Source organism: Lentzea sp. NPDC004789, assembly GCF_053601075.1.
The window spans coordinates 1-52,941 of the sequence record NZ_JBSGBE010000005.1; the positions used below are offsets into that span (position 1 = coordinate 1).

30 protein-coding genes and 1 pseudogene are annotated in these 52,941 nt (G+C 69.9%); 12 read left to right on the forward strand and 19 right to left on the reverse strand.

Annotated features, from left to right (window positions below):
• Positions 1 to 538: 538 nt before the first annotated feature.
• Positions 539 to 2,257 carry an HEXXH motif domain-containing protein gene (locus ACWEIJ_RS12995; protein ID WP_449837352.1) on the forward strand — a complete coding sequence of 573 codons (1,719 nt, stop codon included), beginning with the start codon at positions 539 to 541 and terminating at the stop codon, positions 2,255 to 2,257.
• Positions 2,258 to 2,264: 7 nt separating this feature from the next.
• Here ACWEIJ_RS12995 and fxsT read toward each other — a convergent pair whose 3' ends face one another.
• The 4 genes from fxsT to ACWEIJ_RS13015 all read right to left on the reverse strand — a co-directional run bounded on the left by fxsT (position 2,265) and on the right by ACWEIJ_RS13015 (position 12,886).
• Positions 2,265 to 6,623: an FxSxx-COOH system tetratricopeptide repeat protein gene (gene fxsT / locus ACWEIJ_RS13000; RefSeq protein WP_449837353.1), complete on the reverse strand. Its 4,359-nt coding sequence runs from the start codon at positions 6,621 to 6,623 to the stop codon at positions 2,265 to 2,267.
• Complete coding sequence (locus tag ACWEIJ_RS13005) at positions 6,620 to 7,621, reverse strand: AAA family ATPase (RefSeq protein WP_449837354.1); 1,002 nt, start codon at positions 7,619 to 7,621, stop codon at positions 6,620 to 6,622. The genes fxsT and ACWEIJ_RS13005 overlap by 4 nt, the downstream gene beginning before the upstream one ends.
• The gene (locus ACWEIJ_RS13010; protein WP_449837355.1) at positions 7,618 to 10,122 is read right to left on the reverse strand and encodes a VMAP-C domain-containing protein; all 2,505 of its coding nucleotides are present in this window, start codon (positions 10,120 to 10,122) and stop codon (positions 7,618 to 7,620) included. The genes ACWEIJ_RS13005 and ACWEIJ_RS13010 overlap by 4 nt, the downstream gene beginning before the upstream one ends.
• Before the next feature lie 238 nt (positions 10,123 to 10,360).
• Positions 10,361 to 12,886, reverse strand: coding sequence for an AAA family ATPase (locus ACWEIJ_RS13015; protein ID WP_449837356.1), 2,526 nt, complete (start codon positions 12,884 to 12,886; stop codon positions 10,361 to 10,363).
• Between the two features lie 78 nt (positions 12,887 to 12,964).
• On the opposite strand from ACWEIJ_RS13015, the gene ACWEIJ_RS13020 reads away from it, so the two are divergent.
• On the forward strand, positions 12,965 to 13,636 hold the full coding sequence (locus ACWEIJ_RS13020) for a CHAP domain-containing protein (RefSeq protein ID WP_449837357.1): 672 nt from the start codon (positions 12,965 to 12,967) through the stop codon (positions 13,634 to 13,636).
• A 77-nt stretch (positions 13,637 to 13,713) separates the two neighbouring features.
• Entirely contained in the window at positions 13,714 to 16,530 is a 2,817-nt protein-coding gene (locus tag ACWEIJ_RS13025) for a BTAD domain-containing putative transcriptional regulator (RefSeq protein WP_449837358.1), read from the forward strand.
• A gap of 190 nt (positions 16,531 to 16,720) precedes the next feature.
• On the opposite strand, the gene ACWEIJ_RS13030 is transcribed toward ACWEIJ_RS13025, so the two are convergent.
• Positions 16,721 to 18,181 (reverse strand): multicopper oxidase family protein, encoded by a 1,461-nt coding sequence (locus ACWEIJ_RS13030; RefSeq protein WP_449837359.1) that lies wholly within the window; start codon positions 18,179 to 18,181, stop codon positions 16,721 to 16,723.
• Positions 18,182 to 18,609: 428 nt separating this feature from the next.
• On the opposite strand from ACWEIJ_RS13030, the gene ACWEIJ_RS13035 reads away from it, so the two are divergent.
• Positions 18,610 to 18,771: a hypothetical protein gene (locus tag ACWEIJ_RS13035; RefSeq protein WP_449837360.1), complete on the forward strand. Its 162-nt coding sequence runs from the start codon at positions 18,610 to 18,612 to the stop codon at positions 18,769 to 18,771.
• Between the two features lie 76 nt (positions 18,772 to 18,847).
• Here ACWEIJ_RS13035 and ACWEIJ_RS13040 read toward each other — a convergent pair whose 3' ends face one another.
• The 3 genes from ACWEIJ_RS13040 to ACWEIJ_RS13050 form a co-directional block, all read right to left on the reverse strand.
• The gene (locus ACWEIJ_RS13040; protein ID WP_449837361.1) at positions 18,848 to 19,720 is read right to left on the reverse strand and encodes a sugar-transfer associated ATP-grasp domain-containing protein; all 873 of its coding nucleotides are present in this window, start codon (positions 19,718 to 19,720) and stop codon (positions 18,848 to 18,850) included.
• Entirely contained in the window at positions 19,717 to 20,844 is a 1,128-nt protein-coding gene (locus ACWEIJ_RS13045; protein WP_449837362.1) for a 7TM domain-containing protein, read from the reverse strand. Before ACWEIJ_RS13045 ends, ACWEIJ_RS13040 begins: the two co-directional genes overlap by 4 nt.
• A 204-nt stretch (positions 20,845 to 21,048) precedes the next feature.
• Positions 21,049 to 21,405 (reverse strand): ArsR/SmtB family transcription factor, encoded by a 357-nt coding sequence (locus ACWEIJ_RS13050; RefSeq protein WP_449837363.1) that lies wholly within the window; start codon positions 21,403 to 21,405, stop codon positions 21,049 to 21,051.
• 20 nt (positions 21,406 to 21,425) lie between these two features.
• On the opposite strand from ACWEIJ_RS13050, the gene ACWEIJ_RS13055 reads away from it, so the two are divergent.
• Entirely contained in the window at positions 21,426 to 22,763 is a 1,338-nt protein-coding gene (locus ACWEIJ_RS13055) for an MFS transporter (RefSeq protein WP_449837364.1), read from the forward strand.
• Here ACWEIJ_RS13055 and ACWEIJ_RS13060 read toward each other — a convergent pair.
• A complete protein-coding gene (locus tag ACWEIJ_RS13060; RefSeq protein WP_449837365.1) occupies positions 22,760 to 22,930 on the reverse strand; it encodes a hypothetical protein in 171 nt (56 codons plus the stop codon). The genes ACWEIJ_RS13055 and ACWEIJ_RS13060 overlap by 4 nt on opposite strands.
• Positions 22,927 to 23,571 carry a class I SAM-dependent methyltransferase gene (locus tag ACWEIJ_RS13065; protein WP_449837366.1) on the reverse strand — a complete coding sequence of 215 codons (645 nt, stop codon included), beginning with the start codon at positions 23,569 to 23,571 and terminating at the stop codon, positions 22,927 to 22,929. Before ACWEIJ_RS13065 ends, ACWEIJ_RS13060 begins: the two co-directional genes overlap by 4 nt.
• Before the next feature lie 83 nt (positions 23,572 to 23,654).
• On the opposite strand from ACWEIJ_RS13065, the gene ACWEIJ_RS13070 reads away from it, so the two are divergent.
• The gene (locus ACWEIJ_RS13070; RefSeq protein WP_449837367.1) at positions 23,655 to 24,263 is read left to right on the forward strand and encodes a TetR/AcrR family transcriptional regulator; all 609 of its coding nucleotides are present in this window, start codon (positions 23,655 to 23,657) and stop codon (positions 24,261 to 24,263) included.
• Positions 24,264 to 24,268: 5 nt separating this feature from the next.
• Here the strand turns inward: ACWEIJ_RS13070 and ccsB are convergent, their stop codons facing one another.
• The 8 genes from ccsB to ACWEIJ_RS13110 form a co-directional block, all read right to left on the reverse strand.
• Positions 24,269 to 25,081, reverse strand: a complete 813-nt coding sequence (gene ccsB / locus ACWEIJ_RS13075) for a c-type cytochrome biogenesis protein CcsB (protein WP_449837759.1) — start codon at positions 25,079 to 25,081, stop codon at positions 24,269 to 24,271.
• Between the two features lie 20 nt (positions 25,082 to 25,101).
• Positions 25,102 to 25,482, reverse strand: coding sequence for a hypothetical protein (locus ACWEIJ_RS13080; RefSeq protein ID WP_449837368.1), 381 nt, complete (start codon positions 25,480 to 25,482; stop codon positions 25,102 to 25,104).
• Positions 25,475 to 25,855, reverse strand: coding sequence for a hypothetical protein (locus ACWEIJ_RS13085; protein WP_449837369.1), 381 nt, complete (start codon positions 25,853 to 25,855; stop codon positions 25,475 to 25,477). The genes ACWEIJ_RS13080 and ACWEIJ_RS13085 overlap by 8 nt, the downstream gene beginning before the upstream one ends.
• A 98-nt stretch (positions 25,856 to 25,953) precedes the next feature.
• Positions 25,954 to 26,808, reverse strand: coding sequence for a M56 family metallopeptidase (locus tag ACWEIJ_RS13090; RefSeq protein ID WP_449837370.1), 855 nt, complete (start codon positions 26,806 to 26,808; stop codon positions 25,954 to 25,956).
• A complete protein-coding gene (locus ACWEIJ_RS13095) occupies positions 26,805 to 27,164 on the reverse strand; it encodes a BlaI/MecI/CopY family transcriptional regulator (protein WP_449837760.1) in 360 nt (119 codons plus the stop codon). Before ACWEIJ_RS13095 ends, ACWEIJ_RS13090 begins: the two co-directional genes overlap by 4 nt.
• Before the next feature lie 290 nt (positions 27,165 to 27,454).
• Complete coding sequence (locus tag ACWEIJ_RS13100; RefSeq protein WP_449837371.1) at positions 27,455 to 27,871, reverse strand: hypothetical protein; 417 nt, start codon at positions 27,869 to 27,871, stop codon at positions 27,455 to 27,457.
• Between the two features lie 75 nt (positions 27,872 to 27,946).
• Positions 27,947 to 28,297: a hypothetical protein gene (locus ACWEIJ_RS13105; RefSeq protein ID WP_449837372.1), complete on the reverse strand. Its 351-nt coding sequence runs from the start codon at positions 28,295 to 28,297 to the stop codon at positions 27,947 to 27,949.
• 307 nt (positions 28,298 to 28,604) lie between these two features.
• Positions 28,605 to 28,976 (reverse strand): hypothetical protein, encoded by a 372-nt coding sequence (locus ACWEIJ_RS13110; protein ID WP_449837373.1) that lies wholly within the window; start codon positions 28,974 to 28,976, stop codon positions 28,605 to 28,607.
• Between the two features lie 360 nt (positions 28,977 to 29,336).
• Between ACWEIJ_RS13110 and ACWEIJ_RS13115 the strand changes: the two genes are divergently transcribed.
• The 5 genes from ACWEIJ_RS13115 to ACWEIJ_RS13135 all read left to right on the forward strand — a co-directional run bounded on the left by ACWEIJ_RS13115 (position 29,337) and on the right by ACWEIJ_RS13135 (position 34,987).
• Positions 29,337 to 32,153 (forward strand): BTAD domain-containing putative transcriptional regulator, encoded by a 2,817-nt coding sequence (locus ACWEIJ_RS13115; RefSeq protein ID WP_449837374.1) that lies wholly within the window; start codon positions 29,337 to 29,339, stop codon positions 32,151 to 32,153.
• 14 nt (positions 32,154 to 32,167) lie between these two features.
• Positions 32,168 to 32,299 carry a hypothetical protein gene (locus ACWEIJ_RS13120; protein ID WP_449837375.1) on the forward strand — a complete coding sequence of 44 codons (132 nt, stop codon included), beginning with the start codon at positions 32,168 to 32,170 and terminating at the stop codon, positions 32,297 to 32,299.
• Between the two features lie 255 nt (positions 32,300 to 32,554).
• On the forward strand, positions 32,555 to 32,647 hold the full coding sequence (locus tag ACWEIJ_RS13125) for a hypothetical protein (protein WP_449837376.1): 93 nt from the start codon (positions 32,555 to 32,557) through the stop codon (positions 32,645 to 32,647).
• Positions 32,635 to 33,108 (forward strand): YbaB/EbfC family nucleoid-associated protein, encoded by a 474-nt coding sequence (locus ACWEIJ_RS13130; protein ID WP_449837377.1) that lies wholly within the window; start codon positions 32,635 to 32,637, stop codon positions 33,106 to 33,108. Before ACWEIJ_RS13125 ends, ACWEIJ_RS13130 begins: the two co-directional genes overlap by 13 nt.
• A 13-nt stretch (positions 33,109 to 33,121) precedes the next feature.
• A complete protein-coding gene (locus tag ACWEIJ_RS13135; protein WP_449837378.1) occupies positions 33,122 to 34,987 on the forward strand; it encodes a hypothetical protein in 1,866 nt (621 codons plus the stop codon).
• Positions 34,988 to 36,795: 1,808 nt separating this feature from the next.
• Here ACWEIJ_RS13135 and ACWEIJ_RS13140 read toward each other — a convergent pair.
• On the reverse strand, positions 36,796 to 37,323 hold the full coding sequence (locus tag ACWEIJ_RS13140) for a hypothetical protein (RefSeq protein ID WP_449837379.1): 528 nt from the start codon (positions 37,321 to 37,323) through the stop codon (positions 36,796 to 36,798).
• A gap of 55 nt (positions 37,324 to 37,378) precedes the next feature.
• On the opposite strand from ACWEIJ_RS13140, the pseudogene ACWEIJ_RS13145 reads away from it, so the two are divergent.
• Positions 37,379 to 52,941, forward strand: a pseudogene (locus ACWEIJ_RS13145) (hypothetical protein); the annotation flags it as partial.

Consider the following 52,941-nt stretch of genomic DNA (forward strand, 5'->3'; position numbering starts at 1 on the left):
CGCCGGGGCTTGTCCGAGCCCGTGGTCTTCATAAGGACATCCTTCCAGGGGCAAACCCCTGATCTCAGATGTCCGTCAAAACGGGTCAGGCCCACACAGACCGTGCCAGCAGCCAGCGTGATGATCACGTCACCACGCGGAACCACCCACACAACACCAAGATCAACTTAAGCTACGTGGCATTGGGTCCGGAGTTGGCCGTGCAAATGCGGTGGACCTCGATACCGGCGGTGACCTGGAGTAGACCTCTTGGCCCTTGTGGGATATCCGCCTGGACGCTCCCGGAGCACGGCTCGGTCAGGCATCATGGAATCAGCGGGCGAGTGTGGGGAGGCAGTCGTGACGGCAGTGGACTCACCATCTGATCTCCCCTCGGTGGTGCTCGACCTCACCGGGGTGTGCTTGTCCGATCTCCGAACCCTGCGGACTCCTGTGCTGGACAAGGCGATTCAGCGAACCCTCGCGGAGGCCAGAATCGGCAAGTTCGGGGATTCCGTTCAGGGGCAGCGTGACTAGTCGCGGTGCGCATTCGGCGGAGGTGACCACACACCGCCTGCCACGTTTCGTGTTCGACGAGATCTGTGACGGATCGGTGTCGCGCGCGGGAATCGCGGTTCTGCGCGGCGGACAGTACAGCATTCGCAAGCTGCGGCTGAGGGCGTTCGCCGAGGCGGCTGCGGCGATGGCGGACCAGTTGGGCCCGTTCGCAGAGGTGGACCGCGCGTGGGATCTGCTCGTCGAGGCCGAGAGCAGGATGCCTTCGGGTGTCGAGGAAGTGCTCATGTACCCGTCGGTGGGGGTGTGGCTCAGCCGCGCGTTGCGTCAAGTGCTGGGCATGGCGCTGGACGCCACCCCACTCTGGTCGGAGGTGGGTGGGTTCAACCTGGTTGCAGCCGCAGCCGCGGTTCGGAGCGGACTGTTGTTCGAGATCATCGTGCCGGTCGTGCACGGTGCCGTGACGTTGCCTTCTGTCGGGGTTCTGCGTCCGACGACGAGTGTCCCGATCGGGCACGTGGTTCTGCACAACACACCGACCGGTTTGTCGCTGACCCTGTTGGGAAAACACGACCGCGGAGCTTTCGAGCCCGTGAAAAGGCATCGCAGCGCGGCCCGTGGACAGGCTGTCGAACTGGTCCTCGACGATCTCGATCCGTACCGCGAGTTCACCGCCCCGCTGCCCGCGTGTCCACTTTCTGACCACGAAATCGCCGAGTGGCGCAAACTCGTGGACGAGGCATGGGATCTGCTGACCGCATGTCTTCCGGAATGCGCGGTGGAGTTGTCCGTCTGCCTCTCGACCGTTGTACCGCTCGGCACCGGGCAGCAGGTGTTCGCCGCGTCGTCCGCCGCGGCTTTCGGCAGCATCGCGATGTCTTCCAAGCGTTCCGCCGTCGAGTTCGCCGAGGCGCTCGTGCACGAGATCCAGCATTCGAAGGTGAACGCGCTGCTCGACCTGGTGGTGCTGTGCGAGGACGACGACGAATGCCGGTTCTACGCGCCATGGCTGGACTACCCGAGGCCGGTGACGGGACTGCTGCACGGCATCTACGCGTTCACCAGCGTGGTGGAGTTCTGGCACCTGCAGCGCGACCTCGTGCCCGCGCAGCAGAGCCGCCGCGCCCACTTCAACTTCGCCTACCGCCACCACCAGGTCAGCGAGACCGTGCGGACACTGCGCCGGACACCGCGGCTGACCGAACTCGGGCGCAGGTTCGTCGCCGCGGTGTCCGCGCGGCTGGCCGTGTGCCCACCGGTCGACGTGCCCGATGACGTGACCGCCGCCGTCGAGACGATCACCTCCGATCACCGTGCGGTGTGGCGGCTCCGCCACGTGCGGCCCGACCGGGACGTCGTCGTGGCACTGGCGGAGGCCTGGCTCGCCCGCCGGACGCCGACCCCCGCGTTCGGTCCGGATGTCGTGGTGGTGTCACCGGAGTCCGGGCGCTCGCCGCTGGGAGCCATGGTGAAGGCACGCGTGACCGACCACGGCCCCACCCGGCTTGGACCCGTCGACGACGCGGAGAACGCGTTCCTCAACGGCGATGTGGCGCTTGCCGCGCAACGGTTCACGGCGCGGCTCGCCGCCACCCCCGAGGACGTCACGGCGTGGTCCGGGTTGGCGGTGACCCTGAACTCCGCCGCGCTGCGGCGCAGGCCTGAGGTCGTGCGCGCGGTGCACCGTGCGGTGGCGGGACGTACCGGGCGCGCACCGGACCCCGGTGAGCTGGCGGCCTGGCTCGACCAGGCCGCCAGATGACCGCCTCTCACAACTGCATGGTGTCCGTGTCGCAGTTCGCCCTGGTGTATTGCGCGGCCGCGATCGTCGCCGGGTGATCGTCACCCAGCACCTTGCGGAACCCTGCAACGGTCTGGCGGTGCAACGTTCCCGCGCCGGTGTGGTCGCCCAGGGTCTCCAGGTCGATCGAGAGGTTGAGCGCCACGGCCAGGGTCGACGGGTGCTCTGCGCCGAGCACGCGTCGAGATCGTTCCAGCGTGTCCTCGTCCATGGCCCTGGCCTGCTCGACCTGGCCGAGCGCCGCCAGGTCGCTCGCCAGGTTCGTGGCGGCGACCAGCGTCGAGGGATGGTCGGCGTCGAAGACCTCGAGCAGGTCGGAGTACGCCTGCTTGTCGATTCCCAGGGCGTCCTCGAGTTCGCCGCGCAGGCGGCGGATGACAGCGACGTTGAGCGCTGCGATGAGCGTGTACGGGTGACGCCGTCCACGGAGCTCGTTGAACTGTTCGTAACTGCGCTGCGCGAACTCGTCCGCCTTGTCGAGGTCACCGGAGTGCCGCAGGTCGGTGGAGAAGTTCATCAGCGCGGTGACGGTGTCGATGTGGGTGTCACCGTGCCTGCGCCGGTACCGCTCCAGGCAGTCCTCTGACAGCTGCTGGGCCCGAATGTGGTCTCCCGCCTTGCGCAGCGCCACCGACAGGTTGCGCTTCGCGCCGATCACGCGCGGGTGGTTGTCGCCGAGCACCTCTAGCTGGTAGTCCAGCGCTTGCTCCTGTTCCCGCGCGGCCTCCACGTACTGGCCGCACTCGCGCAGGTCCATGCAGAGCGCGTTGCGTGAGCCGAGTGTCTGCGAGTGGTCCCCTCCCAGCACCGACGTGCGGAGGCGCAGGTTGTTCTCGTCGACCTCGCGCGCCTTGGCGAAGTCGCCCATGAGACGCAGGCAGCCCGCGAGGTTGTGCGCGTACCGCAGCGTCGTGGGATCGTCCTCGCCGAGAAGTTGCCGCGACCGGTCGTACACCGTTTGCTGCAACTCCATCTCCTCGCGGAACCGGCCTTCGGACCTCCGGTCCGCCGCGACCACGTCGAGCATCTCGAGCATGCTCTCGTGGTGCTCACCCACCGTCTCGACGAGCAGCCTGCGGGTGTTCTCGTTGAGCTGGATGGCTTCGTCGATCTCACCGAGCCGGCGCATCGCCACCGCGAGCCGGCGGGACATCTCGAGGGTGTCCGGCGCGGTCTCTCCGAGCTTGTCCTTCCACGACTCGACGGCCTGCTGGGCCAGGTCGCGCGCACCGCCGAAGTCACCGGCGTTGAGCAGGTACACGACGAGGTTGTCGATCAGGTCGCGAACCCATTCGTCGTGGCAGTCCACGGCACGCGACACCAGCGCGTGCGGCAACAACTCGGCGTAGCGCGGCCAGTTTCCCGTCGAGTCGGGGTCACCCGGATCACCGTTGACGAGGAGGACGTGCACCGCGTGCCGCATGGAATCCTGCTCTTCCGGTGAAAGCCCGTTCTTCAACACCGTCTGAACCAACCGGTGCAGTTGCAGTGAGTTGTTGCGGTGGTCGAGCTTGGCGAGGCTGTATCGGCTGATCTGACGCACGGCGCGACCGAGCTTGATCGGGTCTCGCAGCGCTGCCCGCAGGTCATCCGGTACGGGGGCGTTGCGCACACCGCGGAACAGCTGTTGCGAAATGGGCTCCGGACCGAAGAAGGCACACACCTGCAGCAACTGCAGGGCATCGCGATGGTGTTTGCTCAGCCGGTCGAGCGGAACGTTCCACACCGCCGCGACGACGGGAACCTGACTGTCCTCCGAGCCACCGGCGTCCAGCAGCTCGGCGCGGTTCTGCTTCAGCAGTTCCAGGTACTCGGGGACCTGCATGCCGGTGGTCGCGCGCCACGCGGCCGCCTGTTCCACCGCGAGTGGCAGGTCACCGAGGGCTTCGGCCAATGCGTTGGCCTCGGCGTCGTCGATGTCGCCGCCGCGCCGGTGCAGCAGCTCGATGCTTTCCTCGCGGGTGAACAGGTCCACGCGCACGGGGCGGGCGAAGCCGTGCCACTCGGAGTTGCGCGACGTGACGACGATGTGGCCGGATCCGGCCGGGAAGAACTGCCTCACGTCGTGCGGGCTGTCGGCGTTGTCGAAAACGAGCAACCAGCGTTTCGCCGGGTCGTACGTGCGCAAGGTTTCCAGCACGGCGGGCACTGCCGTGTCGGCCGATCCGGCGGTCGCCACACCGAGCCGCTTGGCGAGTTCGACGAAACTGGCGGTGATCTGGGCGGGTTGTTCGGCGGGTACCCACCACACGAGGTCGTACTCGGAGGAGTGCCGGTGGATGTACTCCACCACGGTCTGGGACTTGCCCACGCCGCCCATGCCGTGCAGTGCCTCGGGCAGCACGGCCGTCGCCCCCGGCTCGCTGAGTCGTGTCCGCAGCTGGTCGAGCAGCTCGGTCCGTCCGACGAAGTCGGGATTTCGCAACGGCACAGACCCCCAGATCTGTGGTTGCGCGCCGGACGTGCGCCGCTCACGGGCCGGGATGTGCGTGCCGGGTGCGCTCACTTGGTCAACTCCTTGCGGCGTCTTGGCTCCCTGCGGCTCCGCTGCCGGATCAACGGTCGGCTGGGAGTCGGTTGTGATCACGTATTCGTCTCCGTCGGGTTGGCGAGTGGGTACATCCAGTTCCGTCGAAGTGCCCTTGTTGTGCAGCGGAACCAGAAACTCGTCGAGCGCCGTACGGAGCTGCTTGGCGCGCAGGGAATAGGGCCCGGCGAGTGCGCGCAGCACAGCGGCCTGGACCCTCAGATAAGGACGGTTCTCGGCGGAGAAGTCCGGTTCCAGCTCGTGGTCCGGATCGTCCAGTGTGGTGCGGAGGTCGCGCAGCGCGGCGATGTCCGACCCGGCGTAGTCGTCGAGGACACGCGCCACTCGCGCTGTATCCATCCGGCGGCCGGTGGCGAGAAGTTCCTCGCGCACGCCCTTCGCGAACTCGTAGGTGACCGCGTGTGCGGACGTGTCGGAGGAAGGTACGCGGTGGATCAGGCCGCCCAGCATGACCTCCGCGAGCACGGAGATGTCGGAACCGGGAAGAAGAACGCGCTGCACCAGACTCATCAGCGGCGGGCTCAGCGGGGTCGCCGCGAGCAGACCGGCGAGGTGGAATCCGTCACCGGATGCGTACGTGCGGAACCGCAGTACGCGTTCTTCCGCGGTCAACGTCTCGTCGTCGTTGCCGTCGAGCGGCAGCTTTTCCGGGCGTGCGCTCACCAGGGTGGCTGTGGTCTCGACGGTCTGTGCGCCCGGTGCGGCGATCAGCCGTGACCAGCCGGACATCCACTCTGCGGACAGACCCAGCACGGGCACCGGGATGACGCCCGGAGTGGTGAGACCCGGAACGCTGAGTCGCTTGTTCGGCACACCGGGCGCGGGGGAGTGCAGCCGCATGCGGCGGGTCACGATGCCGCCCCACGACCACAAACGCTGAGCCAGAGTTTGCACGATCACCACGGGCATGCGCTCCGCCCAGAGGTGGAGCACGCGGCTCATCGCGCCGCTGTGCCAAGCCTTGCCGATGGTGTCGGTGAGCACCAGCACGATCCGCATGCCGGCGGGCTCCACGAGGAAACCGCAGTCGTGGGTGGCGTCGCCCTCGCTGCGCAGTGGCCGGTCGGGCAGTTCCGCGCTGCTGGTGTCGAAGTAGAAGGTGCGCACGTCGCGGAAGGCGCCCTGCTGCTCCAGCATCGCGTGAAACTCGCGCGTGGTGTGCTCCCAGATGTCGCTCGCCACTGCGGTGTCGACAACGAAGGCGACGTCGAACCGGCGAGACGGGGCAGCCTTGAGCTCGGGTATCCAGAGGCCGTCCTGGGCCGCGCGAACGGCTGTGGCCTCCTCGTCGACGACCTGTTGCCACGGCGACGGATGCGTCCGGGACAGCTGACGCAACGCACGGCTGATCGCCCGGCGTTCCGGCATCGCGGGCATGGTCGGCCACGCCAGCCCCGCACGGCCCTTCTTGTCGGCGGTTTCCGTCGCACCGGTGAACACCACGGTCTCCGGACCTGGGGTCCACTGCTGGAACTGCTCTGGCTCGGGCTCGGTCATGTCGAACGGCTCGGGTTCAGGAGTCGTCCGCGGACGCCCTTCTGGCGGAGGTGGCTCATCCGGACCAGTCGGGGGCGGCGGCGCGGAGATCGGCTCGGCGGTATCCGGCGTCGTCGTCGCTGCTTCGGTGCCGGGCGGGCTGATTCGTGTTGCCAGCCACAATGAGTCGCGGATCTCGCGGTACGAAAGAGCGCTGGTGGAAAGCCGTTCGGCGCCGCCGTCGGCGACGTCGAAGTGCTGGAGCACCAGGTCCCGCACCGGGGGATCGGACGGGCCCGTCATCTGGGCTCCGCCAATGGATGCCAGATGGCGGTGAGCAGGTCCCTCCACTCGTCGTCGGGTGTGTAGGCACCTGATGTCGCCAGCCCGGTGGCCAGGTGGACGGCGTTGAGGAGTTGGTCGGCGGCCAGGCCGCCCACCTCGCTGCTGCGTTCCAGGAATTCGGTGATGAGGCGGCCGGTGTCGGCGCGTTCCTTCCCGTCGAAATGGGCGGCGACCATGGCGCCTAGTTGTTGTGGGGTGGGACTGCTGATGTGCAGTCGCAGACATCGGCGCAGGAACGCGGGAGGGAACTCGCGCTCGCCGTTGCTTGTGATGATGACGATCGGGAACTCGCGGCACCGGACTAGTCCGTTGTGGACGGTCGCGGTGTGGCCGCGGTCGTGGGACAGCACCGTGACCTCGGCCTGCCGCTTGGCATAGCGGACCAGCTCCGGGATCTCGTACTCGCCCTCCTCGAAGACGTTGAGGAGATCGTTGGGCAGGTCGATGTCGCCCTTGTCCAGCTCGTCGATCAGCAGCACGCGCGGAAGATCGGCCGGGAGCAACGCCGTTCCGAGCGGGCCCAGGTGGATGAACTCCCCGATGTCGGGTTCGCTCTCGTGCGCCGCGGCCTGCACCCTGGCAATCGCGTCGTAGAGGAAAAGTCCTTGTGTGAGCGTGGTTCTGCTGGTGATCGGCCATCGCAGCACGGGGCCGAGGCCAAGCTCTCTGGCGATCAGGTACGCGAGCGAGGACTTGCCCGTGCCAGGTGCGCCGGTCACGAGCAGAGGGCGCCTCAGGTGGATGCTGGCGTTCACCATGGCCACCTCGACGGAGTGCGGTTCGCGCGGCCGTCGCTGCGCGGCACCGACCCGGCGGTCACCCTCTCCACCGTCGTCGTCGGGCCGCGATGTGTTGCCCTGCCCCGAGAACCTGCGCCACGGCGGTGGCGCGGGCAGGTTGCCGATCGGGGACTCGGCCACTGAACCATCGCCCCGGTACACGTGCCACGTGGTCATCTGACCGTCCCCTCCGCACTCGGATGTTCCGGCCGGTGCGGTGTCACCAGGCGGTCCGGGTCGTCGTACAGCACCGTCAGCGCGCTTCCGACGTGCTGCTCGTCCTGTGCCTTCGCATACGCGGCCAACCGCGCGTGCCGGACCCGTTCGAGCAAGTGGTCCGGATCGTTGTCGTGCATCAGCTGTTCGACCGTCGACGTGAACTCGCGTGAGCCGCAGTCCTCCCGGTGCAGCCAGATGAGAGGAACCCCCGCCTTCACACCGATCGACATCTCGTCGTGGCCCTGGTACTCGGCGAGTGGTGGTGCGGTCAGCACGAGAGCGACGATGTCGGACCGCCGGCTCAGTGCGGCCTGCAGCCGGCGCAGACTGCGGTCGTCCGTGCCGTAGCCGCGCAACGCACTGTGCGGCTCGACATGGCCGACATGACTGAGCTGGCCCGAGAGCTCCTTCCACCGCCGGTGCCAGTCGCGGTGGTAGTGGCGCGCCCGCATCCTTTCCGCGCTGCGGACCACCACCGGGTAACGGCATCCCACAGGCTCGGAGTGGGGGGCGTTCTCCCACGGCCACTGATCCACGTCGAGCACGCCCAGGTCAGGCATGTCGAGCACGAACTCGATGCGGATGTCCGGCTGACGGTCGCCCCAGTCGGCCTCGATGCGTTCGATCAACGAGGCGACGTGGTTCTTCGTCCTGCCGAGCGAGCCGGTCCTGTCCTGGCCGCGCTCGGGTGCCCACCGCGACGGGTTTCCCAGCTGCCGCCAGTTGGCCAGCCTGAAGTGCTCGCCCGTCGGCCCTTCCCGCTCCAGCTTGACCACGAGATAGGCGATCAGCTTCGACGCGAGAGTGGAGTCCGCCGCGTTCAGCTCCTTGCGGACCTCCTCGCGCAGCGCGGCGAGCTCCTCGTCGAGGCCCATCTCGGTGGCGATCGTCTTCGTCCACTGGCGGAGTTTGGTCTTGAGCTCTGAGTCGACACGCGCGGCGACGTGTTCCACGAACGCCAGCAACCGCGGTAGCCCGTCCGAACGCGCATTGAGCGATTCCAGTGCACGAAGAATGCGAGGATAAGTCGTGTGCTTGCCCAGATCGGGCGCGGCAGGACCCCCTGCGGTGTGATAGATGTCCGCGATGTTCGGGATTACCTCGCCCGTCAACAACGTCAGAAGTCCGGTCCTGTGCTCGATGGTGAAGACGTCCGCCGGACGCTCCGCACGGGTCAGTTCGTCGACGATGCCGCGCAATTCTGTCAGTGGGGAGTTTTCGGGTTCGAAGAGGCTCACAACTTCCAGCAGCAAGAGGAGCCGATCGGTGTTTCCGCTGCATACAGAGGTAAGGCGCACGGCGAGGGCATGTGGATCCGGCCGTTCTCCGACGACGAGGTCCTCGTTCAGGGCTTCGCGAAGTCTTCTGACGACGAGTTCGCTCGTCATCGGATCACCCAGACAGGGCAATGCGGCCAGAGCCGAGCAGAGCCGGTCCGCGGGTTCCTCGACGGCTCGGCGGTGACGCAGCGCCTCCAGCTGCCGGGCCGGGCGGGCGTCGTCGGTGAGCGTCGTCAACGCATCAGCCAGGGCGTCGAGTCCGCCGGCGTGCTCGGCACAGAGCCGGGCGAGGTTGCGCGCGTAGGGCCAGAGGTCCAGCTCATGGGGCATGGCAAGTGAGATCCCGTTCGGCAGCAGGCCGAGCAACCGAGCCCTCGCGCCCTCGCGCCGCAGCGCCGGCACGGCAACGAGGATGTCGACCAGTTCGTCCGCTTCGGTCGGACGACGGTGGTTGCTCGGGATTCCTTCGACCGCTGAACGCAGTGTCGGGGAGTGTCGTCGAGCCTGCGACCGGATCCACGCGATCGTGTGGCGCTCCTTCACGCGAAGTGCCACTCGCTGGTAAGCCTCTGGCTCGGCGGCCGGCTCGTTGCGGACCGTGTTCTCGTAGAAGCTGTCCGAAACGATGATCGTGATCGGGCCGTCGGAGGTGCGCTGCGCCTCGCGGGCCACGTCCGAGTCGACGAGGCGGCAGGCGAAGATCACGGTTGCGTCGGCACTGCCGTTCGCGACGACCTCCACCGGGCCCGAGTGGAAGGCGACGCGCAGCCGCATCTTGCCCTCGGCCGCGAATTTCGCATTGTGCCTGCGCACTCCGGCCGCCAGCCGCGTTGGCACCTGGTCGACGAGCTGCCGTTCCGGAAACCGCGCGGGGACCAGAATCAGGGCCCCATCGCCCCTGGTTTGGACCTCGCAGTCCGGCCAGTCGATCCCAGCCTCGTTGAACGCCTGCTCCAAGGCTTCGAAGAGCCCGTCCCGCACTGCCGATCGGTGCAGGTCACCACGCCTGGTATCGCCGAACTTCTCGATGTCGACGACCACGATGGCATGATGGAGCGGCTGGGATAACAACGACCACCATCCCCCTCGTTCGGTCGAATTGCACAGCGTACAGATACGGTAGACACCCTGAGGGCGGATCGGTATCGCAGGTACGTTGAATGGAATTTCGTGATACACGGTCGATCATGGCGTGTCCAGCAGCCATTAGCGCGATGGCGATAGGATTAGTCAATCGGTGTTCGCCCGTACGGTGCAATGGACTGCGAAGGTCGCGCGGCGGTCAGACCCGGTCGAGTGGACATTTGTCCCGAAAGCCGCCTCAGCGCGGCCTGTCAGGTCTGGTCGGTCCGGAACCCCGCCTCGCGAGTCCCACCTTCCCGGACGTCGTGTCCCATTTTCGCGTCGACCTGACGGGTCATCGGGCGGCCAGCAGGCGGGCCAGCCCGGCGCGGGACGGCACGTCGAGCTTGGTGAAGATCCGGGAGAGGTGACCCTCCACGGTCTTCTCCGCCATGCTCAGCCGCCGCGCGACCTGCCTGTTGGTCAGTCCCTCGCCGACCAGTTCGGCCACCTCGCGCTCGCGCTGGGTCAGGACGGCCGTGTCGGCCGCCGGTTGTGGTTGGGCCGACGGCGCCCCACACGTGCGGAAAGCCGCTTGGGCCAGGCTCAGCGACGCTCCGGCCGCCTCCTTCTTCCCCTGTGCCGCCAGTGCTCTTCCGTGCAGCAGCCGGGCTCGTCCGGCTTCGAGCCGCTGGCCGGCCTCCTCGAACAGCGCCGTCGCGTTCGCCGCCCGGCGTTCGGCTTCGGAGAAGTCGTCGCGGGCCAGGAGAACCTGGGTCCACGCCAGCTCGGCGAAGCCCCGGCACCCCGGCAGGTGCGCGATCTCCTCGGCGCGGCGCGCCCACGTCTCGTCGGCGGTGGCCTGCACGAGCAGCTCGTAGAACTCCGGCCGGTACGTGCGGGGCACCTTCGGCAGGTCGGCGCCTCCGCCCGCCGTCACGATCTCCACCACCGCGGCCTCGTGCTCGCCCGCGGCCAGGAGGGCGTGACCGATGCGCAGGCGCGCGATCGTCGGGTGCCAGCCCTCGATCGTCCGAGACACCTCGACGGCTCGGCGTGCCACGGCGAGGCCCTCGGCGTGGTGGCCGCGCAGGGTCAGCAGCCAGGAGTGGACCGCGAGGGTCAGCGTGTGCAGGTCCCGGCTGCCGCTGAACGACGCCACCTCGGCCGACTCGGCGGCGCCCTCGCACGCGTCGTCCAGGCAGCCGAGCCAGCGCAACGCGTTGGCACGGCCCAGCAACAGGTTGCCGAGCATGTGGTGCTGGCCGGTCGAGTAGGCGACCGAGAGCGCGCGTTCGTAGTGCCGCAACGACTCCCGGTTGCGGCCCTGCCGCAGCTCGCTCCACGCCACCCACACCACGGACTCCAGCCGGGACGCCACCGCGGCGTCGGTCGCGCCGTCCACGGCCCGTGCCGCCCGCACGAGGCCGCCGACGTCCCCTCCGCTGAGCGCGACGACGGCGAGCGCACCCGCCTCCAGCACGGTGTCGCCGGACGCGCGCGCCACCGCCAGCACGTCGTCGAGCAGGGCGTGGATCACCTCGGGCTCTTCCATGACCTGCAACAACGACACGGACAACGCCAGCTTCAGCACGGCCGCCGCCGTTGTGTCCGAAGTGGACTCCAGCTCGCGCGCGGCGAGTGCGCGCACCTCGGCGTGCAGGCCCAGCGCACGTTCGACGTGGGCGCAGAACGCGACCACCTCCAGCCGGATCGCGTGGTCGGCGGGCAGCGCGGACAACAGGTCGTGCAACGCGCCCCGGCTCTCCTGGAGCCTGCCGGACAACCCGAGCGCGCGGGCGTGCCCCCACCGCGCCTCCCACTGGTCGGCGTCCGGCAGCAGCGCCAGTGCCGTCGCGTACCAGTGCGCGGCGGTCGCGGGCGCGCGGTGCACGACTCCGGACGCGGCGGACGTCAGCACGGCCACGGCGTGGGTGTCACCGTGGGCGGCGGCGTGTTCGACGTGGTGGGCGCGTGCCTCCGCGGGGGCGCCGAGGCGTTCGAGGAGTGCGGCGGCGCTCTGGTGGGCGTTGTGCCGCAACGCCGCCGTCGCCGAGTGGTACGCGACGTTGCGCACGATCGGGTGGCGGAAGTGGTACGCGCGCTGGTCGCACCGCACGAGATCGGCGTTCACCAGCTCGTCCAGCAGGGTCAGCGTCTCCCCGACGGCCAGCTCGGCGACCTCGGCGACGACGCGGAGGTCGAACGGGTCGCCGGTGACGGCCGCGACGCGCAGCAGGTGCCTGCATTCCGGCGTGAGCGCCTCCATCTCCGCGTGCAGCGCCGCTTCCAGCGACGCCGATCCGCTCGCCAACGCCTCCAGGTAGAACGGGTTGCCGCCGCTCGCGGCGTGCAGCTCCGGCGACACGGGCCGGCCGAGCAGCCGCGCGGCGTCCTGCCGTGACAACGGGCTGAGCTCGACGACCTGGACGCGCTCGAACCTGAGCTGGCTGAGCCGGAACTGCTTGGGGCGGAACGCGCACACGACCATCACGCCGGCCGGGCGGTGGCGCGCGAGGTGCTGCGCGAGGTCGAGCGAGGCCGCGTCCGCCCAGTGCAGGTCGTCGAGGATCAGCAGCACGGGTGCGAGGTGTGCCAGCACGGCCCGGATCTCGCGGTACAGCGCGAACCGGCCGACCGCGGAGAGGTCGGTGTCGAGGCCGAGGTGCCAGCGCTCGCCCAGCGCGTCGGCGAACACGCCGAACGGGATGCTGCGCTCGAACTCCCCGACGCGGCCCGCGAGCACCGGCACCGCCGCGTGCGCCGCCAGGTCGGCGAGCAGCGTCGACTTGCCCATGCCCGGATCGCCGGACAGCGCCACGAACCCGTCACCCGCGGCGAGCAGGCCGGTCAGCGCCCGCCACTCCCGCGCCCTGCCCACCCGAGGGATTTCCCTCGTAGTCACCGGGGGTGCGGCGCTGCCAGCCTTCAACCAGGACGCCTCGGAAAGGACTTCGAAATGCATTCCACCAAATCCACTTCTGCGATTCGCCGACTGGTCACGGGATTCACGGCAGCGCTGGCCGTGGTGTCGCTGAGCACGACCGCCGCGCACGCGACGGAGGCGGTCTCGGCGCCGTCACGGCAGCGCATCATGAACTGGACGGTCTCGAGCCTGGAAAACGGTCAGCGCTACCAGGTCGACGGCGTCCGCTACACCAGCACGCCGAACCTGACGCACAGTCCGCGGTACAACTACCTCGGCCGCAACGGGTCGAACGAGAACCGCAACGTCTACACCGGCTTCTCGTCGATCGAATGGTGCGGCCTGTTCGCGAAGTCGATGTGGACGATCGGTGGCCAGGTGTCGAACACCCAGCTGCCGAGCAACCCGGCGAGCTCGCAGGCGTGGCGCACCGACGTCGGCAACCGCTTCCACACCTTCCGCACCTCGGACCTCCCGGAGATCGGCGACGTGCTGGTGTGGACCAACGACGGTGACTCCGCGCACGGCCACGTCGCGGTCGTGACCTCGGTGAACCCGACCACCGGCATGATCAACTGGATCGGCGGCAACGACTCGGTCAGCTCCACCACCAGGGACAGCATCGTCGAGCACCGGGCGGCGTGGAAGAACATGGAGGGCTCGATGAGCGGGAAGGACTTCCGCGGGTTCGCCAGCATCTACTGAGCACACGTGCGCCAGAGTGCCGACCGGTTGCACCGAATCCGCATCACGGACGCATCGTCATCGCTAAAGTGCGTCATGTGCGGTTTCGGGTGCTCGGTCCACTGGAAGTGCGGACCGATGACGAGGTCGTCGTCACCCCGCAAGGACCGCGAAAGCAGAAAATCCTGGCCGCGCTGTTGCTGAACGCGCCGCACGCGGTGAGCGTGGACCACCTGCTGGAAGCGGTCTGGGGTGTCGACCCTCCGGCCACCGCGGCACGCCAGATTCGCAACACCACGACAGAACTGCGCCGCGAACTCGTCGCACACGGCGCTCCGGCCGGAGTCATCACGGCCGTCGGACCGGGATTCCAGGTGAACCTCGACGCCTGCTGGTTCGATTTGGGGGAATTCGAGGAACGCCTCGCGATCGCCGGTCACACCGCCGGCGGCCGCGAGGCGTTGGCCGAGCTGGAACGCGCGCTCGCGCTGTGGCGCGGCCCGGCGTTGGACGGCCTGAACAGCGACGCCCTCCGGCCGGCCGCCCGTGCGCTGGACGAACGGCGACTGGCCGCGCTCGAACGCCGCTACGGCGTGGAGATCGACCTGAACGGTGGCGCGGACGTGCTGGAGGAGGTCGACGCGTTGGCCCAGCAGCACCCCTACCGGGAGACGCTCGTCGCCCACCTCATGCGCGCCCACTACCGCGCGGGCCGCCAGGCGGAGGCTCTGGCGGCGTACCAGCGGTTGCGCGAGCTCCTGGACGCTGAGCTGGGCGTCGCGCCTGGTCAGGCGGTTCGCGACCTGTACGAACGCATCCTGCGGCAGGACTCGTCGCTGCTCGACGGACCGACCGTGCCGCGCCAGCTCCCGCCCGACACCACGTTGTACGGGCGGTCGGAGCTCATCGCCGCGATCCGCACCGACCGGGTCGTGGTGCTGACCGGGCCTGGTGGTGTCGGCAAGTCGGCGCTCGCCGTGCGCGTGGCCCACCGCCTCGCCGACTCCTTCCCCGGCGGTCAGCTCTACGCCGACCTCTCCCGGGCCTCGGCGCACGACGTGCTCGGACGGTTCCTGCGCGCGCTGGGGATGCCGCCCGACCAGCTGCCGAGGGACGTGGAGGAACGCAGCGCGGAGTACCGGTCGCTGCTCGCCTCCCGGCGCGTGCTGATCGTGCTGGACGACGCGCGGGACGAACGCCAGGTCCGGCCGCTGCTGCCGGGCTATCCGGGCTCGGCGGTGCTGATCACCTCACGGCGGTCGCTGACCGCGTTGCGCGAGGCCGCTCACCACGTCGTGTCCGCTCTGCACCCGGACGACGCCGTGACGTTGCTGCTGGAGGCCGCTCGGACGCCCGACCGGGACGCGGCCGTCGAGGTCGCGGCGCTGTGCGGCCACCTGCCCTTGGCGCTGAACGTGATCGCCGCCCGCCTCACCGCCCGTCCCGACCTCACCCTGGCCAAGATCCGCGACCGGCTGCTCGGCCAGCGGGTGGTGCTGGACGAGCTGGCCATCGGCGACCTGGACGTGCGCGGCAGCATCGCGGTGAGCTACCGGTCGCTGCGGCCCGACGCCGCGGCGGCGTTGCGCAGGCTGGCTTTGCTCGACGCGAACGCGGTGCCCGCGTGGGTGCTCGCGGCGTTCGCCGACCTGCCGTGGGAGGCGGGTGACCGGTTGCTCGACGAGCTGCACGCGTGCCACCTCGTCGAGGCAGCGGGCGTCGACGAGGCGGGCCAGTCGCGGTTCCGGCTGCACGACCTGGTCCACGAGTTCGCCGCGGAACGGCTGCGGGCGGAGGACCCTCCGGCGGAGCAACGGCAGAGCGTGGCCCGGCTGATGCACGGGCTGCTGGCGATCGCCGCCACCGCGGACCGCCTCATCGGGCACGGCGGCACGACCGGTGCGCTCGTCCCGCGCGAGGCGCCGGGCGTCGCGCTGGCCGTGGCGCGGCAACGGCCGTTCGACTGGTTCGAGGCAGAACGCGCGCTGCTCGTCACGGCCGTGCGGCGGGCGGCGTCGGCGGAGCTGCGGGACGAGGCGAGCGAGCTCGCGTCCTGCACCAGAGGTTTCCTCACCGTGCGGCAGCACCACGCCGACGGTGAGACCGTGGCACGGGCGGCGCTCGACTGCCTCGACCGCGACGACCCTCGGGCGCTGCATCACATCCGCCAGCTGTACACGATGTACTCACAGCAGGACCGCAACGCCGAGCTGCCCGCGCTCGCGGACGCCGCGCTGGCCGTGGCCGGCGCCCTCGGCGACCCGAAGGCGCTCGCCGAAGCGCGGTGGCAGTCGGCGGCGACGAACCTGCGGGCGGGACGACTGCACGCGGCCGTCGAGTCCTATCGGGACTGTCTGGCCGCGTTCACCACCATGCCTGACACCGAGGTCCACATCGCACTCACGCGCTGGGGCCTCGGCAGCGCGCTCGCCGACCTGGGGCAGACCGGCGAGGCGATCCGCCTGCTCGAACCGTTCACCCGCGCCGAGCCGAGCCGGTTGACCGCGATCGGGCTCGCCGCGTACGCGGAGGTGCTGGTCGACAGCGGATCACCCGGTCCCGCGCTCGCCGCGGTGGAGAAGGCGCTGGAGATGGTGCGGGCGGTCGGCGACGAACCCGGCGAGGCGCATCTGCACGTGGTGCGGGCCTACGCGCTCCACGCGGACGGCCGGGAGGCTCGTGAGGTGCTCCAGAACGCCGTCGAGGTGCTGCGCGGGCACCACGACCCGCAGGGCACGGCGTCGGCGTTGCGCAGGCTCGGCGACGTCACGGGTGATCGCGGGCACTGGGAGGAGGCGCTGGCGATCTACCGCCGCATCGGCCTGCCGCTGGAGGTGGCGCGCACGCTGCACCGGCTCGGCGATCCCTCCGCCATGGCCGAGTTCGGGACGGCCTCCCTGCGCTACCGCACGTGATGGTTCGTGTGTCGAATGTCGGCGTGTGGTCGAGTGCGAGCGCAACTCCTGTCTCGAACTGCGGAAGGGCTGAGGGAGACCTGAAAACCCGCTCCGGAGTCCGCTCGGTGTGCAGCGGCCCAGTGCGCATGAGGTGTTCTGGGCGCCCGGTACGGCAACCATCACCGCTGGACATCGAGCGGACTGCTGCTCAGCCGGCGGCAATGACGTTGAGTGAGCCCATCATTCCGTTGTCCTCGTGTCCGGTGATGTGGCAGTGGAACATCCATTGCCCGGTGAAGTCGGTGTAGCGGACCCGGATCACGACTTTCCCGGCGACTCCGTTGACCGCGTAGGGGACGGTGACGCCGTCGAGGTAGTCGGAGGCCGGTTGGGCCGTGTCGTTGACGCTGAGGACCTGGAACGGCGCGGTGTGCAGGTGGAAGGGATGGTTCTGGCCGCTGGTGTTGGTGAGCGTCCACTCCTCGACCGTGCCGAGTACGGCCGGTTCGGTGAACGTCGGCGTCATGTCGTACAGCTTGCCGTTGAGGTAGAAGTTGTTGCCGCCGTCGTCGTGCAGGACCACGTTGCGGGAGCGGGCGACGGGTTCCGCGGACAGGTCCGGTAGTGATCCGGGCAGCGGCCCGGCGACCTGCGGCGAGGCCGTCATGCCCGCGGGCCCGCCGGCCGCGCCCCCGCCTTGCTGGACGTCGACCTTCATCAGGGTGGTGTCGGGGTACTGGTCTGCGGTCTGGCCGCCGTTGGAGTAGGCGAGGGTCCGCAGCGTGGTCGATCCGGGGGCTCCGGCGGTGACCAGGACGTCGAACCGCCGGCCCGGCGGCATCAGCAGGTGGTTCACCTGCGCCGGGGCCGCGGAGGGGGTGCCGTCCTGGTTGACGATGGTGAAGCTCGCGCCGTCGAGCTGCAGGTCGTAGAAGATCGCGTAGCCGATGTTGGCGACGCGCCACAGCTGGGTCTCACCGGCCGCCATGGTCAGGGTGGGCTGGTACTGACCGTTGACCAGCCGCACCGTCGCCGACGCCGGCTCCAGCAACCCGTCCGCGTAGACGATCGAGCTGGACCCGTTGATCTGCGCGTCCTTGAGCGCCAGAGTGTGCGTGGCGATGCCCCGGTAGGCCGGCGGCAGCGAGTCGCGGGTGTCCCCGACGATGATGGTCCCCGACAGACCCGCCCCGATCTGGCTCTCCGTCCCGTCACAACGACCACCCGCAGCACCGCCGGTCATCGTCATTCCCGGCATCGACTGGCCGTTCTTCGGGCACATGTCGTGGTCGTGGTACCAGTACGTCCCCGCCGGTTGGTTCGCCGGGATGTCGAGCTGGTAGGTCAGGGTCTGACCGGGCTTGCCGGACAGGAAGATGTTGTCCGCGTTGCCCTCCGGCGACAGATGCATCCCGTGAAAATGCAGGTTCGTCGAGGTGCCGAGATCGTTCTTCAGCTGCAGGGTGACCCGTTGGCCGGGCACCACGCGCAGCGTCGGCCCCACCAGGCTGCCGTTGTAGGTCTCCGCGAGCACCTTCTTGCCCGAGATCTCCACTTCCTGCTGAGCCGTGGTCAGCCGAACCGTCATCTCCGGAGGGGTTGCGGTGTTGAGGTCGGGCGGGTCCACGAGCGCGGCGCCGGCAACCATGCCGGCCGCCTGCTCCTCCACGGACGACAGACCCTTCCCTCCTCCTCCGGTCGCCGAACCCGGCCCTCCGCCCTCGCACCCCACGAGGCAGGCGGTCAGGAGAACGGCCCCGGCAGCGAGGGCTCCGGGGCGGGCGATGCGTGACCGGGAAGTGGTCGAGCGTGCGGTCAAAAGACTATCCCTTTCTGGGACGTGTTCCGCTACATGAACGAGCGTAAGGCCGCCGGTGCGGGCAGCCTGCCTTGAGTCATCCGGTTCAACTCGAACAGGTGAGGGCCCGCGACACCGGCCGGGAGTCCGACGTGGACGGTTACCGGTCGGCCATCGTTGCGCCGGTGCATCCGGGATCGTTGTCCGCGCAGACCCTCTCGTCCGCCCCGCCGGTGTCTCCTGCGTCGCCGTCCGCCGGCGGCTGCTGTTCCGGTTCCGCCGGTCGAGGTTTCTCCGTTGTGGACGGTGCAACGGTGCCGGTTGGTTTCTTCTTCGTGGTGCTGGGCTTCGGCGTTTTGGTCTTCGACGTGGCCGGCGCGGACGTGCTCGGCGTCGAGGTCACCGTTGGCGCGGCTTCGTTTCGCGACGGGGGAGGCGGCGTGGTGGTGAACACGCTGTAGCCGAGCAGTGCGGCACCGGCCAGCGCCGCGAGGGCGCGTCCGGCCAACCACAGTCCGTTCTGGGCGAAGTGGTTTTTCAACGCGAGGTACCTTCGTCGGGCTCGATGGATGCGATGAGGCCCTGGCCGCTGATGTTCTGGATCTGCAGGCCGGGCCGGGCGTTGACTTCGAGGATGAGTGGCCCTCTCGTCCTGTCCACGACGATGTCGGCTCCCAGGTAACGCAGGCCGGTGGCCGCCGCGCACCGGCTGGCCGCGTCGAGCACCGCCGTCCAGCGGGGAACGACCGCGCCGATCAGCGGGTAGCCGGAATCCGGGTGCGCTTCGATCGGCTGGGTGCCGACGCGGGCCTTGACGACGCGGCCGGTGCCGAGGTCGACGGCCGCGCCGATGGCGCGCTGGTGCAGGTTGGCGCGGCCGCCGCTGTGCTTGGTCGGCAGGCGCAGCATCGCGAGCCGCGGTTCGTCGCCGACGCAGATCACCCTGATGTCCGGTAGCCCCTGGAACGACATGCGGGCGAGTGCCGGGTGGGCGTGGATCAGCGGTTCGAACAACGCCCAGTCGGTCAGCCGCGGGGAGAAGTCCCCGTCGATGATCCTCGCGAGGTGGCTGGTGATCTCCTTCTGGGACAACGGTTTCCCGGAGACCTTCCGCCAGTGCGCGTCCTGTCGCCCTGCGGCGAGCATGATGCCGGAGCCGCCGAGTCCCTGGTTGGGCTTCATCGCCCAGCTGTCGGGCATCGCGGCCCAGTCGACGTCCTTGATCTCCCGGCGGGTCTTCACCAGAAGCAACGTCGGCGAGGTCGGTGCGCCGGCCTCGGTCAGCGCCTGTTTGGTCTCGTACTTGTTGTTGACCAGGCGAATCGCGTCCTTCGAGTTCACCTTGGCGATGAGCCTGTTGCGGGCGTTCATGCCCATGATGGGGTCCCAGCCGCGCAGCACCTGTCTCATCTGGCGGCCTCCTGCGCACGCGCGGCCGAACTGAAGCGCAGCAGTTCGGTCAGCCGCAGACCGCGGTAGGTGCCCGCGACGAACGACCAGATGAGGCAGGCCGCGGCGAAGGACAGCGGCACGGTCTCGCCCAGGTAGCGCACCATCGGCGTGACCATCACCAGGGCCGAGACGATCCCGGCGCCGATGGTGAGCGCGGCGCTGCCGACAGCGTCCCGCAGCCCGTCGGCCTCCCACTGCTCCCACAGCCGCTCGATGATCACCGCGGTGACCACGACCGGCAGCGAGGAGCCGACCAGCACCGACATGCCGTTGGCCGAGGTCATCTGCCGCAGGGCGAGCAGCACGAGCACGACCACCCCGACCAGGACCGCGAGCCTCGCCACCCGCGGCAGGTGCGTGCGGTGCAGCACCGCCTGCGCCGCGAAGCCGATGGCGATCATCACGAAGGTGGTGGTCAGGCCGGCGGCCAGACCGGTCTGCGTGTAGCCCAGGGCGAGCAGGACCGGGCTGAAGGTGCCGAGCGTGTTGAGCCCGATCCAGACCCGCAGCACGACCATGAGCAGCACGGCCAACGGCATCAGTGCGAGCAGGGACTCGACACCGATGCTCGGGGCCGGGGTGAGCAGCACGCCGATCGAGTTCGGCGAGGCCTTGCCGTCCGGGGTGGTCAGCATCTGCTGGCCGATGCGCACCTGCAGGCCGGTGAGCTCCGCCCTGCCGATCAGCACCAGCGCGTCCCGGCCGGTCCGGCTGTTGACGTTGACCTTCGCCACCCGGTCGTGCCCGGCCAGCTTGAGGTTGGCCCGCACCTGCGGCCGCCGTTCCTTGCCCAGCGACGACGACACCGTGACCGTGGGCGCGTTCTCGAGGTCGAACCCGAGCTCCCTGGCGAGCTTGGTGTCCATTGAGGACGCGGCGGCACCGGAGTCGATGATCGCCTTGACCTCGGTCGTCTGCCCGGTCGGCCCGGCGATCCGGACGATCTCCTGCTCCCCGACGATGTCGGGGCCGATCACGTTCCTGGCGGGCGAGAACAGCAGCCCCGCCGACAGGACCGCCGCGCCGATCGCGATGGCGACGACCTTGATGACCGCGGGAAGCCGGCCACGCCGAACCGTCACGTGTTGTGCTTCGGGCACACGCTCTCCGATCTACCGCACTACCTGGATTTGGCTGGATTCGCCAGACGAGGAGACGCCGCGTGCACCGCGGTGTTGCGTCGATGTGCGGATGGATGCGTCGCGATGTGCGGATAGATACATCGCGGCATGTGTGTCGGGCCCGGCACGTCGTTGTGGACGTTCAGCGAACGGCGGTTCGCCCCGTCAGTCGTGGTCGGGCTTGCCGGTGAGGTGATGTTCGGCGGCGTTGACGGCCTCGAAAAGCAGCCGCCGCACGTGCCCGCCCCGCGCCGCGTACAGCGCCCGCCGGCCCTCACGGCGCACGGTGACCAGTCCGGTCAGTCGCAATTTTCCGAGGTGCTGCGAGACCGCCGGGCGCGCGATCCCGACCTCCGCGGCCAGCGTGGTGACGTCGTACTCGGCCCCGCACAGCAGCCACAACATGCGGAAACGCGTCGGGTCGGCGAGCATCCGGAACCCGTCCACCGCGGCTTCGACGTGCGCGCCAGAAGGTAGCTGTTGCCAGGTATCCGTTGTTGCAACGTCGTCGCGTGCGTACATGAGCACATATAGTGCCACGCATGCTCGCTGTTCTGCGCAACCGCACGTATCGCCACCTGTTCGGCGCACATGTCGTGGCGCTCACGGGTACAGGTCTGGCGACCGTCGCGCTGGGGCTGCTGGCCTACGACATCGCCGGCGCCGACGCGGGCGCCGTGCTCGGCACCGCCCTGGCGATCAAGATGGTCGCCTATGTCGGCGTCGCGCCGGTCGCGACCGCACTGCTCGGCGCGTTGCCGCGGCGGGCCGTCCTGGTCACCCTGGACCTGGTTCGCGCGGGCGTCGCGGTGGCGCTGCCGTTCGTGGACCAGGTGTGGCAGGTCTACGTCCTGATCTTCGTGCTGCAGGCGGCGTCGGCGGCGTTCACGCCGATCTTCCAGGCGACGATCCCGGACGTGCTGCCCGATGAAGGTGAGTACACCCGCGCCGTCACCCTCTCCCGGATGGCGTACGACCTCGAAGGCCTGCTGAGCCCGTCGTTGGCCGCGGCCCTGCTGGTGCTGATGAGCTTCAACAACCTGTTCCTCGGCACCGCCATCGGGTTCACCGGCTCCGCGCTCCTCGTCGTGTCCACCGTGCTGCCGCGGCCGAAACCGGTGAAGCGCAAGGGAAGCCTCTACGCCGCGACCACCCGCGGCATCCGCATCTACCTCGCCACGCCCCGGTTGCGCGGCTTGCTGGCCGTGCACCTCGCGGCCGCGGCGGCGGGTGCGATGGTCCTCGTGAACACCGTCGCCTACGTCCGCGACGTGCTCGACCGCGGCTCCTCCGACGTGGCCGTCGCACTCGCGTTCAACGGCGTGGGCTCGCTGGCCGCCGCGTTGACGCTTCCCAAGCTGCTCGACCGAGTTTCCGACAGGACCGTCGTGCTCCGCGCGGTATGGGCGCTGTTCGTGCTGCTGCTCGCCGGAGCCACGTTCGCGTCGCTGCTCGGTGGGTGGCACTGGCCCGCGTTGCTGGTGCTGTGGGCGTTGATCGGTGCCGGCTGCTCCTTCGCGCTGACGCCGGGCGCCCGGCTGCTGCGCCGGTCCGTGCACGCGGAGGACCGGGCCGCGTTGTTCGCCGCCGACTTCGCGCTCTCCCACGCCTGCTGGCTGCTCTGCTACCCGCTGGCGGGCTGGGTCGCGACCGCGGCGAACACGACCACCGCGTTCCTCGTGCTCGGGGTGATCACCGCGGCCGGTGCGCTGACCGCGCTTCGGCTGTGGCCGCGGCACGATCCCGCGGTCGTCGAGCACGAGCACTGCGACCTCGATGCCGGCCACGACCACCTGCGCGACGCGGTCCTCGCGGGCGGCGTGTACCGGCACGCTCACGAGTTCCGCATCGACGACCACCACGAACGCTGGCCGCGCTAGCCCGTGCTGCCAGCACACACCTTGTGGCCCACAGCGCCGAGCACCAGGTGGGCCGCGATGGCGATTCCCGCAACGAGCAGGCCGAGCCGGTAACCGAGTCCGATGTGGAGAGCCGGCCCGATCAGCACGACCAGCAGGGTGAGCGAGCGCGCGACATGACTCCTCACTCGGCGCCGCCGGGCTTGTCGGCGCGAACGCAGTGCAGGAACCAGCTGACCTGCGTCGTCGCGCGGACGTCGAATCCGGCGTCGCCGAGCATGGGCGCGATCCGCTCGACCGGGTTGTCCCGCATCCTCCTGCCCGCCGTGGAGCCGACGAGGTGCCGGGCCAGAGGTCCCTCGGGAGTCAGGAAGTCCGCGATGAGCGCCCTGCCGCCCGGCCGCAGCACCCGGAACATCTCGGCGAACGCCGCCGAGCGCGCCTCCTCGGGGATGTGGTGGATCGCGAGGCTGGACACCACCACGTCGAACGTCGCGTCCGCCGCGCTCAGACGTTGCGCCGCACCGACCTCGAACGCGCAGTTCGCGCCTGCCCGCAGGCGGCGGGCCTGCACGATCATCGGCTCGGACACGTCGACTCCCACCGCGCGCCCGTTCGGCGACGCCGCCCGGGCGGCGAGGGCCGTGAGATAGCCGGGACCGCAGCCGACGTCGAGCACGACATCGCCCGCGCCGACCTCGGCGAGTTCGACCAGCCGGCCGAAGATGCGCCGACGTCGTCCGGCGAACGCGATCGCCGAGAAGAGCTCGTACGAACGTGCGTGGCTGATAGCGCCGGGAGCGCCGTTGTGTGCGTGGGTCTTGTGCATCAAGTCCGCCTAACTTAGTGACGACTAAGAACTGGTGGCGGCGAGCTTAGTCACGACTAAGTAAGGTTGTCTAGGATGCTTCCGTGACCGAACAACAGGCCCGTCGAACCCGGATGCCGGCAGAGCAGCGCCGCGAGTCGATCCTCGCGGCGGCCACCGAGGTGTTCGCGGAGGTCGGCTACCTCCGGGGCAAGACCTCGGTGGTCGCCCGCGAGGTCGGCGTGAGCGAACCCGTGGTGTTCCAGAACTTCGGCACCAAGGCGAGCCTGTTCGCGGCGGTCGTGGACCGGGCCGCCGATCACGTCTGCCGCATGGTCGAACGCCTCACGGCCACGGATCTCCCGGTGTCCGGCTTGCTCAAGACCATGCTCGATCCCGAGCATCTGCAACACGTGCACAGCGCGGGCGCGGTCGGCGCGATCTTCGCCGATGCCTCCACCATCACCGGCGAACCCGAGATCGAAGCCGCCTCCCGCAACGCCGTTCGACGATTCGCGGCCGCGATCACCGCCCTGCTGGACCGCGGCCAGGCGGACGGGGAACTTCGTGCGGACCTCGACACCGAGGCCGCCGCCTGGTGGTTGCTGTCCCTGGTGTCCTCGCAGAGGTTCCGCCAGGCGACCGCCGGTGATCCGAAGGACGTCGAGGCGCGGCTCGCCGACAGCATCCTGATGTACCTGACGGGACGCTGAACCGCCTAGCCCGCGTAGGAGTGCAGCCCGGACACCACGAGGTTGACGAAGAACAGGTTGAACAGCACGGCGAGCATGCCGATGACGTTGATCCACGCCGCCGGCCGTCCCCGCCACCCGGCCGTCGCGCGGGCGTGCAGGTAGGCCGCGTAACAGACCCACGAGACGAACGCGGCCGTCTCCTTCGGGTCCCAGCCCCAGTAGCGTCCCCACGCGGCTTCGGCCCAGACCGCGCCCGTGATGATCGCGAAGGTGAGCGTGACGAAGCCGACGGTGCCGGTGCGGTAGGCGACGCGGTCGAGGTGATCGATCGGAGGAAGTCGTTTCGCCGGGCGGTGTGAAGCCCAGAGGTGCAGGCCGCTGACCACGCCGGACAGCAGGAAGATGCCGCTCGCCATGACCGCGGCCGCCACGTGGATCGCGATCCAGTAGGACCGCAGTGCCGGCTGCAGCGGCGCGACCTCGACGTAGAGCTGGTTGCCCGCGAGGAACAGCAGCAGGGCCAGCGGCAGGAGCACGAACAGGGAGAGCCGTCGCAGGTTGTGGCGCCGCACGACGTACAGCCACCCGACGACCACGACCAGGCCGACCGCGGACAGGTATTCGTACATGTTGCCCCACGGAACCCGTTGCGCTGCAACGCCCCGAAGTGTGAGGGAAACGAAGTGCAGCAGCGCACCGAGCACGGTGAGCGCGATGCCCATCCGTCCACATCGGACGGGCGCGGGTGAAGGGCGGTCCGAGTAGCGGGTGAGCGACCACTCCGCCGCGCACAGCAGAGCCGCGGCCATGTAGACCCCGAACGCGCTCGTGAACATCCAGTCGCTGAGGACGCCGATCACGCGACCCTCCTCAGCCACGCCAGGCCGAGCACCGGCAGCGCCAAGGGGATGAAGCCGTAGCCGATGCCGAAGGCAGACCACACGGTCGCGTCCGGAAAGGCTTTGGGCACCACGAGGCTGGCCGAGCCCACCGCGAGCACGCCGAGGAGTTCGACGGTGCACGCGACGAGTGCGATCCGTCGTGAGTCCAGCGCGAGGGCGACGGTGGCCAGCACGTAGACCGCGGCCGCGAAGGCGGACAGCGCGTACGCGACCGGCGCGTGGTCGAAGCGGGTGGCGAGCTGCACCGCCGACCGCGAGGTGGCGGCGATCGCGAAGATCCCGTAAACCGCGATCAGCATGCGGCCTGGTCCCTGGCGGGTTGCCGGGTCACGCATGTCCGGCCCAGATCTGTCCGAGACGCACGATCATGACCGGCACGCTGAAGCAGGAGACGGCCAGCACGCCGGCGCTCCAACGGCTGCGTTCGGCCGCCGACCACACGACCGCGGCCGGCAGGATCAGTGGCGGTCCGGCGAGGTAGCCGATGAACGACAGCCTTTCGATCTCCCGGTCCAGGCCCAGCATCTGCACAACGCCGACGATCGCCTGCACGAGCAGCCCGGCCTCGAGAACGGCGAGCAGGCCGACGAGCCCTTGCTTGGCTCGCGTCAAGGGCAGCAGGGGCTTGTTCGCCGCGATGAGCGCTGACGACCAAGCGGCGCAGGACAGGGACAGGACGGTCAGAACCGTCGGCAGCAAAGGGACCATGAGCTCGTTTCCTGAGGCGCGAGGTACTACTACAGAATGTAGCACTACAGCTTGTAGTAGACCGTCGCGCGGGTCGTCGGCTGACCGAACGGCCGAGATCAGAAGACGAGGAAGCTGAGCGGGGTCGACACGAGCACAACGCCGCTGACCAGCGCACTCCACCGCGGCCATGACGGTGCGGTGGACGCGGTGGCGATGCGGTGCAGCCGGGCGTTCACGGCGGCATCGGCCACGCCGAGCGCCCCGGCAGGAGGCCGCGCGGTGAACCTCCCGAGCGCGGCGGCCAGCGCCTCCGGCCCGTGCTCGCGGCAGGCCCGGTCATCGGCCCGCATCTCGACCAGCAACGCCACCGCGTCCGCGATCCGAGGGGCCAGCTTGCGCAGCGCCGCGAACGGCAGCAGCACCAGGTCGTGCCGCTCGCGAACGTGCGAATGCTCATGCGCCAGCACGGCCCGCAGCTCGACCGCGCTGAGGCTGCGCAACGCGCCGGTGCTCAGGACGACCGATGACGGCCGTCCGGGCAGGCAGTACGCCACCGCCAGCGGATGATCAACGACAAGCGCGCCGGGTGCGGCCGCATCCTTCCGCGCGACGAGCGTCAGCACGTCACGGTGTCGCCGGCGGACCTTGGCGACGGCCCACCAGGAGGAGAGCAACGCGGCCGCGCACGCGATCAGCAGCCCGAGCCCGCCCAGAACCAGGTGGTCACTGGCCACAGTGGACTCGGCGTCCGCGGACCACCTGGCCAAGCCCCGCGGAATCGGCGCGCCGTAGGGAGCGAGCCCGAGCGAGATGAGCAGACCTGCCAACGACAACACCCACGTCAGTGCGAGCATCTGCCACAGCGCGATCCCGGTGCCAGGTGACCGCCACACCCACCGTGCGCGCTCCAGCAGGGGAGTGGCGGCTGTGCAGATCGCCAGCGTGACGAGCAGGTGCAGGGCGGCGCTCACGCCTGGTCCGGCTTCTCGGCCAGCGCCTGGCTGAGCACCTCGGCTTCCGGCGTGCTGACCTGGCGGGCGAAATGCGTGAGCGCGGCCTCGCGGTCACCGGTGAGCGACAGGGCGTCCAGCATGAGCTGGGCGACGTACTCCTCGCGGCTGGCCACGGGCGAGTACCGCCACGCGCGCCCCTCCGGCTGCCGCTGCACGAACCCCTTGGACGCGAGTCGCGTCAGCACGGTCATGACGGTCGTGTAGGCGAGATTGCGCTCGGACAACGCGTTGGCGACATCGCGCACGAGCATCGGGGACCGGTGGTCCCACAGGACCTCCATCGCCGCCCGTTCCAGCTCACCCAGGTTGCCCAGCACGCACGCGATGGTGTCACAGTCCGCCTGGACCGCACGCAGGCGTGTTCCCACGTCCGAGCGCGGGACGAGCATCGCGCCTGCGGCGGCACAACCCATCACACCATTCGCCCTGCCCTGTCACCACGGGCCACACGCTCTGATGTGCCGAGGACCGAAGGTGCGGTCGCAGGCGTCGATGGGATCCCAGTCACACGGGGGCCAGGTGTTTGGGCAGCGACATCCCGCCAGCTCACCATCACGGCAAGCCAGCTCAGACGTCGCCTGACGGTCGAGAGCTTCCGGTGAATCTACCAGTAGGCGTGGACGCCTTGGCAGGGCGCGTAAGCGGAGTACTGGCGACCCTCCTTCATCATGGTGCCACGCCAGCGCAGGTAATGCGCGGAACCGATATCGACGAGGTGGCTGTCGATATTTCTGAACCATTGGTCGTTCGCTGCTCGGGTCGACGTTGTCAGCATGACGTGCGTGTCCCTGGTTCTCACCAGTTGGAGGTAGAATCCAGTCGCTTCGCCCGCGCTGCACGCCATTCCCTCGACCGTCACCGATCCATTTGTGGGAATGAAGTCCGCGCTGGCCCTGCGGTCAGCAGAGGTCGGCCAAGTTTGCGTGAACTCGGCTTGGGCGGGCAAGGCTCCGCCGAGGATGGCGGCGCCACACGTCACGACGGCAAGTGCGGCCCGAATTATGCCGACGTTGATCCTCACCGTTTTGCTCCTTTCGAATTGGTGATGCGTTTGGGCTGCTTTTGTGGGGTGGAGAACGCGACAACTGGCTGAACCTCAGTTGCTGCGTACACCTTCGATTTTTCCTCTTTCCTCATAAATCTGGTTGCCGGCAGAATTGAAGCCTACGACGGACTTCGCCGAGTTGGTTGAAACGGCGTAGCCGAAGTAACGGGTGTCAACTCCGCCAGTCGAAACCAATTGAAGATCTATCCCGCCGGAGGCGCCTGTCAAGAGAGCGAGCCTGGCGACCGATGGGGCAACGGCTCCGCCGACGAACAGGATGTGCTGATTTGCGGCTACGCCGAAGTTGACTGGACGATCGGAGTCGACGGCGATGTCGCACTCGGTCGACATCACCTTCAGGTCAACAAGTGATCGGGTGCACAGTCCATCGTCTTGTTTCACCAGTTCAACTCGCCAATTCACGGGACCGAGGCGTCCTGAAGATATTGTTGTCAGGAGGATCTGGCCCGGCGGGCGGGCAGGACGCGTGGGTTCTGACTTCGCGCATGCGAGCGCGAAAAGAAGCGCGCCGACCGTGGCTACGGGTATCCAGAGGCCCGCTACCTGGTGTCGGGTTGGCCGTCTGGTCCGCAGGGGTCGCTGTTGTTGCTTGCTCAATAGCAGGACCGCCAATCTCGATGACTCGCCGCCGTTTGGAGGTGCGATCTCCTTCAACTACTGCAGCGCCCGGTGTGCCATTGGGCGCGTACTATTGGGTTGGCGACGCGGCCAGCCCTTGGCAGGGCGTTGGAAGGGCGAGGTTTTCCCTCCACCTCATGTAGTACGACGTTCCTGTGGTGGCGGGAACGGAATCGAAGGTCCACCAGATGCCGTCTTGCTCGCGAAGATCCCCGCTTGTCCAGGTGACCTGGCTTCCCCTGGTCTTGACGAGCTGGATGTAGAAGGTCGAGATGGCTGGCTGGCTGCACGACATTCCTTGCAGCTGCAGGCGCGTCGAAGTCGGCAAGAAGTCCGCTCCGGCGCGTTTGGTGGCACTCGTTGGCCAGTACTGCATGTACGCCTGTGCCGGAATCGCGTACGACGCGACACCGACGATTGCCAGCGTGAGAACACTCGACACGCGCATGAACCTTCTTCGCATCATTTGGTTTCTCCTCTTGGTGGTCGCAGAAGCGGTCGTGACGGGTTGCCGTTCGTGTGCAGCGCTAATTCGCCGGAATGTCCCGACATCGAGAATTCTGCGTGGCCGTGCCGTGTAGAACTTCTTGCTTCGTGCTCGTGCTTTTCTGGAACGGATTGATCTATGGCGACCCGGCGTCGTCGATCTTGGTCGCGCATGATCTTCCTTCGTGGGCGGCCCGCCCCCGGTACGTCTTCGGGCCGCCGTGGGTCTGATGGTGGGCGGCTGTTCGTGTGACCTGCTTGCAAGGTTCTGCATTGCGCTGGTCAACGCGTTATCTCTGTCCCGGGGGGATGCGCTGTGGCGGTGGAGCTGGGTCTGCTGGGTGAGGTGACCGCTCACCTGGGTGGGCGGCCCTTGGAGTTGGGGCCGGCCCGGCAGCGGTGCGTGCTGGCCGTGCTGGCCGCTGACGCGGGCCGGGTGGTGCCGGTGGAACGGCTGATGGAGCGGGTGTGGGGTGCGGATCCGCCGCGGCGTGCGCGGGCGACGTTGCACAGCTACGTCTCGCGGCTGCGGCAGGTACTGCCGGCGGCGGGCGGCATGGAGATCGTGCTGCGCGCCGGCGGCTACGTCTTGCTGGTGGACCAGGCCGATCACGCGGTGGACCTGCACCGGTTCCGGGAGCTGCGCGCCCGCGCCCGCGGCACCGATGACGACACGCGTGCGGTCGCACTGTTGACCGAGGCGGTGGCGTTGTGGCGTGGGGAGCCGTTGACCGGTGTGTGCGGGGAATGGGTAGACGCTGAACGTGACCGGTTGCGGCAGGAGCTTCTGGCCGCCGAGCACGATCTGGTCGACGCCCGGCTGCGGGTCGGTCAGGGCGAGGAGTTGGTGGTGGAGCTCGCGGCGCGTGCGGCGCGGTATCCGTTGGACGAGCGGGTGGCGGGGCAGTACCTGCTCGCGCTGCACCGGGCCGGGCGGTCGGCGGATGCGCTGGAGTACTACCAGACGCTGCGGGAACGGCTGGTCGAGGAACTGGGCACCGACCCCGGCGCACTGCTGCAGGAGCTGCACCGGCGGATCCTGGCCGCGGACTCCCGGTTGCTCGCCCCGCCCGGCAACGACACCGTCGTGCCCCGGCAGTTGCCCGCCGTACCACCACACTTCGTCGGCCGGGACAACGATCTCGCGACGCTCGACCAGGCCGAGCCGGGCCGCACGGTGGTGATCTCGGCTCTCGGCGGGGCGGGCGGGATCGGCAAGACCTGGCTGGCCCTGGCCTGGGCGCACCAGCACGTCGGGCAGTTCCCGGACGGGCAGCTGTTCACCGACCTGCGTGGCTTCAACCCCACCGAACAGCCCGTCACACCTGACGCGGCGCTGTTCGGGTTCCTCACCGCCCTGGGCATCACCCACGACCGCATGCCGCTCGACGTCGACGCCAGAGCGGCGCTGTACCGCAGCCTGCTCACCGGGAAGCGCATGCTCGTGATGCTGGACAACGCCGCCTCCGCCGACCAGGTCATCCCGCTGCTACCGGGCGGCCCGGCCTGCACCGTGCTGATCACCGGCCGCACCAGACTCGCCTCGCTGATCGACCGGCACGGCGCCCGCCACCTGCAACTCGACGTGCTCACACCCGGCGAGGCACGTGCCCTGCTGGCCACACGTCTCGGTGCGGACCGCGTCGCCGCCGAACCCGACGCCGTCAACGAACTGGTCGCGTTGTGCGGGGGCTATCCGCTGGCCCTGTCGATCACCGCCCGCCACGCCGCCCGCTCCGGTGTCCCGCTGGCCGAGGTCGCCGCCGAGCTGCGCGAGCTGGGCCTTGAACTGCTCGACCACGACACCGACCCCGCCGCCAGCCTCCCCGCCGTGCTGTCCTGGTCGCTGCGCCGGCTCACCGACGAACACCGCACCGTGTTCGCGCTGCTGGGCATCACCCCCGGCCCCGACACCACCCTGCCCGCCGTGACCGCCCTCACCGGCCTCCCCACGGCCCGCGCGCGCAAAGCGTTATCGGTGTTGGAGGAGGCGTCCCTGGTCGAACGGCGGCCGGGTGGCCGGTACGCGATGCACGATCTGGTCCGCGCCTACGCCACCACCACCGCCGACCACCTGCCCGACGACGTCCGGGAGACAGCCCTGGTACGGGTAATGGACTTTCACCTGCACACCGCACACGCCGCCGACCGCCTCCTGAACCCCACCCGAACGCTCGTGCAGCCCGAACCACCAGTGCCCGGCATCCACCCGCACGCGCTGCCCGACGAGGCGGCCGCGCTCGTCTGGCTGCAGGCCGAGCACGCCACGCTGCTGGCCACCCAGCGCGCCGCCGTCGCCCTCGGCCGCCACCACGTCGTCTGGCACCTCGCCTGGACTCTGGAATCCTTCCACTACCGGAGGGGACACCTTCGCGACGCAGTCGCCTCGTGGCGGGTGGCGCTGGACGCCGCCGCCCACCTGCCGGACCCCGCGACTCGCAGCCGCGCCCACCGATCCCTTGGCCGCAACTGTGCCCTGCTGGGCCTGCACGAGGAGGCCATCAGACACCTGGACCGGGCCATCACTTTGACCGAGCGTCACCACGACCCCGCCGAACAAGCCCACAACCACCAGACGCTTTCACTCACCTGGGGAGAACGGGGGGACGACCGGAGGGCTTTGGAACATGCACAACACGCCCTCAACCTGCACCGCACCCTCGACCTGCCGGTGCGGAAAGCCACCGTGCTCAGTACGGCGGGCTGGTACGCCGCGCGCCTGGGCGACTTCGACACCGCCCGCGACCACTGCCACGCCGCCCTCGCCCTGCACCGGCACCACCACAACCCCGAAGGCGAGGCGGCCACCTTGGACAGCCTCGGGCTCATCGCCCACCGCACCGGCGACCACCAACAGGCCGTTGACCACTACTACGAGGCTCTCACTCTGTGCCGCACACTCGGCTACGCCTACCGGGTTGCGGACACCCTCGACAATGCCGGTCATCCCCACGCCGCCCTCGGACACCACGACCAGGCCCGTGCGGTCTGGCGGGAGGCATTGGAGCTGTACCGGGAACAAGGCCGCGGCGACGACGCCACCCGCGTGCAACGGCAACTCGACGACCTCGCCGCGCAGCACGACGCTGACCAGCCATCTCGGGATGCCGAATCCACCAATCGACCGAAATGATCTCCAGTCGGGTCATGGCGTGCTCCCTGCTCACGCTGGGGCCGGCGGCCGCACTGTCCGGTGACCTCGACCGGGCCGATGCCCGCGTGCGGGAGATGCTGTCGGTTGTCGAGGCCAGGGGACGGATCTCGACCGGCCGCTCGTGATCTGGCAGATCGCACTGGGCGCCTCCACCGCGCGCTGGACCGACATCGGCGCCTCCATCACCTCGCGCCGGCATCTGGTCGTACATCGCGACGCCCTTCGGCCGTGGTCAGCGCCGCGCGATGAACGACGTGCTCGCCTTCGGCCACGAGGAGCAGCGCAGCTCGCGGCATGGGTGACCAAGCGCCGCAACTCCGCGGTGGACGGTCCGTCAGACCGGCGTTGGTGTGACGTTGGCCGGCCGTTGGCGAGATCAAGTGCACTCCAGGGTGCACCGGTATCGCCACAGGAGGCTGCTTTGGATCCATTTCAATGGGTCAACGACTTCGATGCCCGCATGGCCTCGCTGAAGCAGAAGAGCATCGAAGTACAGGAACTGCTCGCGACCGCGTCGGGGACCGCGTCCAGCAAGGACGGTGCGGTCACGGTGACCGTCGGTCCCAACGGCGGCCTGACGAACCTCCAGCTGGGACACCGGGCGGTCGAGCTCGGCGCCCCGCGGCTCACCGCGCTGATCCTCCAGACCGCGCGGCAGGCCCAGAAGAACGTGTCGGCGCAGGTCGTCGAGGCGTTCCGGCCGATCGGCGAGGGCACCCAGGCGATGACGATGATCACCGACGTCATCGAGGAGAACTTCGACGAGCCCGAAGAGTCCGACGAGCCCCACGTCCTGGAGCAGATCGAAGACGACGACGAGTCGGCCGCCGAGACGAAACAGGCGCCCGTCAGCGCGCCCGCACCCGTGCAGCCACGCCAGCCGCGCGCCGGTCGCCCGGTGGACGACGAAGACGACGACAACCAGCCGTGGTGAACGGAGTTCAGCGATGACCGACACCCCAGCCAACCCGCTGCTGGTCGGAATGAACGAGGAGAACCAGTACAAGGGCACGCTCTTCATCGAGGCGTACGACAGCCTGATCGACTCGATCAAGTCGGGCTCCCAGGACATCGCTGACCTCACGTTCAACGCGATCGGCGCGGTGGCCTCGACGGTGTCGCTCGTCCTCGATCCGTTCGGCTCGCTGCTGGGCGCTGGGCTCGGCTGGCTCATGGAGCACATCAGCTTCCTGCGTGATGCGCTCGACCAGTTGATGGGTGACCCCGACGAGATCCAGCGCAACGTCGACGACACCACGGCCAAGGCGGTCGACCTGCGCGTGCTGGCGGAGGACCACCGCAAGAAGCTGGTGCCGGCCGAAGGCTGGAGCGGTGCCGCGTCGGAGAAGTTCCAGGGGAGCATGGACACGCTGGGCAAGGAGCTCGACTGCCTGGCCAACGCGGTCGAAGCCAAGGCCAAGGTCGTGTCGATCATGGGCATGCTGGTCACGGTCGTCCGCGACGTCGTCCGCGACATGATCGCCCAGTTCGTCGGCTCCGTGGTCGCGAACGGTCTCATCGGGCTCGCCGGCGCGATCTTCACCTTCGGCGCGTCCCTGGGCTATGCCATCGGCCAGATCGTCCGCGAGGCCGTCGAGGTCGGATCCATGATCGCGTCGAAGATCCGGTACGTGGTCAAGGCGCTGGGCGACCTGTTGCACAAGGTCGGCGACCTCGACGACGTCATGGCGAAGGTCGGCAAGGGCTGGGAGCGCTTCGACAACGCCGCCGACGCCGCCGAGATCAGCTACGAGGGCTACAAGGCGGCCGACAGGGTCGACGACGCCATCGACAAGGGCCTGAAGGTGGACGCGGCGGCGGACAAGTACGACGACGCCTCCGCCAAGGTCAAGGAGGCGGCGGCGAACTACCAGGCCGCGAAGGAAGCCGAATCGAAGGAGGCCGACGACGTCGCGAAGGCGAACGCGGATCTGTCGGCCGCGACCGACGCCACCAGGACGGCCGCGACCGACGTGAAGCGCGCGGCCGGCGAGCTGGACCAGTTGGGCGGCGAGCTGAACCGCTCCGTCGATGAGACCAACCGCGCGGCAGCGGCTGTCGACCAGGCGGCCAAGTCCGGCGACCGGGCCGCCTACGACGCCGCCGTGAAGAACTACGACGCCGCCAGGGCGCGTTCGCTCGCCACCAAGACGGAGTACGACGCCGCCAAGAAGGCGTACGACACCGCCGACAAGAAGTACGACGCCGCCAGGGCGAAAGCCGCGGAGGCGGCGGCCGCCGTGGCCCGCGAGTCGCGGGAGTTGAGCGACAAGGCCAAGGCGAGCTACGCCGCGCTCCAGGCGGGCAAGCCCGCGGACGAAGCGGCGAAGGTGGCCTACGACGAGTACCTGAAGGAGACCGGCGGGAAACCGAACCCGGAACTCGACGCCAAGGTCGATGCCGCGAAGGCGGCCAACGAGACCTACGAGAAGACGAACGCCGACTTCATGGAGAAGAACGCGGCCGCGGCCGAGGCCAACGCCAAGGCGTTCGCGTCCGGCAACGACGCGGACGTCAAAGCGGCCGAACGGGCAGCGCTGGAGGCTCAGGCGGCGGCCCAGAAGCTGGACTCGGCGGCGGCCGATGCCAGGTCCGCGGCAGACGCGGCCCAGAAGGCGTACCAGGCTGCGACCGGTGGTAAGGGCGGTGGCGAGGCAACCGGTCCGGGCAACACCGACCCCTTGCAGTACGCCCGCCAGGTGAACGCGTCCACCAACTTCACCGACACGTTCAAGGGCGACGCGTTCTTCGGTCACGACGGCCGCCGCAGCGATGGCAGCCCGAGTCCGTCCGTTCCGCCCGTGAAGCACTAGTCGTCTCCTGGAGAACCGGCAATGGCCAAGGGGACCAACCCCAACCCCAACCCGTCCGTTCCCCCGGCCCCGCCGCCGGCCCCGCCCGCGCCTCCACCGCCGCCGGGGGGAACCGGGGGATCGGGGCCGACCGGCAATTCCGGCTTCTCCATGAGCGACTCGTCGATGCAGCGGCTGCAGAGCAGCGCGGGCGACCTGCAGTCGCGCCTCTCGTCCCTCTCGAGCGGCTTGCGCGGCCTGAACCTGAGCGGAAACTCCTTCGGCCCGATCGGCCTGTTCGCGGTACCCCCGATCAACAGTTCCAACGACCGCGCCGTCGCCCAGGCCGACGCCGCCGTGAAGGCTTTCGGCAACGTCCAGACAGGTCTGCAGAAGACGCTCAACACGACGGTGAACGCCGACGCGCACAACGCGGACACGCTCAAGCGCCTCGACCCCACCACGAACGTGAAGCCCCCACCTGGTGCCGCCGGCCCAGGCGCTCGCCAGCCTGCGGCGCCGGGTGGTCCTGCGGTGTCGAAGCCGGGGTCGATCAGGGGTGGTGCTGGTGCTGGGCCGGTGAAGCCTGCGGTGTCGGTTGGTCCTGTGGTGTCGAAGGCGCCGTCGGTGGGGGGTGGCACGGGTGCCGCTCCGGTGAAGCCTGTGGCGCCGGGTGGTCCTGGGGTGTCGAAGGCGCCGACGGTTGGGGGTGGCACCGGTGCCGGTCCTGGGAAATCAGCGGCGCCGGGTGGGCCTGCGGTGTCGAAGGCGCCGTCGGTGGGGGGTGGCACGGGTACTGGGCCGGTGAAGCCTGCGGCGCCGGGTGGTCCTGGGGTGTCGAAGGCGCCGACGGTTGGGGGTGGCACCGGTGCCGGTCCTGGGAAATCAGCGGCGCCGGGTGGTCCTGCGGTGTCGAAGGCGCCGTCGGTGGGGGGTGGCACGGGTGCCGCTCCGGTGAAGCCTGTGGCGCCGGGTGGTCCTGCGGTGTCGAAGGCGCCGTCGGTCGGCGGTGGCGCTGGTGCCGGTCCCGGGAAATCAGCTGGGCCGGTCGGTCCTGGGGTGTCTGCCGCGCCGACGGCCGTGGGCGGGCCGGGTGGTCGTGGTCCGGCGTCTGGAGGGCCTTCGGCGTCGAAGGCGCCGCAGGCACCTGGCGGGCCTGGGGCGACCGGGACGAAGCCTGGCGGTGCTGCGGCACCTGGTGCGGGTGGACCTGGGGCCGGGAAGCCTGCCGGGCCGGTTGCTCCTGCGACGCCCCCGGTCGCTGGTGGTCCGGGCGCGCGGCCCGGTACGTCGGACGTCGGCAAGGGTGTCGGGAAGGGCGCCGGCCCCGCGCCGACGGCTGCCGGAGGGCCCGCCGGACCCGACGCCAAGACGGGCTCCTCGACCGGTGGGAAGGGCGTCGGCGTTGCTCCCGGCATCACCGGCGGTCCGGGCGGAGTCCCCGGCGGCAAGTCCGCACCGTCCACAGGACCGTCGACGGGAAAGGTCCCAACGGCTCCTGGCGGTCCCACGGCGACGCCGGGTGGCCGGGCGGCTTCTGCTGGTTCCGCGGCAGCTCCGGTGGCGCCTGGTGGTCCGGTGGCCTCTGCGGGCAAGGCCGATTCCGTGACCGGTGGAAGGAGCGCGGCGCCCGGCCGCACGTCCGGCAGCCTCGGCGCCGCACCCGCTCCGGGTGGCAAACCTTCGACCTCCTCCGCGCCGAGCGTCCACGCCGCACCCCCGGCGACCGGCTCGCACACGACGCAGTCCTCGCCGAAGCCGGTCGCGGCCGACAGCCCTGCCGGCAAGGCACCGCCGGCCAAGCCTGACGCCCCCGCGTCGGGTGCGACTCAGCCTGGCGTTGGTGCGAAGCCGGGTGGGCCGGCGCCCGGCTCCACTGCGCAACCGAGCTCAGCGCAACCAGGTCCCGTGCAGAAGACGGTGCCGAAGATGGCTCCGACGTCACAGCCGGTGGCTGCTCCGGGGCCGGCCGCCGGGTCGAGGCCTGCGGCTGGAGGGCTGTCGGCAGACCCCGCGTCGAAGCCGGGTGTGGGGGTTTCCGGCAGTACGCCTCGGCCGAGCGCCACTCCGGTGCCGGGAGCGAGTGCTCGGCCAGGCGCCACGCCGGCACCGGGTGTCACGCAGGCGCCGAAGCCCGCGGTCTCGGCACCTGGATCCACTCCGCAGACGGGTACGACTTCGCCACCCGCAAGTCCCGCGTCCCGGCCCGCCACCTCGGTGCCCGGCGGCATCGTCCCGCCGTCGCCCAGGTCAGGTGCGTCAGCACCGGGCACCTCTGCACCTCCGAGCGCCACCCGGCAGCCGTCGACCACGACGCCGCAGCCGACGAGCAGGCCGGGCGGGGCGACACCGCCCACCGCAACACCGCCCACCCAGCCGCCACTGGCACCGGCTGGTGTGGCGGCGGCACCTTTGACGCGCCCGGCGCCGCCCCCGGCGGCCGCGCCGAAGGCGAAGCCCGCCCAGGAGCAGAGTCACGCGTCGGCTGATGAGGAGCCGGTCGCGGAGACCTCGGCCGGTGACCTGTCGTCCGAGTCCGACTCGCCCCGGTCGCAGCCGCCGGTGCGCACGCCGGTCCTGCCGTCCCGTGATCTCCCGTCGTTCTTCCAGGACGGTGTGGCGCTCGGCACGATCGTTCCGGCCAATGTGGACGGTGGCGCGGAGATCGAGCGGGCGGTCGCCGACCTGCTTCCGCAGCGGCAGGGGGTCACGCCGCGCGGTGTCGACCAGATCGCGCCCGCGCTGAGCCAGAACTTCGAGTCGTTCCTGGGCGCCGGCCGGAACTTCCAGATCAGGGTCGGCAAGGACTGGTTCGAGGCGAACGTCAGGGCCACTCTCCGCTCCGGAGTCGAGAGCGAGTTCAGCCCGGCGACGAAGGTGGACTTCACCGCCCAGAGCGGCAGCTCCACCTCGCACACCGCGTCCCTGGCCACAGCGGGCGACGTGGGCGGTGCCGCCGGTGTGGGCATGGTCGTCGGCGCGCAGGGAACGCTGGCGGGAAAGGTCGCGCTGGCCCGGCCCGCGATCAGTGCGACGACCGGCACGTCCATCGCCGATCAGCGGATCATCCGGGGCGGCCAGCCGGCGTTCACCGCGAAGGTGCCCGTCGACTTCCAGGTCACGCTCACCGACGCGCGTGGTGGTCGCGTCGGCGCGTCCACTTCGTCGCAGCACCACGTGGACCTGCTGATCCCCGGTGATCTGGGTTCGATCACGCCGGCGGACCCGGACCTGCCGGCGGCGCGGCCGGAGCCGGGGTGGGCGGCGACGCTGGAGCACCCGGCGCCGGAGGCAGTCACCGGCGTCGACGTGGCGAAGGCGTTCGACGACATCGCGCGGCAGTTGCACCCCAGTGTCACGAAGCTGGGTGCGCCGGGTCGTGCGGCTTTGCAGGAGTTCCTGTCGCCGACGTCGATCCGGGACAACCTCGGGGCGGCGTTGAACGGCTGGGTGGTCTCGCCCGACCTCGGCAGTCCGCACGGAAGCCGCGGTGGCGTCGTCCGGATGCGGGCCGTGCCGCTGAGCGTCGAGTTGGTCGGCACCACGTCCTCGGTCAACATGCGGCTGCACGAGTCCGTGACCACGAGCACGGGTCTGAGCGCGGCGACCAGGAGCGGGTTCGACGTCGGCGTGTCCGTGGGCGGCGGTGCGACGGTGTCCGGCCACGAAGGCGGCACAGCGGGTCTCACGGCCGGCTTCTCCGCACGCACCACGGAGTCGTCGAGCGCGGGTACGAGCGCGACGGCGAAGACCGGTCTGCAGGTCAAGGGTGACCTGGGGTTGTACCGGACGGCGGTGCGGCTGGAGTTCGAGACGCAGCACGGGAACCAGCAGGGGACCACGATCTCGGCCGACGCCACGGCGTTCGTGCGGGTGGGCCTGCCCGAGGCGGCTGCGGCGGGTCTGCCGGTGCCGCCGGGCGCACCGACGAATCTCGCGACGCCGACGCCGGAGCCGAAGTTCCCGCCCCCGTTCCTGGCGAGTGCGGCGGCCGCCGGTGCGGTGAAGGTGGGTGCCTTCGCGCCGGCCGCCGAGGTGCAGAGCCAGGTCGAAGACGTGTTGCGGGGCCTTCCGGGGTTCGAGAAGTTCCTGCCGTCGTTCGCCGATCCGGCGAGTGATCCGCGCAGGGCGGGCAAGAACATGCAGGACCTCGCGGACCAGCTGGCGAACCAGCGGAAGCTGGCCGCGGAACTCTCGCCCACCGCGCTGAAGACGCAGATGGACAGTCTGCTCGGTGCGGGTGTGCAGGTGCAGTTGAAGCGGCAGGGCTTGGCCACCAACGACTTCGTGAACATCACCGTGAAGGCGCGGCTCACCGATCCGGTCCACCTCGGCCAGGCCGACGCGCGCAGCGTCCGGGGTTCGGCCGCCACCGCACCGAAGCTGGACAGCTCCACGGCCACCCAGAAGGGGTGGAGTGTCGGGGTCGAGGGCAAGGCCCTTTTCCCGGTGGCCGGCAGCAACACCACCGCGACGCCGACGCCTTCGGTGGGCGCGAAGTTCAGCAGCACCACGGTCACCAGGACGACTGCGGGCCCGACCGTCGGCACCAACCGGCTCACCGCGGGCAGTCCGAACTCCCAGCTGTTCCAGCACGACGTGACGTTCGAGGTGGAGGTCACGAAGTTCAGCCGCAACCGGGCGTGGGTCAAGCGCCTCACGCCGGGGTCGCCCTGGCTGCAGGTGCCGGAGCCGAAGACGGTGGCGAAGACCGGGATGAACCTGCCGGAGATCAGCGGCAAGGTCAACCTCTGGGTGTCCGACGGTGCCGCGATGTCGTCCGACCCGGCGCCGTTCGCGCCAGGTGCGGCGGCCGCACCGGTGATCATGACGAACCCGCCGACGATCCAGGGGTTGCTGACCGCGCCGAAGCCGCCGACGTGGCCGTTCCTGCACGTCGAGGCGGTCGCGAACACCGAAGCGGTGCGCGACGCGGCGCTCGCGGCGCTGAACCGCGCGGCCGGCGGTGACACCGCTCTCACCGTGCCCGGCACCGAAGCGCGGAACCGGATCGACAAGCTGTTCAGCCCGGAGAACATCAAGGCGAACCTGCCCGCGCTGGTGAGCAAGGGCATGGCCGACGGCGGCATGAAGTTCGGCCGCCGGATCGCGGACCGCACGGGCGCGGTCGGCATGGCCGTCGGCCTGAGCAACCCCAAGCTCGTGTCCATTTCGGACGAGATCGGCCTGGAAGGCGCGCACACCGGCGGTTTCAAGGCGGGGGAGAGCAAGACGGTCTCGCGTTCGGCGGACGTCGCGGCAGGTCTGAACACGCCGATGAGGCCGACGCAGGGTGCCATCGGCGCCGGCGCCCTCGGCGGGACCGCGAAGTGGACGCCGTGGTCGAAGACGCGCACGAAGGCCACCGAGACGAGCGGCACCGTCGATCGCAACAGGGTGACGCCCTCGTCCGGGCGGACCGTGCTGGTGCAGCTCGACGCGCAGGTGACCGTCGTCGGTGAGAGCCGTGCGAGCAACACCGTCCACAAGGGATCACCGAAGGCCGCCGGTTCCGTGGTTTCGTTGCCCGGCGGGGTTTTCGTCCGGGTCAGCGAGGACGTCGCGCGGGACATGGGCGTGCTGCCGTCGGTCGGCTCGGCCACGGCGCCGGTCGAGCAGGGCACGATGGCACCGCCGTCGACGTTGCGTCCTGGCGAGCCCGGTGCGTTGGGGCTGGGGCTGGTCGAGCAGGTGCCGGACCTGTCGGCTCTGGTGCCGCAGTTGCGGGACAACCTCGGCAAGCTCGGCAAGAACCTGATGCCGAAGTCGGTGCTGAACGACTCGATGAACAACCTGCAGCGGCTCACGGACCTGACGTCCGAAGCGAGCGTGAAGGCGCTGATCGACAGCGCGATGGACGGTGGCGTGCCGCTGCTCGTGCACGACCCCGGCGTCTTCGGCAAGGACACCTTCCAGGTCACGCTGAAGGCCACCCCCGGCACACCGGTGTTCGACGGCGCGGTCAACGACGGCGTCGAGATGGAGCACACCGCCACGGGCGTGCACGCGCTCTCCCGCACCAGGGGAGGCGGTACCGGCTGGGGAGCCGGTCTCAAGGTGCCCGGTTCGGCCGCGCCCAAGACCGGCACCCCGGACCTGTCGGCCAACGTCGGCGGCGCCGCGGCCGCGAACGCCGGTCAGGCGCACTCGCGGTCCACGACCGAGACCACCACGAACCAGCTCGGGCACCTGCGGATAGCCTCCGGTCCCGCTGCCCGCTTCACCGTGCCGGTGACGTTCGAGCTCGTGGTGGAGAAGGGCACCGAGGAGATCGGCCGGGCGACCAGCGGGCCCGTCGACATGTCCGTTCGCGTGCACGCGGACAACCAGAAGGCCACCGCTGCGGATCCGGCTCCGTTCGAGCCGAGGGCGACCACTCGGCCCGTGCAGGACGGCGCCGTCGAGACCGCACTGGAATGGCAGCGTTCACCGCGCGTCGATGCCGTGCCCGTGCAACTGCCTCCGTTGGCGTCGGTGGAGAGTTTGCGTGGTGCGCAGGCGTTGCAGGACGCGGCGATTCGGGCGTTGACGGCGGCCGGCGCCGGTCGCGGCATCACGGGCAAGGGCACTGGGGCGTTGAACGCGTTGCGCTCCGGTCTCGCCCTGGAGACGTTGCAGCCCAACCTGCCCGGCATGCTCGACGGGGCTTTCGAGGTGCCGGGCCTGCACGAGGCGGCGTTGACGAAGGGCCAGCACGCGAACGTCAAGGTGTTCGCCAAGCTGGTGAACCCGCGGCTGGAGGCGCTGAGCGACGGGGTGCAGGTGTGGAACATCCGCACGGCCGTCAGCGCCACGTCGAGCGAGGCGAAGCACAGCGACACGGGTGACGCGTCGTTGGCGTTCGCGCCCGGTGGTGTCTCGTCCACGGCGTACGGGCCCGGTGGCGTCAGGACGAAGAACCCGGATGTCGGATTCTCCACCGGTGGCCTCGAAACCCGGCACGCGCTGGACGACAGCAGCGCCGTGGCGGGCGGCACCTCGCACAACCCGGTCAACGTGATGAAGGCCGAGGGCCGGACCGGTCTGGTCGGCTTCGACGTCGAGTACCGCGTGGTGGCCGACCTCGGCAAGGGCCGGGTCGGCGTCGTCGACCTGAGCGTGCCGAACTCCGCCCAGGTGCGCATGTTCTCCACGGACGCCGAAGCCGCGCTGGGCAGGCCGTTGCCGGAGGACCTCGGTACGGCGCAGACCGGCGTGAAGGAGGCCGCGAAGGCGTGGCGTGCCGCGGAGGCCGCCGCCGACCAGGTCCGGCACTCCGCCCAGGCGAGGATCAACGACCTCGCTCCCCGGCTGGCCGCGGCCTCCGGCGACGTCGCCACCCGTGCCGGTGAGCTGCGGGCCGCTGAACAGGCGTTGGTCGACGCGTCGAGCCGCCTCGACACCGCACGCCGCACGCGGGCAGAGGCGGCGCAGGCGGTCGAGCGCGCGGAGACCGCGGTCGAGGAGGCCGCGAGCACCGTCCACAACAGCGCGTTCACGGCCGCGTTGGCCGAGCAGTCGGCGCTGGCGGCGCGCCTCGACGTGGACGAGGCGACAGCCCGTGAGCAGGAGGCCCGTGCACAGGCGAAGCCGAACCGGGAGGCCGTGTTCAGCGCGTCCGAGGCGCGGCAGCGAGCAGTGCGGGAGCATCTGGACGCGCTGACCGCCTCGGCGAGAGCGGCCGAGGTGGCGGCGAGGGCCAGGGACCTCCACACCGAGGTGGTCGACAACCTCGGCATCGCTCAGACCGGCCTCACGACCGCGGACGACGCCGTGCTCACCGCCGAGAACGATGTGCGGCAGGCCGAGACGGACCGCGACGCCGCGCAGACCGCGCACGTGCTGGCGGTGCGGACGGAGCAGAGCCTGCGAGCCGAGATCGAACAGGTCGAGGCCGAGGTGGAGCGGACGCGCGCGGAGGCGAGCCAGGCCCAGCAGGCGTGGTGGCAGGCCAAGACCGCGGTGGACCAGGAGGTGGAACGGTTCAACGCCACCCCGCCTCCCGCGGTCGCGCCGGAGTCCACGCCTGATTCACCCGCGCGGGAGTCCGCGCCGCCCACTCCCGAGTTGTCGATCGAACTGCCGCCGGGTGCCACCTCGTTGAGCATTCAGCACATGGGGCGGATCGAGGCGCTGGCCGAACGACTCGCGCTGCTGCAGACGTCCAGGCTCGCCGAGGGTCTTCCCGCACCGGTCGTCGAGATCACCGGCGAGCACGCCGCGCGCGTGGCGCAGGCGTTCTCGCAGTTCAGCACCGTCGAGATCCGGGTGGAGCCGGGACGAGCGAACGCCGCCGACCTCCACGTGCACCTCGACCCGATCGCGGAGGCCGGCCCCTCGCGGCCCGCGCCCGCCGTGGACGAGAAGAGGCCTGGAGCCGAGCCTTCGCCGCGGTCGCGGCCGGACGGTGACGCGCGGCAGGCGTTGCGGGCCATCGACGACGAGTCGTGGCGGCACAGCCCTGCGGCGACTGCGGAGTGGTTCGCCCCGAGCGATCCCGTTTCACCGGACATGTGGCAAAGCCGTCGTGAGGGTGCGCACGTGCGCACGGTGGACACGGTGGTTGCGGACGTGACCACGGACAGCACGCCGTCGAAGGTCCGTTCGTACCAGGGCCTCGTGAACTACGACCTGCGGCGGATCGAGACGAGCCCCGGGAAGTTCGTGCAGGACTACACCGTGAAGGTGTTCCTGAAGCCGGGTGCGGACGTCGGCCCCGCGGTGGTGGACCAGGTCAGGGCGAACGCCCGCGACGGCGTGAACTCGTTGCTGAACCAGGGCTTCCGGCTGCCGAGCGGTGACCAGTTCCACGTCAGCCTGGAGTTCACCGACAACCCGGCGGACGCGCACACCACGATCGAGGTCGGCCCCACCGGAACCGACCAGACGCACTGGAACCCGGACGCGACCCCGGCCGTGCTGGCCCACGAGACTTTGCACTACCTGGGTGTTCCGGACGAGTACCGCGATCCGTCGCGGGTGTTCCTGGAACGCGAGGGGCGGTCGGGTGTGCACACGGGTGACGGCGGCATGATGGGCGTGGACGTCCACCTGGCCGACGCGGGGCTGCGGCCGCGGCACCTGTGGTTGATCGAGCGGACGGCGAACAGCCAGGTGATGGTGCCCGACACCCGCCTGGACACGCCGGGTCCGGCCACCACCGCGGAGCCTCGCGCGGACAGCGCGCCGGACACCACCAGGCCTTCGCCGCAGGACGAACCGCCGGCGAAACGTGCTCGGGTGGAAGGCCCGGAGGCCGGGGGTCCGTCCGCCGAGGTGCGGTCGTTGTCGCTGGCGGAGGTGCCGGGCAGGCACAACCAGGCGTTCGCGGATCTGGCGGACGGCCCGGTCGAGCTGCCGTCGAGATCGAACTACCTCGCCCGCCTGGAGCACAGCGCCGAGTCGGGCCAGCCGGTTTCCTTCGTGGTCAACATGATCGTCGGTCATGGGCAGCTGGGTGAGCTGCCGGGCGTGATCGATGCGGCCATGCGGGATGCGGCGGATCTGGACGGCAAGGTCGTGTTCGTCATCGGTGTGAACACCCGCGCCGGGCAGGAACAGGCGTTGGAGTCCGCGCTGGAGCAGGCGAACGCGGTGATCGCAGGTCGTTCCGAGCCGATCGCGCTGGTGTCGTTGCCGCCGTTCTCCGGCAGTTTCCCGTACGGCGCGATGCGCAACGACACGATGGTGAGCCCGGCCAGCCAGTTCGCGGTCGGTGCGCTGATGAGCCGTGGCACGCATCCGTACTTCGCCGTCCAGGACTTCGACACGGGGTCGCGCGCGGTGGCGTCGGGCAAGCACGTCTTCGCCCACGTCGCGGAGTCGCTGCGGACCGACGGCACGGGCGCGAACCGGCCGCTGATGGTCAGTGGCGGCTACCGGGTCGGCGACCACGCCCAGTTGATCGCGGAGACCAACAGCCGGCTCGACAAGACGCAGGCGGGTGTCGACCGCAAGCTCGCGAAGATCGCGGAGGACCTGGGCGAACCGAGCCTGTCCACCAAGGAGAGGACGGCGCTGCAGAAGGAGAGGGACAAGCTCACCAAGGACCGCGCGACCCTGGACAAGGCCAGGACCGCGGTGAACAAGCCGGGCTTCGCCGAGAGGTTCGAGCAGGCGATCAAGGACGACATGGACGCGCGGCAGCGGCAGGCGCTGACGCATCCGATGTTGCCGTACACGCCGGAGCCGAACCTGTTCATCGACGCGGTGCCGCCGATCGTCGATCCGGAGGTGCGGTTCGGTGACGGTGCTGCGGAGTTCACTGGTCTGGGCAAGGCGCTGAACAGGTTCTTCGCCGATGAGGTCGTCGCGATCCACGACCGTTCCGGTGAGGATCCGGACGATGTGCGGTCGGCGATCGAGATCGATGCGCAGAACAGCCGCAACCGGCTGCGCGGTCCGGCGTTCGTGGCGGACTTCGTGGGTGGTGCGGTGGAAACCGATCTGTCGCGGATCGCGTTGGGTTTGGCGACGACGGGGAAGTTGCTGCAGTCGCACATCGCGTTGACGGGTGTGATGGACAGGTTCTTCGGTGCCGAGAACCCGCAGGCTGCGCGTGCGGCCAAGGGTGGTGCGAAGCTCGCGGACTTCCGCGACACGTTCGCGAAGCGGGATCCGGCGTCGCGCGAGCCGTTGCGGCCGGGGGAGTGGGACCTGAATGCGAACGACGTCGCGATGCTGGGCGGGGCCGCGCACAACACGTTGAACCTGGCGGTGTCGGCGCGGTTGCCGGGTGGGTTCGCGGATGTGACGGCGGGTGTCGCGCCGGAGCACAAGACGATCGCCGCGGTGAACCTGGCGATGTCGGCCAACGACAGTGCGGTGAAACGCGTGTTCGGTCAGCTGCACGACGTCGTGCTGCCGATCGCGCCGAATCCGAGGCCGGACGGCATGTTCCAGGCGGTGCACGACGCGGTGGGCAGGTCGGCGGGCGACTCCGCGGCGGACCTGCGGGCGAAGGTCACCGAGTTGCCGGTGAAGGCATCGGCCGCGATCACCAACGACATCGCGTACTTCCAGCAGGGGCACCCGTTCACCAACGGTGACCTCGTCAACGCCTTCGTCGAGCCGGGCCCGATCCCACCGCCGCCGGCCGTGCCGGGCGACGAGATGGAGGTCGACCCCGCGCCGGAGTCCGATGTGGACGTGGAGGCGGAGGACGCTCGGACGGCGGCGAACGCTCGTGATCTGGCGGGCCGGATGATCGCGACGCAGCTGAAGAAGCCGTTGGTGATCCACCACCCCGACGGGTCGATCACGACGCTGGATCCGTTCGGCAAGAAGCCCGCCAGGGCGCAACCCGTGCAGCTCGACGCGATCACTGGGCCGGACGGCAGGACCGCCTACCGGCCGCACGCCGCGCCCTCCGCACCAACGCGACCGGCTCCCGCGGCGGACGTCGCCGGCCCGAGCGCTGAGGTGCCGAGCGCTGAGGTGCCGGCCAGCGACGCGTCGTCGGAGAACGTCGTGCCGGACGACAGCGGGCCGGTGGCGGGCGGCCTTCCGTCGTTCTTCCAGGAGGGCGTGGCGTTGGGCACCATCGCCGCCGTCGAGGTGAACGGCGGCCCGCAGATCGCGCAGGCGGTCGCGGGCCTGTTGCCGCAGCGCGCGGGTGTGACCCCGCGTGGCGTGGATCAGATCGCGCCCGCGCTGAGCCAGAACTTCGAGTCGTTCCTGGGCAACGGCCGCAACTTCCAAATCAAGGTGGGAAAGGACTGGTTCGAGGCCGAGGTGACGGCCTCGCTGGGGGTCCGCACCGACAGCGACCTGCCCGTGCAGACGAAGATCGACTTCTCGGCGGTGATCGGCAACGCGACGTCGCAGACCGGAACCCTCGACACGGCCGGTGACGTGGGCGGTGCCGTCACGCTCGGGATGGCCGTCGGCGCGACGGGAACCGTGGCGGGCAAGGCCGCGCTCGCGCGTCCGGTCACGGGCATGACGACGGGCACCTCCACGACCGACCAGCGGGCGATTCGTTCCGGTGACGTGGCGTTCGGCGCGAAGGTCCCGGTGACGTACCGGGTCGCGCTGACCGACGCGCAGGGCAACCGGGTCGGTGCACCCGTCGAGGTGACGCACGAGGTGGGTCTCCAGATCCCCGGCGACCTGGTCTCGATCACGCCGGCTGATCCGGGCCTGACCGAGCGGCCGTGGACCGCGGCGCCGGAGCACCCGGCGCCCGAAGCGATCACGGATCTCGACGCCGCGAAGGCGTTCGAGGACATCGCGCGGCAGTTGCACCCCAGCATCACGAAGCTGGGAGCTCCTGGCCGGACGGCGTTGCGGGAGTTCCTGTCGCCGACGACGATTCGCGACAACCTGGGTGCGGCGTTGCGCGGCTGGGTGGTGTCGCCGGATCTGAGCAGTCCGCACGGCAGTCGCGGTGGTGTGGTCCGGATGCGGGCGGTGCCGTTGAGCGTCGAGCTCGTCGGTACCACGTCGTCGGTCAACATGCGGCTGCACGAGTCCGTGACCACGAGCACCGGGTTGAGCGCCGCGACGAGGAGCGGGTTCGACGCCGGCGTCACGATCGGCGGCGGAGCCACCGTGACGGGCGAGGTCGGTGGCGGGGCGAGTGTCAGTGCGGGTTACTCGGCGCGGACGACGGAGTCGTCGAGCGCGGGTACGAGCGCGACCGCCAAGACCGGTATCCAGATCAAGGGTGAGCTGGGGCTCTACCGGACGAAGATGCGGCTGGAGTTCGAGACGCCGCACGGCAGCACCATCCCGGTCACGGCGACCGGCTATCTGCGCGCGGGCATTCCGGAGGCGGCCGCGGCGAACCTGCCGGTGCCGCCGAACGCGGCGGCGAGCATCGCCACTCCCACTGCGGAGCCGAAGTTCCCGCCGCCGTATCTGGCCAGTGCGGTGGCGGCTGGTGCGGTGAAGGTGGGTGCGTTCGCACCGGCGGCCGAGGTGCAGAGCCAGGTCGAAGGCGTGTTGCGGGGCCTTCCGGGGTTCGAGAAGTTCCTGCCGTCGTTCGCCGACGCGGCGAGCGATCCGCGCAAGGCCGGCAAGAACATGCAGGACCTCGCCGACCAGGTGGCGAACCTCCGCAAGCTGACGGCCGAACTGTCGCCCACCGCGCTCCAGACCCAGATGGACAGTCTGCTGGGCGCCGGGGTGCAGGTGCAGCTGAAGCGCCAGGGGCTCGCCACCAACGACTTCGTCAACATCACGGTGAAGGCGCGGGTGACCAACCCGGTCCACCTCGGTCAGGCCGACGCACGCAGCGTGCGTGGTTCGGCTTCGGCCGGGCCGAAGCTGGACAGTGCGACGACCACCCAGAAGGGGTGGAGTGTCGGGGTCGAGGGCAAGGTGGTCATTCCTGCCGTTGACAAGAAGACGACGGCGACGCCGACGCCGTCGGTGGGGGCGAAGTACACCGGCACGACCGTGACGAAGACGGCGGCCGGGCCGACCGTCGGCATGACGAGGTTGACCGCTGGAAGCCCGAACGCGCAGTTGTTCCAGCACGACGTGACGTTCGAGGTGGAGGTCACGAAGTTCAGCCGGAACCGGGCGTGGGTGAAGCGGTTGACGCCGGGTTCGCCGTTCGTGCAGGTACCTGCGCCGAAGACGGTGGCGAAGACCGGCGTGAACCTGCCGGAGATCGGCGGCAAGGTGAATCTGTGGGTGTCGGACGGTTCGGCGTTGTCATCGGATCCGGCGGCGTTCGCGCCTGCCGCGCCCGCCGCACCGGTGGTGCTGGCGAATCCGCCGTCGATCCACGACCTGGTCACCGCGCCGAAGCCGCCGGCGTTGCCGTTCCTGCACGTCGAGGCCGTCGCGAACACCGAGGCGGTGCGTGACGCGGCGATCGCGGCGTTGAGCGCGAGCGGGGACACCGCGTTGACCGTGCCCGGTACGGAGGCGCGCAACCGGATCGACAAGCTCTTCAGCCCGGAGAACATCAAGGCGAACCTGCCCGCGCTGGTCGGCAAGGGCATCACCGAGGGCGGGTTGAAGTACGGCCGCCGGGTGGCCGACCGGGTCGGCGCGATCGGGGTGGCGATCGGGCTGAGCAACCCGAAGCTCGTGTCCATTTCGGACGATGTCGGCCTCGAAGCGGCTCACACGGGTGGTTTCAAGGCAGGGGACAGCAGGACGGACGCTCGCTCGGTCGACGTGACGGCCGGTTTGAACACGCCGATGCGGCCGACGAAGGGTGCCGTCGGGTCGACGGCGCTGGGCGCCACCGCGAAGTTGACCCCGTGGTCCAAGACGAAGACGACAGGCGCCGAGACCACCGGTGGCGTCGACCGGAACATGGTCGCGCCTTCTGCGGGCCGGACCGTGCTGGTGCAGCTGGACGCGCAGGTCACCGTGGTCGGTGAGAGTCGTGCGAGCAACACCGTCTACAAGGGATCACCCAAGGTCGCGGGTTCCGTGGTCACGTTGCCCGGCGGTGTTTTCGTCCGGGTGAGCGAGGACGCCGCGCGGGACATGGGGGTGCTGCCCGCGATCGAGAGCACGACCGCGCCGGTGGAGCAGGGTGCGTTGGCGCCGCCGTCGACGTTGCGCCCCGGCGAGCCCGGTGCGCTGGGACTCGGTCTGGTCGAGCGGGTGCCGGACCTGTCTGATCTGGTGCCGCAGCTGCGGCGGAACCTGGGCGGGCTCGGCAAGGATCTGCTGCCGAAGTCGGTTCTCGACGACTCGATGAACAACCTGCGGCGGCTGACCGATCTCACCTCGGACGCGAGTGTGAAGGCGCTGGTCGACAGTGCACTGGACGGCGGTGTTCCGTTGCTGGTGCACGATCCGGGTGTGTTCGGCAAGGACACGTACCAGGTCACGCTGAAGGCGACTCCCGGTACGCCCGTGTTCGAGGGAGCGGTGAACGACGGTGTCGAGATCGAGCACACCTCCACGGGCACGCAGGTGGTCACCCGGACGACCGGCGCCGGCACCGCGTGGGGCGTCGGGCTGAAGGTGCCCGGCGCGGCGTTGCCGAAGACCGGTGATCCGAACGTGTCCGCCAACGTCGGCGGGTCCGCGGCGGTGAACACCGGGCAGGCGCATTCGAGCTCCGCGACCGAGTCCACGACCAGGCAGCTGGGCCACACCCGCGCGGGTGCGGGGCCTGCCGCCCGGTACACGGTGCCGGTGACGTTCGAGCTGGTGGTGGAGAAGGGCACCGAGGAGATCGGGCGGGCGAGCAGCGGGCAGGTCGACATGACCGTCCGCGTGCACGCCGACAACCAGAAGATCACCGCGCCGGATGCACCGCCCTTCTCGGCGGACGCCACCACTCGGCCGGTCGAGGACGGCGAGCCGGCGAGCGCGCGGAACTGGCAGCAGACGTCCGCGAAGCTGCCGTCACTGGCCTCCGTCGAGAACCTGCGTGGCGCACAGGCGTTGCAGGACGCGGCGGTCCGGGCGCTGATCGATGCCGGCGCCAACACCGGGATCACGGGCAAGGGAACGGGTGCGATGAACGCACTGCGGTCCGGCCTGGCGCTGGAGTCGTTGCAGCCCAACCTTCCCGGCATGCTCGACGGTGCGTTCGAGGTGCCCGGTCTGCACGAGGCATCGCTCACCACGAGCCAGCACGCGCAGGTGAAGGTCTACGCGAAACTGGTCAACCCCAGGCTGGCGGCGCTGAGCGACGGCGTCTCGGTGTACAACGCGAAGTCCACCGTCAGCACGACGTCGAGCGAGGCCAAGCAGACCGAGACCGGCGACGTGTCGGTGGCGGTGGGAACCGGTGGCGTGACGTCGAAGAAGCCGGACATCGGGTTCTCCGCCGGTGGCGCGGAAATCCGGCACGCCGCCGAGGACTCCGCCGCGGTCTCCGGCGGCACCACGCACAACCCTGCCACGCTGTTCAAGACGGGCGGCCGCACCGGTCTGGTCAGCTACGACGTCGAGTACCGCGTCGTGGCCGACCTCGGCAAGGGCCGCAAGGGCGTCGTCGACCTGAAGGTGCCGGGATCGGCGCAGGTGCGCATGTTCGCGCCCGACGCCGAAGCCGCGCTGGGCAGGCCGTTGCCGGAGGACCTCGGCGCCGCGCAGACCGGGGTGCACGAGGCGGCGAAGGCGTGGCGCGAGGCCGAGATCGTCGCCGACCAGGCCCGGCACACCGCACAGACGACCATCAACGTCCTGGCACCTCGACTCGCTCAGGCGTCGGCGGACGTCGCCACGCGGGCGACCGAACTCGCCGCCGCGGAACAGAACGTCACCGACGCGACCACCCGGTTCGAAACCGCACAGCGGCAGCGAGACGAGGCCACGCAGGCGGTCGAACGGGCTCGGTTCGCCGTGGACGAGGCCGTGAACCTGGTGCACGGGAACGAGTTCACCGCCGCACTGTTCGAGCAGACCGCGCTGGCCGCGCAGCTCGACGTGGCGGAGGCGACGGCTCGTGAGCAGGCTGCCCGCCAGCGGGCAGGTCGTGATCAGTCCGCGGCCCGCGCCGAGGCGGAAGCGCGTCATCAGGCCGTGCAGGAACACGTGGCGGCCGTGGAGGCCGCGGCGCGGGCTGCCGAGCTGGCGGCCAGGTCGAGGGATCTCCACTCCGAGTTGGTGGCCGACCTCGGCACCGCTGCGGCGAACGAGGCGGCCGCACACGCGGCCGTGCTCGCCGCCGAGAACGACGTGCGGCAGGCCGAGATCGACCGGGATGCCGCGCGGCACAGGCACGACGAGGCGGTGCACGTTGAGCAGGACCTGCGGGCCGAGGTCTCGCGGGCCGAGGCCGAGGTCGAGCGGACTAGGGCGGAAGCGGGCCGGGCGCAGCAGGCGTGGTGGCAGGCCAAGGCGGCGGTCGACCAGGAGGTGGACCGCTTCAACGCCACGCCTCTTGTGCCGGAGCCCGGATCGCCGTCGGCGTCGTCCGCGGGTACGTCTGCGCCGCTGACGCCCACGTCAGTCGCGCCCGAGTCGCCTGAGGCCGCGCCGGCGTTGCCCGAACTGTCGATGGACCTGCCGCCAGGCAGCTCGTCCCTGACGTTCCAGCAGATCCTCGAGCTCGGAAGGATGGCCGAACGGCTCACCGAGGTGCAGTCGGCCCGCGCCGCTCAGGGCCTGCCGGCGCCGGTCGTCGAGATCACCGGCGACCACGCCGCCCACGTGGCCGAACTCCTCTCGCGCGAAGTCACGGTCGAGATCGAGGTGGCGCCGGGACGAGCGAACGCCGCCGACCTCCGCGTGCGCCTCGACCCCGTCGTGGACGTCTCGGCCGACACCGAACCCGATCCGCACACCGAAGCCTCCGCGCTGGACGACCAGCTCACGGCGTTGACCGCGGCAGCGATGGAGGACGCTCCGGCGTTGATGAGGTCCGTGCACGACGTGCTGGCGTCTGATCCGCGCCGGTTCGTCAACTCCGTCGCGGGCCTGAACCTGCTCCGGGCATCCGCGGTCCTGCACACCAGGACCGCCGAGATCGGCGACCTCATCGACCGGCACGGTGTCGATCACGTCGCGGACGCGTTCATCAGGCAGTTCGAACGTCCGATCATCGAGGCGGCTCAGCGCGAGGCGTTCGCCGACCTCGGCACCGAGACCGGCAGGGCGGCGTTCGGCAACTGGGCGCACCAGCTGTGGGACACGATCGAGAACCAGCGGCAGTTCACGGACGACCCGGACGCGCTCGCCGATCAGGTCTTCCACCACGACAAGGGGTACAACCGCGCCACCAACATCGCGCAGCAGGCGGCGCTCGCCGCGATCATGGGACCGCCGCCGCTCGCCGACGCCATCAGCCGGCGTCCTGTGCAGGGTGATGACGCGTCGGATCACGCGGCGTGGGTGTACCAGGTGTTCTCGGACGCGGGGCTCATCGCCGCCGACGGCACGGACACCGCGAACCGGTTCACCGAGCTCGTCCGGCAGAACCGCGCCGACCTCGAGACCCGCCTCGGCCCGCTGGACGACCAGCGCATCATCGACCTGCGGCAAGAGCTCGTCGACATGGTGATGCTCGACGACGACACCGAGTCGCTCCCGGTGGACGGCACGGAGTCGCTTCCGGTGGGCGACGCTGA

Bases quoted from the DNA above. Each gene is read 5' to 3' on its own strand.
- ACWEIJ_RS13085 (WP_449837369.1), bottom strand. From the start codon at position 25,855: ATGGTCCCTTTGCTGCCGACGGTTCTGACCGTCCTGTCCCTGTCCTGC.
- ACWEIJ_RS13065 (WP_449837366.1), bottom strand. From the start codon at position 23,571: ATGCACAAGACCCACGCACACAACGGCGCTCCCGGCGCTATCAGCCAC.
- ACWEIJ_RS13080 (WP_449837368.1), bottom strand. From the start codon at position 25,482: ATGCGTGACCCGGCAACCCGCCAGGGACCAGGCCGCATGCTGATCGCG.
- ACWEIJ_RS13020 (WP_449837357.1), top strand. From the start codon at position 12,965: ATGCATTCCACCAAATCCACTTCTGCGATTCGCCGACTGGTCACGGGA.
- ACWEIJ_RS13005 (WP_449837354.1), bottom strand. From the start codon at position 7,621: ATGACCACGTGGCACGTGTACCGGGGCGATGGTTCAGTGGCCGAGTCC.
- ACWEIJ_RS13130 (WP_449837377.1), top strand. From the start codon at position 32,635: ATGGCCTCGCTGAAGCAGAAGAGCATCGAAGTACAGGAACTGCTCGCG.
- fxsT (WP_449837353.1), bottom strand. From the start codon at position 6,623: ATGACGGGCCCGTCCGATCCCCCGGTGCGGGACCTGGTGCTCCAGCAC.
- ACWEIJ_RS13120 (WP_449837375.1), top strand. From the start codon at position 32,168: ATGGCGTGCTCCCTGCTCACGCTGGGGCCGGCGGCCGCACTGTCCGGT.
- ACWEIJ_RS13050 (WP_449837363.1), bottom strand. From the start codon at position 21,405: ATGTACGCACGCGACGACGTTGCAACAACGGATACCTGGCAACAGCTA.
- ACWEIJ_RS13055 (WP_449837364.1), top strand. From the start codon at position 21,426: ATGCTCGCTGTTCTGCGCAACCGCACGTATCGCCACCTGTTCGGCGCA.
- ACWEIJ_RS13040 (WP_449837361.1), bottom strand. From the start codon at position 19,720: ATGAGACAGGTGCTGCGCGGCTGGGACCCCATCATGGGCATGAACGCC.
- ccsB (WP_449837759.1), bottom strand. From the start codon at position 25,081: ATGTTCACGAGCGCGTTCGGGGTCTACATGGCCGCGGCTCTGCTGTGC.
- ACWEIJ_RS13135 (WP_449837378.1), top strand. From the start codon at position 33,122: ATGACCGACACCCCAGCCAACCCGCTGCTGGTCGGAATGAACGAGGAG.